The sequence below is a fragment of the Serratia sp. OLAL2 genome (assembly GCF_002752475.1).
GTDB lineage: Bacteria > Pseudomonadota > Gammaproteobacteria > Enterobacterales > Enterobacteriaceae > Serratia > Serratia bockelmannii.
This window is the reverse complement of sequence record NZ_MSTL01000019.1, coordinates 56828-113480: the sequence shown is the minus strand read 5'-3', so window position 1 is coordinate 113480 and position 56653 is coordinate 56828. Positions and strand designations below refer to the sequence as shown.

Here is a 56653-nt window from a genome sequence, read left to right as displayed (position 1 = left end):
GCAGCGTGTAGTAGGCCGCGCCGATGGCGGTGAACGGGATCTGCAGATTGCGTCCACCGAAGAACGGCAGGTGCGGCAGCTTGGCGAAGGCGTCGAAGCGTTCGGCGTCGCCGCGCATCAGCTCGGCGATCAGCTTGCCCGCCAGATGGGTGCAGGTCACGCCGTGGCCGCTGTAGCCCTGCATGTAGTACACGTTATTCTCCAGCCGGCCAAACTGCGGCATGCGCGACAGCGTCAGCAGGAAGTTGCCGGTCCAACGATAGTCGATGCGCACCCCTTTCAGCTGTGGGAAGGTCTTCAGCAGCTTCGGCCGGATCAGGTTATCGATATCGTCCGGATCGCGCGCGCCGTATACCACGCCGCCGCCGTACAGCAGACGATGATCGGCGGTGATGCGGTAGTAATCCAGCAGGTAGTTGCAGTCCTCCACGCAGTAATTCTGCGGGATCAGCGCCTGCGCGATCTCCGGCGCTAGCGGTTCGGTGGTCACCACCTGAGTGCCGCACGGCATGCTGCGCTTGGCCAGCCGCGGCTCCAGCTTATCGCCCAGGTAGGCGTTGCCGGCGACGATGACGAAGCGCGCCTTCACCTGGCCGTTGGCGGTGCTGATGAGCGCCGGTTCACCGTGGCGAATGTTCGTCACCGCCGATTGCTCGAAGATGCGCCCACCCTGCAGGCGGATCGCCTCGGCCTCGCCCAGCGCCAGATTGAGCGGATGGATGTGGCCGCCGCTGTGATCGAGCAGCGCGCCGACGTAGCGATCGCTGGCGACCTCCTGACGCACCCGATCCGCATCGAGCAGCTCGAGCTGGGTATTGCCGTAGCGCTCCCAGTTGCGCTTTTGCTCGATCAGCGCATGGAACTGCTTGTTGTTCAGGGCGGCGAAGATGCCGCCGGGGCGGTAGTCGCAGTCGATGGCGTAGCGGCTTATGCGGCTGCGAATGATCTCCGCGCCTTCGAACATCATGCTGCCGAGCAGGCGGGCGCTTTCCGCGCCGTAACGCTCTTCAATCACATCGATGTCGCGGCTGTAAGAGTTGACCAACTGGCCGCCGTTGCGGCCGCTGGCGCCGAAACCGATGCGAGCCGCTTCCAGCACCACCACGTTATAGCCGGCTTCCACCAGGAACAGCGCGGAGGAGAGGCCGGTATAGCCGCCGCCGATCACGCAGACGTCGCATTCGATCGATTCATTCAGTTGCGGATAGGGCTGATGTGCGTTGGCCGTGGCCGCATAGTAGCTTTTTACGTGTTCAGTCATGAGATAAGCCCTTATTCCAGCGAGATCCAGGTGGTTTTCAATTCGGTGAATTTGTCCAGCGCGTGCAGCGATTTGTCGCGGCCGTTGCCGCTCTGCTTGTAGCCGCCGAACGGCACGGTCATGTCGCCGTCGTTGTAGTTGTTGACGAACACCGTGCCGGCCTTCAGTTGGCGCGCCATGCGGTGCGCGCGCGCCAGATCGCGGGTCCAGACCGCGGCGCCGAGGCCGTAGTCGCTGTCGTTGGCCAGCTGCAGCGCCTGTTGCTCGTCGTCGAAGGTGGTCACCGCCAGCACCGGGCCGAAGATTTCATCGCGCGCCACGCTCATGGCATTGTCCACCCGGGTGAGGATGGTCGGCCCCAGATAGCCGGCGTGGTCGCCCTGCGGATGGTCGCGCCCGTCGAGGAACAGCGCGGCGCCCTGGCTCAGCCCCCGATCGATATAGCCGGCCACTTTCTCGCAGTGGCCGCCGTCGATCAGCGTGCCCATCACCGTGTCGGGATCGAGCGGATCGCCGGGCACGAAGGCCGCCGCGTGTTTGCGCAGCGCCTGCAGGAACGCTTGCTCAATGCTCGCTTCGACCAGCAGGCGAGTGCCGGCGATGCACACCTGTCCCTGATTGTAGAAGATGCCGGCGGCGGCGCTGCGGGCAGCCTGATCCAGATCCGGGCAGTCGGCAAAGACGATGTTGGCGCTTTTGCCACCGGCCTCGAGCCAGACACGCTTCATATTCGATTCGCCGGCGTAAATCATCAGCTGTTTCGCCACCAGGGTGGAGCCGGTGAAGGTGAGGGCATCGACGTCGCGGTGCAGCGCTAGCGCCTTGCCGGCGTCGTGGCCATAGCCGGGCACCACGTTCAGCACGCCGTCCGGCAACCCGGCCTGCTGCGCCAATTTGCCGAGCAGGATGGCGCTCAGCGGCGATTTTTCGGAGGGTTTGAGTACCACGCTGTTGCCGGCGGCCAGCGCCGGACCGAGTTTCCAGCAGGCCAGCAGCAGCGGGAAGTTCCAGGGCACGATGGCGCCGACCACGCCGATCGGCTCGCGCTCGATCAGCGCCAGCGCCTCGCGGCCGGTGGGGGCGATTTCGCCGTAGACCTTATCGATCGCTTCGGCGTACCAGCGGATGCAGCGGATGGCGCCCGGCACGTCGTCGCGCAGGCTGTGGCGGATGGGTTTGCCGGTGTCCAGCGTTTCCAGCAGCGCCAGCTCTTCGTGATGCTGCTCCATCAGATCGGCGAAACGCAGCAGCGTGGCTTTGCGCTGCGCCGGGGCGGCCTGCGCCCAGTCGCCACGCTCAAAGGCGGCGCGCGCCGCGCTGACTGCCCGATCGATGTCGGCGGCTTCACCACGTGCGACCTGTGCCAGCTCACGGCGACCGGCGGGATCTTCCACGGCGAAACATTTCCCCGCGGCGGCCGGCTGGTAGCGGCCGTCGATAAACAGCTGGTGCTCAATCTTCAGGGCCTGGGCCCGTTGTTGCCAATACTGCAAGTGGTGAAAGTTCATGCCTGGCTCCGTTGATCAGAATGTCGTCGGCGTATGGGCGCTGATAATCCGGCAAATGCGCGCCGACGTGTTGCTGAAACTGTGGGGGATGCCGGTATTGATGGCGTAGCTCTGCCCGGCCAGCAGGTGATAGCTCTGGCCGTTGACCTGCAGCACCACTTCGCCTTCCAGCAGCGTGCCGATCTCTTCCCCTTGGTGTTTGATGCGCTCGCCGGTGGTGGTGCCCGGTTCGTAGGTCTCGATCATCATTGCCAGCGTACGATTCGGGTCGCCGTTGTGGATCAGCTTCATCGAAACGCCCTGGCTGCCGATTTCGATCAGGTCGTCGCTGTCTATCACGATCTGCGGCTCAGCCGGTTTTTCCGGCTCGGCGAAAAACGCCGACAGCGACAGACCGTACACCGTCAGCAACTTTTGCAGCGTGCTGATGGCCGGGCTGACCTTATCTTGCTCGATAGTACTGATGGCGCTGTGGGTTAACCCAGACAGTTCGGCGACCCGGCGCTGCGACAACCCCAATTGTTGACGGATCTGCGACAGACGTTTTCCCGGTGCCAAGCTGACGTCGCTCATGGGCGTTTTTCCTTTTGATAGTTCCGACAGGCGGTGATGAAACCATCAAACAACAGGCGCGACAGGGCATACTCGTCGCTGTTCCACTCGGGGTGCCACTGCACGCCGAGCGCGAAAGGCTGATCGCGCACGCTGATCGCCTCCACCAGCCCGTCAGCGGCGTGCGCCTCGATGCGAACGCTCGCGCCCAGGGTTTTGGCACCCTGGCCGTGCAGCGAGTTCACCCAGAATCTGTTGCAATCCGGTATCAGTTGCGAAAGCAGCCCCCCTTCCTGAACGATGACTTCGTGGGCGGGGGCGTATTGCTGTTCCAGCGGCAGGTCGTGATCTTCACGATGCTCCAGCAGCTCGGGCAGTTCGTACAGGCGGCGATGCAGGGTGCCTTGAGTGGCGACCACCATTTCCTGCATGCCGCGGCAAATGGCGAAAAGGGGAATGCGCCTGTCGAATGCCTGGCGGATCAGCGCCAGGCTCAACGCGTCTCGGCCAGGATCGGCGTCAGGCTCATCGCCGTTTTCACCATAAAGGTGCGGCTGCACATTACTGGGGCTGCCCGGCAGCAAAATGCCGTCGAGGCGCGGCAGCAGCTCCGCCAGCATTTCCGGCTCCGCCAGCGCGTGCGGCAGGGCGATCGGCAAGCCGCCGGCGGTGATAACGGCATTCAGGTACTTTTCTTGCAAGGTCTGTGTGAGGTGCCCGTTTAACCTATACCTGCACATGACGACGCCAATGACTGGTCTGTTAAATATATTGTCCATGCTATCCCCTTGGTACGTTCGAAATTATGAACGATAAGCTTCTCCACCGCCGATTTCGTTCAATATTCTATAAATCTAGCAGTCGATTGGGCAATATTCAAACCAAAAGTAACACTTGCAAAACAAATTTGTTTCATCTACGTTTCATTTGTGGGCATTATATTGAACAAGACGGTCAATAAACATCGACGACAGCAAAACACAAACGGCGGGTGAACCATGCAGACCAACATCGTAGAAGTGGAAAACTTTGTTCAGCACAGTGAAGAGAGACGAAGTAGCGCGTTCCAGCGCGAAGTGAAGAAGTATCTGGAACGTTATCCGTTAACCCAACATGTCGACGTACTGTTGACCGACCTGAACGGCAGCTTCCGCGGCAAACGCATCCCGGTCGGCGGCCTGAACAAACTGGAGAAGGGCTGTTACTTCCCGGCGTCGGTATTTGCGATGGATATTCTCGGCAACGTGGTGGAAGAGGCCGGGTTGGGGCAGGAGTTGGGCGAGCCGGATCACGTGTGCGTGCCGGTACCGGGCACGCTGACGCCGTCGGCGGCGGACCCGCAATATATCGCGCAGGTGCTGCTCACCATGTTGGATGAAGATGGCACTCCCTTTGACGTTGAACCGCGCAATGTGCTGAACCGAGTGTGGCAGCGTTTGCGTCAGCGCGGGCTTTCCCCCGTGGTAGCGGTAGAGTTGGAGTTCTATCTCATCGATCGTCAACGTGACGCGGAAGGCTATCTGCAGCCGCCGTGCGCGCCGGGCACGCAAGAGCGCAACACCCAAAGCCAGGTGTACTCCGTCGATAACCTCAACCATTTCGCCGACGTGCTGAGCGAGATCGACGAACTGGCGCGTTTGCAGGGCATTCCGGCGGACGGCGCGGTGGCGGAGGCGTCGCCGGGGCAGTTCGAGGTCAACCTGCATCATACTGATGATGTGCTGCAGGCCTGCGATCACGCGCTGGCGCTGAAGCGGCTGGTGCGCATGGTGGCCGAGAACCACAACATGCAGGCGACCTTTATGGCCAAACCGTATGAGGAGCACGCCGGCAGCGGCATGCACGTGCACATCAGCATGCTGAACGCGCAGGGCAACAACGTGTTCGCCGACGATGACGGCGAAGATTCGGCGCTGCTGAAACAGGCGCTGGCGGGCATGATCGCCCTGATGCCGTCTTCGATGGCGCTGCTGGCGCCGAACGTCAACGCCTACCGCCGCTTCCAGCCTGGCATGTATGTGCCGACCCAGGCTTCCTGGGGGCATAACAACCGCACCGTGGCGCTGCGCATTCCCTGCGGCGATCGCGACAACCACCGCGTGGAGTATCGCGTGGCGGGCGCCGACGCCAATCCTTATCTGGTGATGGCGACCATTCTGGCCGGCATCGTTTATGGCCTGGAAACCGCATTGCCGCTGCCTGAGCCGGTGACCGGCAACGGTCTGGAGCAGGACGGGCTGCCGTTCCCGATCCGCCAGAGCGACGCGCTGTACGAGTTCGAACATCAGCCGGTGCTCAATGCATTGTTGGGCGAACGCTTCAGCCACGTCTATCTGGCCTGCAAAACTGATGAGCTGGTGCAGTTCGAGCGCCTGATCACCGAAACCGAAATCGAGTGGATGTTGAAAAACGCCTGATCCCGCTCACCCTGCGACTACCGCGCGCGTCCGGCGCATTTCATCGGCTCTCCTGTGGCCGGCGAGGCTGCGCGCTGCGGTACAGAATTTCTTCTATCACGGCGTACAGGACGCCGACGAGGAAATAACCATGACTCAGTCAGCCCCCTGCGCAGACGTTTGTCTGTGCCGCAGTGCCTACGGGCCGGTCGCCGGCCGCCCGACAGCGATACCAACCCGTTTTTACCGCCGCCTGAGCAGCAGTTTCCCTGCGGCCTCTCTGAATGACGTTGCACGGTTGACAGCAGAGGACCAAGAGGGGAAATGCCATGACGATTAAAGCCATCGACGGCGGCCCGGCGGGCAAACCGCAGCTGCGCAAATCCCTCAAGCTGTGGCAGGTGGTGATGATGGGCCTGGCCTATCTGACGCCGATGACGGTGTTTGACACCTTCGGGATCGTCTCCGGCCTCACCGACGGCCATGTGCCGACCTCCTATCTGCTGGCGCTGGCCGGCGTGCTGTTCACCGCCATCAGCTATGGCAAACTGGTGCGCCAGTTTCCCACCGCCGGCTCTGCTTATACCTATGCGCAGAAGGCGATCAACCCGCACGTCGGTTTTCTGGTGGGGTGGTCATCGCTGCTTGATTATCTGTTCCTGCCGATGATCAATACGCTGCTGGCGAAGATTTACCTGACCGCGCTGTTCCCGGAAGTGCCGCCCTGGGTGTGGGTCGTGGGCTTCGTTATCCTTATCACCGCCATCAACCTGAAAAGCGTCAATCTGGTGGCCAACTTCAATACCCTGTTCGTATTGGCGCAGGTGGCGATCATTCTGGTGTTCATCTATCTGGTGGTGCGCGGCCTGCACAACGGCGAGGGGATGGGCACGGTGTGGAGCCTGCGGCCGTTCCTCAGCGAGAATGCGCATCTGCTGCCGATCATTACCGGCGCGACTATCCTGTGCTTCTCGTTCCTCGGTTTTGACGCGGTCACCACGCTGTGTGAAGAGACGCCCGACGCCGCCAAGGTGATCCCGCGCGCCATCTTCCTGACCGCGCTGTACGGCGGGGTGATCTTTATCAGCGTGTCGTTCTTCATTCAGCTGTTTTTCCCGTCCATTCAACGCTTTCACCAGCCCGACGCCGCGCTACCGGAGATCGCGCTGTACGTCGGCGGCAAGCTGTTCCAGTCGATCTTCCTGTGCGTGACCTTCATCAACACGCTGGCCTCCGGCCTGGCGTCGCACGCCAGCGTATCGCGCCTGCTGTACGTGATGGGGCGTGACAACGTGTTCCCGGAGAAATTCTTCGGCTATATCCACCCCAAATGGCGCACCCCGGCGCTGAACGTGCTGATGGTCGGGCTGGTGGCGCTGTCAGCGCTGTCGTTCGATCTGGTGACCGCCACGGCGCTGATCAACTTTGGTGCGCTGGTAGCCTTTACCTTCGTTAACCTGTCGGTGATCAGCCACTTCTTCATTCGCGAAGGGCGCAACAAAAGCTGGAAGGATCGGTTCAACTTCCTGTTCCTGCCGTTGGTGGGGGCGCTGACGGTGGGGGTGCTGTGGCTGAACCTGGAGAAAAGCTCGCTGACCATGGGGCTGATCTGGGCGACACTGGGCTTCGGCTATTTGGCCTGGCTGACCCGACGCTTTCGCCAGCCGCCGCCGCAGTTGGAGCGGCAACCGCAGCAATAAATTCACAGGCGGGAGTATCCCGCCTTTCTTTTTGGCACGTGCGGCAGTAGAGTGAAAAACCTGATAAAAAATAACCCATTGGACCTGTCTTATGCCCGCTTTTCCCTCGCGTACCCGCGCCACGCTGTTCGGTTTGTTGGCCATTGTGCTGTGGAGCAGCGTGGTTGGCCTTATTCGCAGCGTCAGCGAAGGGCTGGGGCCGATAGGCGGTGCGGCGATGATCTACAGCGTCAGCGCGGTGTTTTTGCTGGTGGCGCTCGGCGTGCCGAAATGGCGCAGCTTTCCGCGGCCTTATCTGATCGTCGGCAGCCTGCTGTTCGTCAGCTACGAGATCTGCCTGTCGCTGTCGCTCGGCTACGCCAATACCCGCCTGCAGGCGATAGAAGTGGGCATGATCAACTACCTGTGGCCCTGTTTCACCGTGCTGATGGCGCTGGCGCTCAACGGCCAAAAGGCGAAATGGTGGCTGCTGCCGGGACTGCTGCTGTCGCTGTTCGGCATCGGCTGGATCATGAGCGGCGAGGGCGGCTGGTCACCGGCGCAGATGCTGGCCAACGTGCGCAGCAATCCGCTCAGCTATACGCTGGCGTTCAGTGGCGCAGTGATCTGGGCGCTGTATTGCAACCTGACCAAGAAGATCGCCCAGGGCAGCAACGGTGTGGTGCTGTTCATCGTGCTGACCGCGCTGGCGCTGTGGTTGAAGTATGCCTTCAGCGCGGAAAGCGGCATGCAGTTCAGCGCTGGCGTGACCGTAACGCTGCTGTGCGCCGGAGTGGCGATGGGGGCGGGGTATGCCGCCTGGAACGTTGGCATTTTGCACGGCAACATGACGCTGCTGGCCACCGTCTCTTATTTCACCCCGGTGCTGTCGGCGGTGTTCGCCGCGCTGGTGTTGCATACCTCGCTGACCGCCAATTTCTGGCAGGGCGTAGCGATGGTCACGCTTGGCTCGCTGATCTGTTGGCGGGCAACTCGCGGAAATTAACGGAAATTATCCGCCGTCGGCGCAATGTTGAACTAGAATTTAACTAGCCATGTTGCCTGAAGGAACGACGACGATGAGAAGCGACATTCAATTTATTCAACAGCCTGAAATCGACGTGCATCACTATGAGCGCGGCGATACCGTGCGCCTGACCACGGCGAATCTGCGGCACGAATATCAGCTCGACGTTTATATTTTGCGCCGCGACGACAAGCTGATTTACGGTTCGGTCGTCGCGGCGGCGCCCAAGACCGACATTCCGGTTGCCAACTGGGAGGTGAAAAACGGCGAAGAGGTGGCGTTCCGCCAGGAAAACATCGCCAAGGCGGTGCCGGCGGTAAACTGATCTCAGCTTTCGCGCCGCAGTTGTTTACCGAGAAACATTTTTCGATAGTCCGCCGGCGTTACCCCCAGCCGGCGGATAAATGCCCGCCGCATCAGCTCTGCACTGGAAAAACCGCAATGCGCCGCCACCTGTTTTGGCGCCAATACGCCGAGTTCCAATAACCTGCGCGCTTCGGCGATGCGGGCTTCCTCGAGCCATTTAGCGGGAGAGGTGCCGACCTCGTTGCCGAACAGCCTGCTGAAATGCCGCGGGGTGACGCCGGCGCGTTCCGCCAGGCTGGCTACGTTGTGCGGTAACCCGATATTGTCTATCGCCCAGCGTTGCACTTCCTGCAGCATTGAGCGCCCGGCCAGGGTCGCCTGTTCCCGATAGCTGAATTGCATCTGCCCGCCGGGACGGCGGAAAAACATCACCAGCTGGGCCGCGACCCGCTGCGCGATCTCACGCCCTAAATCGTCTTCCACCATTATCAGCGCCAGATCCAGCCCTGAGGTCACGCCAGCGGCAGTCTGCAGGCGCCCGTCACGCACATAAATGGCGTCTTTATCCACCGTGACCTGAGGATAGCGGCGACACAATTGATCGGCTACCGCCCAGTGGGTGGTGATTTGCCGCCCATCCAACAGGCCGGCCTCCGCCAGCAGAAAAGCGCCGCTGCACACCGAGCCGTAGCGGCGAGTGCGGGGTACCACTCTGCGTAGCCAGTCCAGCGTGCGTGTTTCGCTTTCGCCGTCGGCGATACCCGGTGCACCGGCGATGAGCAACGTGTCGATCGCCTGTTCACGCCATTGGGTGATGGCGAGATCCGGCACGAGTTTGACGCCGGATGAGGACACGATCGGCGCCAGCGTCTTTCCGACTACCTGCAGATGATAGGCGGCATAGCCGGCTTGCAGATTGGCCTCGGCGAAAACATCCAGCGGACCGGAAACGTCCAGCAGCTGCACCTGTGGCACGGCGAGAATAGCGATGGTTTTACTCATGGCATGCGATATCCCGATGGATGGGGGATGTCCCTAATCGTTGATTAATGGCAATTGAGGACATTCAGTGTAACGCCTAATCTAACCGGGTTCCAGACAACGGGAGAATCAAGTTATGAGTTTAACCATCAACGGCATCAGCGTGCCGGATAGCGCGATGGCGCGTCAGGCGACCGAGTTAGTGCGCGACACCGAATCAGATCTGCTGTTTCACCACTCCAGCCGGGTGTATTACTGGGCGGCGCTGGCGGGGCAGCAGCGCAAGCTGGCTTACGATCCTGAACTGCTGTACGTCGGCTGCCTGTTTCACGATATGGGACTGACGCACGATCACTGCAGCTGCGACAAACGTTTCGAAGTGGATGGCGCCGATGCGGCGGCCGAGTTTTTACGCGGGCACGGGGTCAGCCGTCAGGATATCGATCGGGTATGGACGGCGATCGCGTTACACACCACGCCGGGGATCCCGGAATACATGCACCCGCTGATTGCGCTGGTGACCGCGGGGGTAGAGATGGATGTGTTAGGGATCAATTACCAGGGCTATGACGCGACGCTGCGAGAGCGGGTAGTGGAGTTGCATCCCCGCGGGGCAAACTTCAAGGAAGCGATTATTCAGGCGTTTTACGACGGGATTCGACATAAGCCGGACAGCACCTTCGGCAACGTCAAAGCGGACGTGCTGGCGGATAAGGAACCGAGCTTTGTTCGCGGTAATTTTTGCAGCCTCATTCGTCGTTCGATGTGGCCAGCGTGATCGGCTGCCGCTTCTCTCTCGCCGGCGAGTTTTCGCCGGCATTTCCCGCTTGAATGCCGTACTCCTCTTCATTGCCGGTTGATGACAGTTGGCTCAAAAACTGCGCTAAAAATCGATGTGCATGACAAAAATCACAGCGAATGTGAATTTGAATGAAACATAATTTGACAAATGTGAACGCAATCGATTACCTATTCGCGAAATGCGTAACTGGATCACAGATTCTTACAGTCAGTGGTTTCTATAATGCGCGCGTCATCCGAGTTTCTGTGTGAAGACAACGCCAGGTGTCGGCAGACTCATTGTCATCTTTTCTAAACGGGCAGGAAATGGCCCTTTAAGCATGTGGTAATAAAATGAAAAAAATAGCTCTCGCAGCAGGTGTACTGCTCGCAGCGTCTTACAGTGCATCATCAATGGCTGATAGCAAAGACAGTCAATATGTCTCCGACTGGTGGCACCAGAGCGTTAACGTGGTGGGCAGCTACCACACCCGTTTCGGACCGCAGCTGAATAACGACGTGTATCTCGAATACGAAGCCTTCGCCAAGAAAGACTGGTTCGACTTCTACGGTTACGTTGACGTGCCGAAGTTCTTCGGCGTGGGCAATACCCCGGATCGCGGCATCTGGGACAAAGGCTCCCCGCTGTTTATGGAGATTGAACCGCGCTTCTCCATCGACAAGCTGACCGGCACCGATCTGAGCTTCGGTCCGTTCAAAGAGTGGTACTTTGCCAACAACTACATCTATGACCTGGGCCACAACGCCGACGGTCGTCAAAACACCTGGTACATGGGTCTGGGCACCGATATCGACACCGGCCTGCCGATGAGCCTGTCGATGAACATCTATGCCAAATACCAGTGGGAAAACTACCAGGCTGCCAACGAGAACAGCTGGGACGGTTACCGCTTCAAGGTGAAATACTTCGTGCCGCTGACCCAGGTGTGGGGCGGCAACCTGAGCTACATCGGCTTCACCAACTTCGACTTTGGTTCCGATCTGGGCAAGGACAGCCATTGGGTTGACGGCACCGGCAAACAGGTGCGCACCAGCAACTCTATCGCCTCCAGCCACATTTTGGCGCTGAACTACGATCACTGGCACTATTCTTTCGTGGCGCGTTATTTCCATAACGGCGGCCAGTGGCAGGATGGCGCGGATATCGGTACCCCGCAGGGCCCGATCAAGTCTACCGGTTGGGGTTATTACCTCGTGGTCGGCTATAACTTCTGATTTTCCGTGCTATCAGAAACAGAAAACCCCGCCTGGCGGGGTTTTTTTGTCATCACTGTGCTTGTTCAGCCGGGAGATGCTTCACCGGCATAAACAGCCTGCCTTTGATCACGTGACATTCATTATTTATCCAACTAATGATTTGTTCACGGCTGACGCCTTCCGACTGCGCGTAACGATGAAGATCGCCGTTAAAGTGTCGAGTGATGTATTCCATGAGGGTCATTTGCACGTCTTTTGCTCCTGAACGCCCACCCGTTGCCAGCCTGGCCACCGCGGGAGGTTGAGGTTTCTCAGACAGCGAATGTAAATTATCGGCAACCAAATCTCAACATAAAGCACCAGATTGGGGCGACGGCGGCGGGAAAAAGAATCCCGCACGGAGAGGCGGGAAGTGTTCGCTATTATCATTATGGATGATAAGAATAAGATTTGAGGTGCGACGAAAAAGAGCACGCTAACTCTTTTTTGTTACCTTCCCACGCTAGCGTAAGGCTTATTTTTCTTCAAGAAAAATCTGAGACAAGCATCGGCATTTTCGAGGCGTTTTGCGTTGAGACAAGGTTTGAAAGCGAATGCCGTAAAAGCGCGCCGTTATCTCGGAGTTTTCCTTATACTTTGTCTGGAAAAGGCTAGCTATAGTCAACAGAGTCACCCACGCAGGAATACACAACATGAACAAACGTCGTACGACTCTCACGGTGTTAGCGCTGATTGCATCGCTGGGGTTGTCATCCGCCCCGGCCTTGGCCGACAAAGGCGGCAATGGTAACGGCAACGGGAACGGCCATGGCAACAGCGGCAATCACGGCAATAACGGCAATAACGGTAACCATGGCAACAACGGTAATCACGGCAACAAAGGCAATAAAGATAAAGGCGGCTATAGGAACGACGATAATCTGGTCTCCGTCAGCCTTTCGCGCGACCGCGCCCGTTCGCTGGCGCACAACTACGGCCTGACAGGCTATAGCTCGCTGCCACCGGGCATCGCCAAGAATCTGGCGCGTGGTAAACCGCTGCCGCCGGGCATCGCCAAAAAAGTGGTGCCTTACTCGATGCTGCGTGAGTTGCCGCAGTACCCGGGTTATGAGTGGCGTATCGCCGGCGACGATCTGGTGCTGGTCGCACTCAGCACCGCGATTGTGGCCTCCGTCATCAACGGCGTGTTCGACTAACGCCGGTTGGATCTCATCGGGCCTCGCTGCGGCGGGGCCTTTTTTATTTGCCGGCGCAGGGCTGACGTGGTGAACTTGGCGCCTGACCTTTTCACTGCATCATAAGGGAGGCGCCATGTTCAGGGCGTTATTGATAGCCTGCTGTTTGACCAGTTTTCCAGCGTTGGCAGACGGCGCTGCCGCCATCGGCGAACTGGTGAACCAACGGCTGTCGTTGATGAAAGACGTTGCCGGTTACAAGGCGCAGCAGCATTTGCCGATCGAAGACCTGGCGCAGGAGGCGAAGGTGTTGGCCAGCGCGCAGGCGGAGGCGGGGCGTTTGGGGCTGGAGCCGGCGTCGGTGCGGCCTTTTATCGCCGCGCAGATGGACGCCGCCAAGGCGATTCAGTACCGCTATCGCGCCGACTGGCTGGCGAGCCCGGAGCCCGGCTGGCAGCCGCGCCCGTTGGCGCAGGTGCGCCCACAGATCGCGCAGCTGAGCAGCCAGATATTGCAACGGCTGGCGGAGCGACTGCGTACCGGCCCGCTCGGCGAGGCGGATCGGGCGGCGTTTATGGCGTCTGTGGATCAGGTGAATCTCAGCGCCGCCGACAAGCGGCGGCTGGCGGATGCGCTGCTGGCGGTCAGAACCGGCAGCGCACGCTGAGCGTCAGTCGCGGCCGACGGTGCTGCGGCGGAAGGTCAGCATCCGGCTGCGGTTGGCGATGAGATCCACGTTGTAACCGCGGAAATAGAGGCAAAAGCGTTTCAACCATGGGCCGTCCTGGCACTCCACCAGCATGCGGCCCTGGCCGAGCGGGCTGAGCGTGCCGGTCTGCGCCGCCGGGCCGACGCCAATATGCACCCGATTGCCGCGAATTTCAAAGGCGGTGCGATAGTGCGGGTGATACCACAACCCCTGCACATGCTTCAGGCAGTCGCCGTTGGCCGTGACCGGCAGGAAACGGCGCGCCACATGCCCGACTTCGCCCTCGACCGCTTCGCCGGTCCACTTCAATTTGATTGGCATATGGGCGGACAGCGACACCGCGTAGCCGTCTTCGCCCTGATACAGCGGTTCATCGCTGCCCAGATAGGCCAGGTTGCCGTCTTTGACCTCCAGCCAGTGCGGCTCCGCCAGCGTGGCGTAGAGACCGTCGGGGATCGCCGTGCTGCGCTGCGGCAAAGGTTCGCCCAGCAGCGCTGCCATCACCTGCAAAGCCATCCCGAAACTGTCGCAGTCTTCGCGGTTGGCCACCAGCGCAACGCCGACCTGGCGATCGGGCGCCAGCAGGAAATAGGTTTTGTAACCGGCGTGGGAACCACCGTGGCCGAGCAAGCGGCGGCGGCCTAGCGGCGTCTGCGCCAGCCCCAGTCCATAGGCGCTGAGCTGACCCTGATTGAGGCGGCGCGGTGCGCCGAGTTGCGCCAGCACGCCCTGGCCGGGGCCCTGGTCGGCCAGCAGCGTTTGCAGCCAGCGGGTGAGGGCGTTGAGGCTGCCGGTCAGGCTGCCGGAGGCGGAAAGGTGCAGACCGGCGCTGGCGTGTTGCCAGCCCCGCGCCGCACGCCAGTAACCCGGCACCAACCCTGGCACCACGTCGAACCAGCTTTCCGGCGCTTGCATCTGCACCTGCAGCGGCCGGGCGATGTGCTGTTGCACCAGTTGGTCGAAATCATACCCTTTGCTGCGCAGCGCGGCCTCCAGCAGCCGATAGCCGGTATTGCTGTAGGCGATCTCGCTACCGGCTTCATAGTTCAATCTTTCCAGCCCCTCGACAAACTGCATCACCGGTTGCGCCTCGCTGACGGCATGCAGCGATATGCCCAGCAGACCGAGCGTCTCGCGCACGTCAGGCAGACCGCCGGTCATGTCCAGCGCCTGGCCGACGGTAACGTCCGCCAACGCGGGCTGCAGGGTGGGCAGCAGTTCGCCCAGGCGTTGTTCGAGTCGAATGGCGCGATCGGTGGCGTTCAGCGCCAACGCGGCGAAGATGTGCTTGGTCACTGAGGCGTAGCGCACCACGCTGTCGGCGGTGAAGGGGGTATTCTGCGCCAGATCGGCCAAGCCGGCACTGGCGGTGGCGCGGAGTTGTTCGGCGTCAAACAGGGTGATGGCGCCGCCGGGTTCGCCACGCCGTTGCCAGCCGGCCAGCAATTGTTCGGCGAGAGCGCCGGCAGCGCGCCAGTTTAACGGTGTTACAGACATAGGGCCTCCAGAGTGATGGTTCGAAACGGGCCAGCTCGGCCACACGCCGCCCGGCGCTGACGATGAGCGCGGGCTTTTCGGCTGATTGTGGCGCAGCGCGTTTTTCGTCGGCCGCTGTTTTGTGCGCTGTTTAGACCAGTCAGTAGGGAATCACGCGAAACTTTGATATAGCGCGCAGATTGCGGCTGACGTTACGGTTAAGGACAGGGAGAGAAACAGGCGCCCGGCGGCGCCTGTAAAGGGGATCAGTTCAGTCTGGCGGCGCTGTCCAACAGGCCTTCAATCATCTGCTTGAGCAGGCGCTGCAGCGAGGCGGCGCGCTGCGGTTCGAACGCGAAAGGATACTGTTCGGACATGTAGTTGACCTGCGCCAGCTCGAGCTGGATCGCATGCTGCTGCTGCTGCGGTTGGCCGTAGGCGCGGGTGATGTAACCGCCCTTGAAGCGGCCGTTCAGCACGTGGGTGTACTGCTGTTGCTGCTCGCAGCAGGCGACCAGCCGATCGCTCAGCGCCTGGGCGCAGCTTTCACCGCCGTTGGTGCCGAGGTTGAGATCCGGCAGTTTGCCGTCGAACAGCCGCGGGATCACCGAGGCGATGGAGTGCGCGTCGAACAGCAGCGCATAGCCGTGCTGCGCTTTGAGGCGTACCAACTCGTCCTGCAGCTGCTGATGATAAGGTTGCCAAATTTGCTGCAGATAGCCGGCGCGTTCTTCGTCCGTCGGCGCTTTGCCCGGCAGGAAGCTTGGGCGGCCGTCGAACAGCACATCGGGATACAGACCGGTGGTGGCGGTGGTGTACAGCGGCTTGTCGTCCGCCGGGCGATTCAGGTCGATGACGAAGCGCGAATAGTTGCCGACCAGTACGCTGGCGCCCATCGCCCGGGCGAAGTCGTACAGCTGCGGGATATGCCAGTCGGTATCGGGCAGCGGGCGGGCATCGTCGGTCAACCCGGCCTCGACCGCCGGCGTCAGTTGTGTGCCGGCGTGTGGGATGCTGATCAGCAGCGGCAGGCTGCCGATCTGGAAGCTAAAAGGATCGCGAATGGTCATTGACGTACTTCTCCTCGGAAAATCACCGTACAGGGCAGCTGGCCGCCCAACCAATAAGCCAGTTCCGCCGGCCGCGACAGCGGCCAGTGAACAAAGTCCGCCACCTTGCCGGTTTCCAGCGTGCCGTGGCTGTGTTGCAGCCCCAGCGCTTTGGCAGCGTGGGTGGTAACGCCCGCCAGCGCTTCTTCCGGCGTCAGGCGGAACAGCGTGCAGGCCATGTTGATCATCAGACGCAGCGACAGCGCCGGCGACGTGCCAGGGTTGGCGTCGCTGGCGATCGCCATCGCCACGTGGTGCTTGCGGAACAGCTCTACCGGCGGGCACTGGGTTTCGCGCAGCAGGTAGTAGGCGCCCGGCAGCAGCACCGCCACGGTGCCGGCGTCGCCCATGGCGCGGGCATCTTGCTCGGTGGCGTATTCGAGATGGTCGGCGGAGAGCGCGTGATGGCGCGCCGCCAGCGTGCTGCCGCCGAGGGCGGAGAGTTGCTCGGCGTGCAGTTTGACCGGCAAACCGGCGGCTTCGGCGGCGGCGAAGACTCGCTCCACCTGCGCCGGTGAGAACGCCAGGTGTTCGCAGAAGGCGTCAACCGCATCCGCCAGGCCGGCGGCGGCGGCCTGAGGGATGATGGTATCGCAGACCAGATTGATGTAGTCGTCGGCGCGGTTTGCGTATTCCGGCGGCAGCGCATGGGCCGCCAGACAGGTGGTTTTCACCTCGACCGGCAGCCGCTCGCCCAACTTGCGCGCCACCCGCAGCATTTTCAGCTCGCTTTCCGGGCTGAGGCCATAGCCGGATTTGATCTCCACGCAGGTGACGCCTTCCGCCAGCAGCGGACGCAGGCGGAACAGCGCCTGCTCCAGCAGCAGCGCTTCGTCGGCCTCGCGGGTGGCTTTCACGGTGGAGATAATGCCGCCGCCCTGCGCGGCGATGTCGGCATAGCTCACGCCGTTCAGCCGCTGTTCGAACTCGCCGCTGCGGTTGCCGCCGAACACCAGGTGCGTGTGGCAATCAACAAAGCCGGGTGTGATGATGCCGCCGTTGAATTTCACCGTTTCGTCCGCGATCAGGCCGGGCGGCAGCGCCGCATGTTCGCCAATCCAGACGATCTTGCCGTCGCGTACGGCGATCGCGCCGTCGGTCAGGGTGTGATAGTTGCCGTCGCGCATGGTGACGATATCGGCGCCGTGCCACAGGCTGTCACAGTGAATCTCAGACGTCATTGCTTTCCTCCGCCGGAGCCGCAGCTCCCACATGGTTGTATATACAATTAAAAACAACCTAACGCATTCACCGGGATGTCACAAGAGGCGGGAGAGATTTTGTTATCAGGATGTGATCGACAGCGGAGATGCGGGCGCAGGGCGCGCCCGCCGGGGATCAGACTTCGCTGGTGAAGCGGCCGAACAGTTGATAACGGCTGCCGGGGTACAGCAGCCTGGCCGAGGTCACCACGGTTTTGCCGGACCAGGTGCGGCGGTGGATCAGCAGGCCGGGTTCGTGGTCTTCCAGCTGCAGCAGCTCGCTTTCGCGCCGGGTGGGGATCACCGCTTCGACGATGTGTTCGCCGGCGGTCAGCGGCGCGGCCTGCGTCAGATAGGTGTAAGGCGTGACGCGGTCGAAATCCTGCTTCAGGTAATCCGGCGCCACCAGCGGGTTGACGCAGCGGTCTTCCACCTGCACCGGCACGTCATTTTCGTAATGCACGATCTGCGAGTAGAACAGCCGTTGGCCGGGTTGAATGCCCAGCGCCGTCGCCTCTTCCTCGCTGGCCGGGCGGGCCTTCAGCTCGAGGATCTTGCTGCTGTGGCGATGACCGCGCGCGGCGATCTCATCGGCGATGTTGTGCACTTCCAGCAGCGCGGTATGCGCCTTGGCTTCGGCGACGAAGGTGCCGACGCCCTGCATGCGGATCAAAAAACCTTCGCTGGTCAGCTCGCGCAACGCGCGGTTGATGGTCATGCGGCTGACGCCCAGTTCCGCCACCAGTTCACTTTCGGAGGGCACGCGCTGGTGCGGTTGCCAATGCCCCGCACGAATTTGATTCACGATCGCCTGTTTGACCCGTTGGTAGATCGGGGCGGGGGCATCGCTCATTGCAGCCGCCAGTTGTAACACGGTCTGTTGTTCAGCCACGACGTTAACCTCGTCAAATAAAAAAATAATAACACCAGTTTACTGTTGATGTCGGCGTATGTATATGTATATACAACTAGTGGCCGTCGCGCCAGAAACTTGCCGGCGACCGCCAAAAATTCCTGAATGCGCGCCATCGCCGCGCCTCATTCGCCGTTACATCAACCGTGGAATACTGCCATGCCTGCTTATTTTGCCCCACGCGCTTTGCTCCCTGAGGGCTGGGCGCATAACGTCCGGCTGGACGTCGATGCGCAAGGTTATCTGACTCAAGTTACCGCCAACGCTGAGCCGCAAGGCTGCATCCGGCTGCACGGCGACGCGGTGCCGGGCATGCCGAACCTGCACTCCCACGCTTTCCAGCGCGCGATGGCCGGGCTGGCGGAAGTGGCGGGCAACCCGCAGGACAGCTTCTGGACCTGGCGCGATCTGATGTACCGCCTGGTGCAGCGCCTGACGCCGGAGCAGGTGGAGGTAGTCGCCCGTCAACTGTATATCGAAATGCTCAAGGGCGGATACACCCAGGTGGCCGAATTCCACTACCTGCATCACGACGCCGACGGCAAGCCTTACGCCGATCGCGGCGAGATGACCGGCCGCCTCAGCGCGGCCGCGCATCAGGCCGGCATCGGCATGACGATGCTGCCGGTGCTTTACAGCTACGCCGGTTTCGGCGCCCAGGCGGCCCAGCCGGGGCAGAAACGTTTTATCCAGGACACCGAAAGCTATCTGCATCAGCAGCAGGTGATTGCCCGTCAGCTGGCGGATCGCCCGTTGCAGAACCAGGGGCTGTGCTTCCACTCGCTGCGTGCGGTGGAGCTGGGGCAGATGCAGCAGATTTTGGCCGCGTCGGATCGCACCTTGCCGGTGCATATTCATATCGCCGAGCAGCAAAAAGAGGTGAACGACTGTCTGGCGTGGAGCGGACAGCGCCCGGTGGCCTGGCTGTATGACCACCTGCCGGTCGATCAGCGCTGGTGTCTGGTGCACGCCACCCATCTGGATCGCGACGAGCTGGAAGCGCTGGCGCGCAGCCGCGCGGTGGCCGGCCTGTGCCTGACCACCGAAGCCAACCTCGGCGACGGCATTTTCCCTGGCGACGCTTACCTGCAGCAGCAGGGGCGCTGGGGCATCGGTTCCGACAGCCACGTTTCGCTCAACGTGGTGGAAGAGCTGCGCTGGTTTGAATACGGCCAGCGGCTGCGCGATCAGCGTCGCAATCGCCTGACGACACCGGAACAGTCGGCGGTGGGCGATGTGCTGTACCTGCAGGCGCTACAGGGTGGCGCGCAGGCGTGCGGCGCGCCGATCGGCCGGTTGCAGAGCGGCTATCGCGCCGACTGGCTGGTGCTGGACGGCGACGATCCGTATTTGGCGGCGGCGCCGGATGCCTCGATCCTCAATCGCTGGCTGTTCGCCGGCGGCAAGGAGCAAATTCGCGACGTGTTCGTCGGTGGCCGGCAGGTGATCGATCAGGGGCGGCACGCGCTGCAACAGCAGAGCAGCGCAGAGTTCCTGCAGGTGCTGAAAACCTTTCAGCAGGAGGCGTAATGAGCCTGACCCGTTTTAACTTCGCCGCGCTGCCGGTCAGCCCGTGGCGCAACGGCGGTGGGGAAACCCGTGAAATCGTCAGCTGGCCGCCGGGCGAGCCGGATTTCGACTGGCGCGCCAGTATCGCCACCATCGCGCAGGACGGGCCGTTTTCCGCCTTTGCGGGCATCGATCGCTCGATAACGTTGCTGGAAGGCGACGGCGTGCGGCTGTTCAGCGCCGGGCATATCGACCATCAGTTGGCGCGTATCGGGGAGCCGTTCGCCTTTTCCGGCGATGTGGCGCTGGAAGCGACGCTGCTGGGCGGCGCCAGTCAGGATTTCAACATCATGACACGCCGCGGCCGGCAGGCGGCCGAGGTGCTGCGCAGCACGGTGCCCGTCACCCTGTCACCCAACCGGGCGGGCGTGCTGTATGTGCTGAGCGGTGTTTGGTCGCTGCCGGAGGGCGGAGAACTGCGGGCGTGCGAGGGTGTCTGGTGGACGGCGGCGGGCGGCGAAGTGGCGCCGCTGACGGCCGACGGCGCGATCCTGTGGGCGAACATCACAGCCTGCTAACGCAGAGTAGAGTCCTGCGCCCGGTTATGGGATTATTCACTTTTCCCCATTAATCATAAAGAAGGGCGCATGGCTTCGCTGAAAGACGTCGCAAAACTTGCCGGAGTCTCGTTGATGACGGTGTCCCGCGCCATCAATGAACCCGGCAAGCTGCGGCCGGAAACCTATCACCGCGTCAAACAGGCGATCGACCAGTTAGACTACGTGCCGGATCTGTCGGCGCGGCGTATTCGCGGTGACGGAAATCGCGTGCAGACGCTCGGCGTGCTGGCGCTGGACACCGCCACGACGCCGTTCTCGGTGGAAATGATCCTGTCGATTGAGAAAACCGCGCGCGAGCGCGGCTGGAACAGCTTCGTCGTCAACCTGTTTGCCGACGACAACGCCGAACAGACCGTCGATCTGCTGTTGGCGCATCGACCGGATGGGGTGATATTCACCACGATGGGGCTGCGTGAGGTGACGCTACCGGCCAAACTGCTGGACAAAAAGCTGGTGTTGGCCAACTGCGTCAGCCCGGCGCATTCGATCGCCAGCTACATTCCTGATGATGAGCAAGGGCAGTATGACGCCACGCGCACGCTGATCGCCAAAGGCTATCGCGCGCCATTGTGCATTCATTTACCGGCGGATACGCTGGCGGCGGGCCTGCGCCGCCGCGGTCTGGAACGCGCCTGGCGCGAAGCGGGGCGCGATGTTGAACAGCTGCAGCAGTATCATCTCGATCTGAGCGGCGGCGATCAAAGCTATCGCGACTGCGTCGCGTTGCTGGAGCGGCATTTCTCTGCAGGACGGCGCGATTGCGATGTCGTGGTGTGCGGAAACGATCGGATAGCGTTTCTGGTGTATCAGGTATTGCTGGCGCAAGGATGGCGGATACCGCAACAGGTGGCGGTGCTGGGCTACGACAATATGGTCGGCACCGGTGAGCTGTTCCTGCCGGCATTGACGACGGTGCAGCTGCCGCATTACGAGTTGGGCCGTCTTGCGGCGCTGCATGTGATTGAGCGGCGGGAACAGCGTGATACGGTGAAAGTGCCTTGCCCGCTGTTGGAGCGTGGTTCGCTGTAGCCACACCGGGCGCGCCGCTGCGCGCCCGGCGCTCATTCCCATTACCCCCAGATGCTCGCCAACTGCCATCCCGTGATGGGCTCGAACTGCGCCCGGCCGCCTTCGGCGAACAGGCGGAGACGGCGATCGCCCGCCGTCGGATAGATGCGGCTGGTCAGGCAGGCCTCTCCCTGATTCACGAAGATTTCCAGCGATGAGCGATCGATAAAGATCCGCAGCGACAGGATGTCACCCTCCGGCAGCGGCACACTGCGGCAGGTGCACAGGGCGGGGTGTTCATGAAAACGCTCCAGCACCAGTCGGTGCGCCTGATTGTCGACAAACAGGCGCGCCGCACTCCCGATAGCCAGCCCGTAACGCTCGGCGTCGTTGTCGGCCGGCCTCAACGTCAGGGTGAGTTCCTGCACGTCGTTCGTCAGCGGCAGATGCTGATTGGTCAGCGTCTGCGCCAAAAACGTGTGTGGCTCTCGGCGCAGCGCCGCCAGTTCACGCGCCGGGTTCATGCGGACGCTGCCGTCGGCGGCCAGCGTCAGTTCGCGCGGCAGGGTGAGGGCGCCGGCCCAGCGATGCGCTTTGCTGGGCATTGGGGATTCCCACATATCCATCCAGGCAAACAGCAGCCGACGGCCGTCGGCGGCGGTGAAGGTCTGCGGCGCATAGAAATCGTGGCCGGCATCCAGCTCACAGAAGGGCTGGGTCACCGTAAAGTCGCCGTCCGGCCGCCAGTGGCCGAGCAGATAGCCGCTCTGGAAGCGATTGCGATAGCGGTAGCCCTGCGCCGCCAACCCCTGCGGCGAAAACAGCAGCAGATGTTGCTCCCCCAGCGGGAAGAAATCCGGGCATTCCCACATATAGCCCTGATGCGCCGTTTGCGCGCCGGCCAGCACCCGATCGAAGCGCCAGGCGCGCAGGTCGGCAGAGCGGTACAGGCGCACCTGGCCCAGGCCGTTTTCTTTGGCGCCGACCACCAGCCACCATTCGCCGTTTTCGCACCAGACTTTCGGATCGCGAAAATGCTGAATGCCGTCCGGCGGGGCCAGTACCGGCCCGTGTTTGATGAAGCGTATGCCGTCTTCGCTGGTGGCCAGACATTGCACTTCCCGCACCTGGCTGTCGTCACCGGGTTCGCCCAGCCACACGTGGCCGGTGTAAATCAGCGTCAGCACACCGTTGTCATCTACGGCGCAGCCGGAAAAGCAACCGTCTTTGTCATAGGGCGCATCGGGTGCCAGGGCGATGGGCTGATGCTGCCAGCGTATCAGGTCGCGGCTGGTCGCGTGCCCCCAGTGCATGGGGCCCCAGTGTTCGCTATAGGGGTGATGCTGGAAGAAGGCATGATAGACGCCGTCAATACAGATCAGGCCGTTGGGATCGTTGATCCAGCCGGCGGGCGGCGCGAGATGGAACTGCGGGTAGTAATCGTCTCGGCGCTCTGCACGCAGGGCTTCGACCGCATGGTCGGCTTGAGCTAAGGCAGTGTTCATTGGACAGACTCACTTGATTTAATGGCGGATTGAAAGGGGGCTACGCTGGCGGAACGTTCGCCGCGCAGCAGGAAACAGGAGACAAGCGTCGTGGCGGCGACCGCGCAGCCCATCAGCAGATAGGTGTCGGCAAAGCCGATGCGGTCATAACCGTAGCCCGCCAGCGGCGACAGGAAGCTGGCCATCACCTGGGTGATGAACTGGAAGCCTACCAGGTACAGTGTGGAGGAGAGTCGGCTGTCAAAGCGGCTCGCGATGTATTTGAAGATAGCGATCAGCAGGATTGGCAATTCTACGGCGTGCAGCAGTTTCATGGCGGAGATCATCAGGGCGCCGCTGACTAAGCCGGAACCGAACATGCGCAGCGCCATCACGCCACCGGCCAGCAACAGCCCCTGTTTGGCGCCGATGCGGTTCACCAGCAGCGGCGCCAGGAACATGCCGCCGGCCTCGAGGAAGACCTGCAGCGAGTTGAGAAAACCGTACATCTCGTTGCCCTGTGCGCGAGAAGCGAACTGTGAAGCGAAGTAGACCGAAAATTGCTGATCGAAAACGTTGTATACGCTGATCCCCAGCACAAACACCACCAGTGCCCAGAAGCCGGGCATGCGCAGCAGCGCCAGCGCGTCCTGCAGCCGCAGGTTTTCCGGTTTGCCGAACGCCAGGCCGGCCATGGCGTTCGGCTTCAGCTCGCGTACCTGGCTGAGCAGCACCAGGAACACCACGGCGGCGGCGGAGGCCAGCCAGAAATTGATGTTCGGATTGATATTGAAGATAAAACCGGCCACAAAGGTGGCGCTGGCCCAGCCGAGCGAGCCCCACATGCGGGCGCGGCCGAATTCGAAACCGCTGATGCGGCTGACTCGCTCGGTATAAGATTCCAGCGCGCCGATACCGGCGAAGAAGGTCGCGCCGATGAACACCCCGCCGACCAAAGCGCCGAGCGGCAGGCTGCTCGCCAGCAGCGGGGCGTAAACGTAGATAAAGAACGGGCCGGTCAGCAGCAGCATCACGCCGAGAAACTGCAGCAGGTGTTTGCGCAGCCCAAGTTTATCCTGAATAAACCCGTACAGCGGCTGGGCGCACAGCGCCACCAACGAGATAGCGGAGAAGATCAGGCCGGTCTCGGCGCCTTTCAGGCCGATCTTCTGATTCAGCCACAGCGAGATCAGCGAAAAGCTGGAAGACCAGGTGAAGAAAAAGAAGAACAGCAGGCCGCTGAGCAGCACGTAATATTTTTTAGTTTCGCGGTTCATGGGTAGGGCCCCGGTGAGTGAAGTTAGCTCTATTGTTAACGTTAACTCGCGAAGGGATGAAGCGGCCAGATATCACGCATGAGATGTTAATCACAAAAGTTAACGTTAACATTTTTGCCTTGTGATCGAGGTCACGAGTTGGCAAGGGGGCGATGTGCCCCCGGAGGATTAACGTTCGTTAAGCGAGCGCAGATGATCGTCGCGGCGCAGCGTCATCAGCGCAAACAGGCTGACCACCGAGGTGGCGACCACGTAGTAGGCGGGAATGTCGATATTGCCGGTCTGTTTGATGAGGCCGGTGATAATCAGCCCGGCCGAGCCGGAAAACACCGCATTGGACAGCGAGTAAGCCAGCCCCAAGCCGGTATAACGCACCCGGGTCGGGAACATTTCCGCCAGCATCGCCGGGCCGGGGCCGGCCAGCAGGCCGACTACGGCGCCGGCGACCATCACTGCCAGCCCTTTGGCCCACAGTGAACTCTGCGCATCCTGCAACAGGTGCAGCAGCGGGAAGGTGAACAGGATCACCGCCGCCACCGCCGTCAGCATCACCGTTTTACGCCCCAGTTTGTCGCTGATGATGCCCGCCGGCAGAATGGTCAGGGCGAAGCCGACGTTGGCCAGCACCGTCGCCACCAGCGCCTGCTGGAAGGTGGCGTGCAACGAGGTTTGCAAATAGGAAGGCATCACCACCAGGAAGGTATAGCCGGCGGCCGACCAGCCCATCATGCGGCCGATGCCGATCAATATGGTTTTCGCCACGCCGCCCAAGCTCGCCTCCTGCGGTGCGGCGCTGTGTTCCGCGGCCTGTTGCGCCTGGGTAAACGTGGGCGTCTCTTCGAGCTTGAGCCGCAGCCACAGCGCCACAGCGCCCATCGGCAGCGCCAGCAGGAAGGGAATGCGCCAGCCCCAGTCATGCAGCTGCTGCACGCTGAGCAGCGCGGCCAGCAGCGCCACCAGCCCGGCCCCGGCCAGCAGGCCGAGCGCGACGGTCAACGATTGCCAGGCGCCGAACAGCCCGCGTTTGCCCTTCGGGGCGAATTCGGTCATCAGTGATACGGCGCCGCCGAATTCGCCGCCGGCGAACAGCCCCTGAAACATGCGCAGCAGCGTCAGCAGCAGCGGGGCGGCGACGCCGATCGAGGCATAGGTCGGCATGACGCCGATCAGTGCGGTGGCCAGCGTCATCAACAACAGAACCGCAATCAGCGTCGGGCGACGGCCGATGCGATCGCCGATGCGGCCGAAGATCACCGCGCCGATCGGCCGGCAGAAAAACGCCAGCGCGAAGGCGGCGTAGGTGAGGATCAGGCTGGTGACTTCATTTTCACCCTGCAGCGTGAAAAAATTGGCGGCGATGACGGTAGCCAGGAACCCGTACACCCCGAACTCATACCATTCGATAAAGTTGCCAACCGAGCCGGCCAGCAACGCCTGACGCGACCGGCGCGCGTCGAGAGTCTGTTGATTCATCCCCGTTCCCATACATTTGAATTATTGTTCGTCAGTTCTAAATTTATACGACAAAACAATCAATTGATTTCAGCGGGAACTGTGAGGCGCTCAGCGCATGCCGTCGATATGCCACCATTCGGGGCAAACATCGGCGAACGCGTGCGAGACCGGGCGCAGCTCCGGCAGATCGGCCCGATCGAAGCTGCCGGTGCTCAACGCCACCGTCGGCTCGTCGTCGATCGCCCCCAGCGTGCTGCCGCAGCGCGGGCAAAAGGCGCGGCTGGAATAGGGGGAAGAGCGGTAGAGCGTGGGCATGCCGCCCGGGCCATTCCACTCGACGGCCTGACGCGGAAATTCGACCCAGCAGAGCGTCGGTGCACCGGAGTGGCGCCGGCAAAATTCGCAGGAACAGCTGTGTGGGTTACCGGGCAGGCCGTGCACCTGAAAGCGAATATGTCCGCACAGGCAGCCGCCGCTATAGCCTGGATTTTCCATGAGTTCTCCGTCATAAACGCGGGAATGGCGATGAAAATCACTATAGCGGCATCGCGAAAAAATAACAGGCCCCGCCGGTGGCTTACCAGAGTAACGGCGCCGGCTCGCGGCCGTTTTCGGCGTAGTACAGCGACGGCAGGAACTGTGCCAGATAGCTGAACTCGTTGTAGCAGTGGCGCATCAGGTTAAACCCGATGTCGTCCGAGAGTTCGTCGTGGGCGTTGGCGCAGGCTTTACCCAGCAGGAAACGGCTGCGCAGCACGCACCCGTACGGCGTATCGCGCGCCAGATGCAGCATCTCGCCGTCGCAGGGATCGCCGTTGTCATCCAACGCCACCTGATCGCCGAAGCCGATGCGCGCACACACGGCGGCGGAGAGCGCCTGCGCATCACGCGCCTGGCGCAGCGGCTGCGGCGCGAAGAAGTCCTCGGCGGCGTGAAACTTGAGGCGTGCCGCGACCGGCGGCAGTTCCGCCAGCCATTCGACCGCTTCGATGCTGGCGCCGACGTAGCTTTCCCCTTTTTTCCAATGGCGATCCCAGCCGCGATGTTCGACGTGATCGTGCGGGTGCCACCAGTTGATGTGCTGCGTGTTCTCAAAGAAGGTGAACCACCAATCCAGCATGCGCCCCTTGCAGCCGTGCAGATCGGTACGGACCGCGACGGTAAGCAGGCCGTCGGCGCTGCGGCTCAGCCCCATCTCCAGCCGCAGTGGTTCAGGCTTGAGCAACTCGTTGATATCGTTAACGCCCCACGGCGCCAGCAGGGAGGGATGTGTCATAATGGGGTCCTGTTTTATTTTGGAAACGAATAATGTTTCTAAAATAAAACTATGCCGGTATGCTGAGTCTGTCAATGCTTGTGAGGAATAAATATGGCGAATCCGAATGAAGAACCGCTACGTGCCCGCGGCCGGCCGGCCACGCCGGAAACGGCGCTGCGCGCCGCGCTGGCGCAGGCGACGCTGGCGTTGCTGCTCGACGGCGGCTATGCCGCAGCAACGGTGGACGCGGTAGCGAAACGCGCCGGGGTGGCTAAAAAAACCCTGTATCGCTTTGCGGCCAATCGCGACGAACTGGTGGCGCAGGCGGTGAGCGGCTGGACCGAGGCGTTTCAGCCAGTCTTCGCCCAGGATGCCGGGCGGTGGGAGGCGGTGGCGCCGCTGTTGGAAAAAGGGCTGCAGGCGGTGGCGCAGCAGGTATTGAGCGCCGAAGCGGTGGGGATGTTTCGGCTGCTGCAAAGCGAGTTTCCGGGGCGCGAGGGGATGCTGGAGAGCTACCAGCGCAACGGCATTCAGCGCGGCCGGGCGACGGTGGCGGACTGGCTGCAGCGCCAGCAGCAGTGCGGGTGGCTGCGTGAGCGCGACTGGGCGCAAACCAGCGACCTGCTGTTGGCGATGACCATCGCCGAACCGCTACGGCAGATGACGCTGGGACTGTTGCCGCCGGGCAGCGCGATCGACGAGCGCATCGAGGCGGCGGTAGCCCTGGTGATGCCGGGTTTGCTGGTGGAAGGATGAAAACAAGAAAGGGCCGAAAGTTCGGCCCTTAAACAGCAGAATGCAAAACGTCTGCGTTACAGCTTCGGCCCGGCGTTCACCAGTTTTTCGCCCGTCGGGGTGACGGTATATTTGGCGAAGTTATCGATAAAGCGCTGCGCCAGATCCTGCGCCTTCTCCTGCCACAGCGATTCGTCGGCATAGGTTTTGCGCGGATCGAGAATCGACGGATCGACGCCCGGCAGCGCGGTCGGCACTGCCAGCCCGAAGATCGGCAGCGTGAAGGTCTCGGCCTGCTCAATGTCGCCATTCAGAATAGCGTCGATAATGCCGCGCGTATCTTTGATAGAAATACGTTTGCCGCTGCCGTTCCAGCCGGTGTTGACCAGGTAAGCCTGGGCGCCGGCGGCCTCCATGCGTTTCACCAGCACTTCGGCGTACTGCGTCGGGTGCAGCGTCAGGAAAGCGGCGCCGAAGCAGGCGGAGAAGGTCGGCGTCGGGGCGGTGATGCCGCGCTCGGTGCCGGCCAGCTTGGCGGTGAAGCCGGACAGGAAGTGGTACTGGGTTTGCTCAGGCGTCAGGAGCGATACCGGCGGCAGTACGCCAAAGGCGTCGGCGGTCAGGAAGATGATCTTGCGCGCATGGCCGGCTTTGGACACCGGTTTGACGATGTTCTCGATGTGATAAATCGGATAGGAGACGCGGGTGTTCTCGGTTTTGCTGGCATCGTCGAAGTCGATGCTGCCGTCGGCCAGCACGGTGACGTTTTCCAGCAGCGCATCGCGGCGGATCGCCTGATAGATTTCCGGCTCCGCCTGCGGCGACAGCTTGATGGTCTTGGCGTAGCAGCCGCCTTCGAAGTTGAACACGCCGTCGTCGTCCCAGCCGTGCTCGTCATCGCCGATAAGCTGGCGTTTCGGATCGGTGGAGAGGGTGGTTTTGCCGGTGCCGGACAGGCCGAAGAACACCGCCACGTCGCCTTTCTCGCCCACGTTGGCCGAGCAGTGCATCGAGGCGATGCCCTTCAGCGGCAGCAGGTAGTTCATGATCGAGAACAGGCCTTTTTTCATTTCGCCGCCGTACCAGGTGCCGCCGATCAGCTGCATGCGTTCCGTCAGGTTGAAGGCGACGAAGTTCTCCGAATGCAGCCCTTGCTGCTGCCAGTCCGGGTTGGTGCATTTGGCGCCGTTCATTACCACGAAGTCCGGCTCGAAGTCCGCCAGTTCGGCGTCGCTCGGGCGAATAAACATGTTTTTCACGAAGTGCGCCTGCCAGGCCACCTCGGTAATGAAGCGCACTTTCAGGCGCGTGTCGGCGTTGGCGCCGCAGAACGCGTCCACCACGAACAAACGCTTGCCGGAGAGCTGGTTGCCCACCAGCGTCTTCAGATGCTGCCAGACTTCCGGCGACAGCGGCTGGTTGTCGTTCTTGCCGGTGCCGTTGTCGGACCACCAGACGGTGTCGCGCGTGGTGGTGTCGCGCACGATGTATTTGTCCTTCGGCGAACGGCCGGTGAACTCACCGGTCGCGACGTTGACCGCACCCAGTTGGGTGAGGGTGCCGCGTTCCAGCGGCGGCAGGTCGGCGCGGGTCTCTTCGGCGAACAGCAATTCATAGCTGGGGTTATAGACGATATCGGCGGCCTGATGGATGCCGTAGCGAGCGAGAGTTTGTGGGGTAACAGCGCGTGAAGACATATTCTACTTCCTTATGAGTCATATTATGCCTCTTTCCCGAGCGGTGCCGCGCGCAGGATTAAGGTTCGGATCAAGCTGACCGGATTCAGCTACTGCGTTTCCGGTTCTTTATTAATAAAACAGGGGGCTTTTTCGCCCTCCTATAGCATAGCAGCGAATTTAAACCTGCTTACTTTAATTACAAAATGCTGACGATAATTAATTAAAACCAACCTTGGCGGAGGGTCACAATATTGAATTCCGTCGGTGTAATTTAGTTTTGCATTTTTATTTTTTATCATATCTTCAGGGCTGTCTACTGTTTTATTTCTTATTAGAAAAAGCGAAATCCACAATAGGATTTTTCGTAATCATTTGTTTTTGCTTGGCAATGGCGGGATGTTGCGCCAGGTGAATCTAACCGTACTGTACGCTTGTCAGCAGGGTGAATAATGAAACAGATAAATGCAGAACTGGCCTGTGATAAAAATACGGCATCGTCCGAATCCTCAGGATTAATTAATCAACTTCGTCAAATGGATATCGGCGCGGTACCGATCGCGTTGTTTATCACGATTTGCGCCATCGTGGCGATTTCCGCCTATGCCAACTTCCTGCCGAAAAATATGATCGGCGGCCTGGCAGTGATAATGACGCTGGGCTTTGCGCTGGCTCAGTTGGGAAAAAGCATTCCCGTGCTGCGCGATATCGGCGGGCCGGCCATTCTGTGTTTGATGGTGCCCTCGGTGCTGGTCTATTTCAATGTCTTCCAGCCCAACGTTATGGGCACCGTCCATCTGCTGATGAAAGACGCCAACCTGCTTTATTTCGTCATCGCCAGTCTGGTGGTCGGCAGCATTCTCGGCATGAACCGGGTGATCCTGATCCAGGGGATGATTCGCATGTTCGTGCCGCTGGTGGTGGGTACGATCACGGCGGTGATCACCGGGCTGCTGGTGGGCAAGCTGTTCGGCTTTACCTTCTATCACACCTTCTTCTTCATCATCGTGCCAATCATCGGTGGCGGCATCGGCGAGGGGATTTTACCGCTGTCGCTGGCCTATTCGGCGATCCTGGGCTCGACGCCGGACGTCTACGTCGCGCAGCTGGCGCCGGCGGCGGTGCTGGGTAACATCTTCGCCATCGTGACCGCCGGGGTGTTGGCGCGTATCGGCATGCAGCGCAAGGCGCTGAGCGGCGACGGCATGCTGATCCGTTCGGCGCAGGAGAACGCGATGTTCGCCATCAAGGAGCAAAGCGGCAACGTCGATTTCCAACTGATGGGCGGCGGGCTGCTGGTGATCTGCGCCTTCTTTATCGTCGGCGGCCTGTTCGAACACATCGTGCATATTCCCGGCCCGGTGCTGATGATCCTGTTCGCGGTGCTGTGCAAGTACTGCCGGGTGATCCCGGCCTCGATGGAAACCGGCGCGCACAGTTTCTACAAGTTCGTCTCCACGGCGCTGGTGTGGCCGCTGATGATCGGTCTGGGTATGCTGTACGTGCCGCTGGAAAGCGTGGTGGCAGTGTTCTCGGTCGGTTATGTGGTGGTCTGCGGCTCGGTGGTGCTGTCGATGGGGCTGGTCAGTTTCCTGATTGCGCCTTACCTGAAGATGTTCCCGGTGGAGGCGGCAATCGTCACCTGTTGTCACAGTGGCCTGGGCGGCACCGGCGATGTGGCGATCCTGTCGGCGTCGAACCGTATGGGGCTGATGCCATTCGCCCAAATCGCCACGCGCATTGGCGGCGCTTCCACGGTCATTGGCGCGACGCTGCTGCTCGGTTGGTTAGTCTGAGTCCAGAGTTTCTTATGGATAACCGGGGTTGGATTGCCCCGGTTTTTTTATGCGTTTTTTCCGCTCATCGTGATAATGCTGATGATTATCTTGAAAATCATTCGTATGGCGCAAATGCATAGTCGGACTTTATCTGAGAAAATTCTGTACTCGATGAAAATGTGTCTATTCTTTTCTCTTAAGGGATTATCGTTCTCATTCAGAGTGCCGAGGGAAGGCGCCACCGCATTACCGATATCCCCGTATTGATTCAACACCGGGCCGCTGCCGTTCAGGCAATCCGCCAGTTGGGGCATCCCCCCGATTGAATTGACGAATATGGAGATAAGGTTATGTCATCAAGCAATGCTTCCGTTAAGGCCGAAGGCGTATTAGCCCTGTTGGGCGCTTATAAACCCGATGAAGACGACACCATTACCGTGCTTCATCCGTCGAAAACGTTCGAAAACGCCGGCCTGGAGCTGGTGCGCGGCGATCGCAGTTGGCACGACAAGGGCGTGACCGACACGCCGGTCTCTCTGACCTACAGCTTCTGGGAAAAGGCGCCGGGCAACATGTCGAGCATGGGCATCAGCGGCTTCAGCAGCTTTAATGCCGAACAGCGCGAGCAGGCTAAACTGTCGCTGCAGTCATGGTCAGACGTGGCTAACATCACCTTCACCGAAACCAGCAACACCGCCGCTGCCAACATCAAATTCGGCCTGTTCGACTACAGCTCGCGCGGCTCCTATGCCTTTGCGTATAACCCGGACACCTCGCCTTCGGTCGCCGGGCAAACCTGGTATAACGCCAAGAACCATACCTTCGTCAACAACCAGATCCATGAGAACGAGTACGGTCGCCAGACCTTCACCCATGAAATCGGCCATGCGCTGGGGTTGCAGCATCCGGGCGACTATAACGCCGCGCCGGGCGTCAGCATCACCTACGCTAAAGACGCGACCTACTTTGAGGACAGCCGCGCGCACAGCCTGATGAGCTATTTCAGCGAAAGTAACACCGGGCAGGACTTTAAAGGCGCGTACTCTTCCGGGCCGTTGCTCAACGACATCACGGCGATCCAGCATTTCTACGGTGCCAACATGAACACCCGCACCGGCGATACGGTTTACGGATTCAATTCCAACACCGATCGCGACTTCCTCACCGCCACCGGCGCGCAGGACAAGATAATTTTCACCGCCTGGGATGCCGGCGGCAACGACACCTTCGACTTCTCCGGCTTCGGTCAAAATCAGCGCATCAACCTGAATGAAAAGGCGTTCTCGGACGTCGGCGGCCTGAAAGGCAACGTGTCGATCGCCGCAGGCGTAACGATTGAAAACGCCATCGGCGGGTCGGGTAACGATGTGCTGGTCGGGAACGCCGCCGATAACGTGCTCAAGGGCGGCGCGGGTGATGACGTGCTGTACGGCGGCAAAGGGGCGGATCAGCTGTGGGGCGGCGCCGGCAAGGACACCTTCGTCTACTTTGCGGCGAATGAGTCGACGGCGGCGGCGCCGGATTGGATCCGCGACTTCGTGCGCGGCGAGGACAAGATCGATCTGACGCTGTTCAACACCGGCAGCGCCGACGGCATCCGCTTCGTCGATCAGTTCAGCGGCAAGGCGGGCGAGGCGAAGCTGAGCTACGATGAGCAAAATCACGTCAGCGATGTGGCAATCAACCTGGGCGGCGCCTTTGACGGCAACGACTTCCTGGTGAAAGTGGTGGGGCAGCCGCTGGATGCCGGCGATTTCGTGTTGGCGTAATGCAGGCAACAAAAATAGGGCGTTTTGGGCAAAAACCCGACAATTCCTATTAATTACGTCATATTAGCGTGACATAGTAGCGCGCAGAAGGCCGGGCTTGCATACCTCGGGCTTCTGTCGAATCGCCAACCTTTTCGGTTGGCGATTCATTTTCCGCCTTTCAGCATGTTGATGGCGGCGCCGAGTAGGATGCGCCGTTCGATATCGTTGCTGTCCGCCAACTGCCGCGCCAGATGTTTTTCCAGCGTTTCCACCGACAGCGCTTCACCGCGATGGCGCAGCTGCATCACGCCGTCGCCGATCAGGCGTGCGACCTCATCCCATACGGGTTTAATCTCCTGTTCCGAGAACGTCATGGTCTACACCTCGGTGGGTTGATTTTTGCCCAATGTAACAGCTGAACTGCGGCTTCGCTACCCGCCGCCTAAAACAGGAAGCATAAAAAACAAGCCATCAGTATTTCTTCTGGTTTTTACGCTCAATACTGACGGTGTCGAAAAGCAGGAGAAAACATCATGAACTGGGTCGAAACCTTGGCGGAGTACTACCGCCTGAGCCGCACGGGTGAAACGCAGCATTGGCTGTGTCGCCGCTGGTTGCTTCAGGGGGAGGCGCGTTTGGCCTATTTGCAGGAGTTGCTGGAGCCGACCGCGCCACGGCGGCGATGAACAGGGCGCCGGCGTTCGGCCGGCGTCGTCTCGCGGCATTAACCGAAGGCGATCGCCGCCCAACGCAACAGCAGCAATGCCAGGCAGATCAGCAGCAGCACCACGACCATTTTACTGAGCTTGTTGCCCATGCGTTTTGTTGCCACGTTGCGCCCCTTTTAGCTGAAATACCACCCGCCGGCGAGGGTGATGAGGACAAGCGTCACTAACGCGACGCCGTTGAGTAAATCGCTGAAGGTATCGTCAGCATCGATGTCATTTTGCTGCATGTTACCGCCTGGCAGTCGCCATTGGGTGAATAATGTTCGCAGTATGCGCCCGGCAGCGCGGCAGGCACAGCGAAGAAAGGTAAAAACGCGTAAAAGTGGCGCTGGCAAAACGCGCAGTCGCGCTTGGGACGGATGCAGACGGCCGGCAATACGTTGTACTATCCTGTCTGCATTGATGCATTTTTCCTAAAGGTATAATCATGGCGACGGCAATTCCACAGAAATACGAGCACCTTGAGCGCTGGGCGTTCGGCGATACCGAGCAGCAGGCCGATGAAGTCGTGCAATTGATCCTCAATGGCACCAAAACGGCCACCTGTTCTAACCTGGACGGCGAAGGGATCCCACAGGCCGGCGATCTGTTCCTGGTGGTGGACGGCAAGGGTGAGCCGGTTTGCGCAGTCGAGTTGACCGCGGTGGAAATGAAAACTTACGATCAGGTTGATGAAGCGCACGCCTTTGCCGAAGGCGAGGGCGATCGCTCGCTGGCGCACTGGCGCAAAGAGCTGCAGCGCTTCTTCGAAGAGTATGACCTGTTCTCGCCGGACATGACGCTGGTGCTGATGAATTTCAAAGTCGTCGACAAATTTTAATCTTATGCGCGCCGTTCCCTACGAGTGCCAGTGGGCGAGCCCGGAGCTGGCCGCCGATCTGATCGCCGGCCGCGCGACGCTGGCGCAAGACGAAAATTGGGCACGCAGCGGCGCCCGCGATCGGGCAGAGTACGTCGAGTGGGCCAACCACGTGTGCGGCATGGCCTGCCTGAAAATGGTGCTGGGCCACCGCGACGGTGAAGCGCCGCCGCTGCTGGAGCTGGCGCGCCGCAGCCTGCCCTACGGCGCCTATGTACGCGAAGGTGAGCGGATAAAGGGGCTGATTTATGCGCCGTTCGTCGAGTATGTGCGCGAGCAGTTCGCGCTGCAAGCGGAGGTGAAGGTGGGGCTAGAGGCCGCCGAGGTGCCGGCGCTGCTTCATGAATGCCGCTACTTTATCGCCTCGGTGCATCCCTCCATTCGCCGGCCGGAGAGTACGCCGCCGCAGCGGGGCGGGCATCTGGTGCTGATCACCGCCGCCGATGCGCAAAGCGTGATCTTCCACAATCCTTCGGGCGACAGCCCGGCGACGCGCGAGCGGGTGCACCTGCCGCTCAGCCGCTTCGCCCCTTTCTTTGCCGGCCGCGGCATCGCCATCGCATAAAAAAACGCGCTGTTTCCGATGAAAACAGCGCGTCGTCAGCAGTTCTGATGCATTTTCATGCCAGCCGCATCACCCAGGCGTCCGCTTGCCGATCGTAGTGTTGCTTGTACAGCAGCGACTGTTTGCCGTCGAGGATGGCCGGGATGCTGGTATGTTCATCCCAGCCGTCCAGCTGCATGCACAGATCCGGATCGGACTTGCAGGGAATGCTCAGGGTGCCGGTGCGGTCGGCGCCGGCGTGAAGATGCGCGTCATCGACCTCGAAGCTGCCAATTTTTACGACGGTTTTGCTCATGGGAACTCCTTGCTCAATGGTGTGGTAGGAGGTTAGACCAGTTTGGCCATTGGTAAGAGCATAGCCAAATGAGCAAAAAATGCCACATAAAAATTACATTTTGGAAACAATTTCCACGCCGGCAAAACACAACGCCTAGTACTCCACCACAAAACTGAGCGTGTCCTGATAGCTGCCGACCGCCACTTCCGTCTGCGCCGCATTGACCGCCGCCTTATACGGGATGCTTTGCGCCAGGCCGGTGCCGGCGCCGCTCTGTTTGTTGGTGCTATCCCAAACGGTCGTCGTATTAGGCAAGTAAATCTGGTACTGCATGAAATTGCTGGTACCGCTTTTCATGCGTCGCCAACCGGAAACCGGGTTATTGCCGTTGGTGAAATAGGTGTTGTATCCCTCGGTTTTGGTGCAGGTCAGGGTGATGCTCTGATTGACAGGATTGAACTGCCCGACCAACGCCATGCTGCCGAAGTTGACGTTGGGCGCGGTGCCGATCAGGCAGTCTTTGGTGATGGTGACGCTGACGCTGACCGTGCTGGGTTTGTCGACGCCGTCCCACCAAACGCACAGGCCGAGCACGCCCAGGCCGCAAATATGGTAATTCCAGATCAGGTTGATGCTGTCGGTATAGGTGCCTGCGCGCACGTTGGCGCCGGCGGTGGTTTTGATATACAGCGGAAAGTTGACGTTGGAGGAAATCAGGATCAGCGACAGCAGGTTCAGCGAGCTGTAGTCGATGGTTTGGCCGATGCTGTAAGGATATTGGTAGTTGGCGTCGGGGTAGATCAGGTAAGCGATTTTATCGCCGGAACCGTCGGTGTTGGCAACCGCCATATTGTTGGTGGTGGAGGCGATCTTGACCGTGACGGTGTTTTGCGTGAGCAAATTGAGGCCGAGGCCGGTGCAGTTGAGGCCGGCGGTGCCCTGGGCGTTGATCTGCCCATTGTAGACCACGAAAGAGCTGCTCCCCGGTAAGGTGACGGTGCCGTTGGTGGTGGCGCAGTCGGCGAATGCGCGCTGACAGAGCAGCAGCGAAAGGGTTAACAATAAGGCTTTCAATCCCCGAAACATAGTGACTCTCCGTCGTTGAATTAGCGGCAGACAACCGGGCCGACGCGCTGGATGCCCTGAGGCTTCGCCAGACTGAATTCCGCCTGGCACGGCGGGCCGCCGTCGGCCGGGATCACGCTCAGGCGATTGTGTTGTTGCACCGGGTCGATATAGGTCATGCCATCCCAACCGACATAGCTTTGCTGATGACCGCCAACCACCGCCACCTGGCTGCCGTTGGCCAGCGGTTTGCCTTGCTCGTCAACCAGTTCGACGTCGGCGGCGGAGATGGGTTGGATGGGGAACTCGACCAGAAAACCGCTGTGATCGCGAATGGCGACGGTTTTTTCCACTGTCGGCAGCGCGACGTCGGCGGGCAGGCTGAGCGGATCAATCTGGAATTTCGCATGGTAGTAAGAGGTGACGGTCGGCACCAGTAAATAGCCCTGGGCATCGGTCTTGCCGATCGGCTGGTTCTCATAGCTCACCGGAATGTCGGCGTATCCTTGCGTGGACACCAGCGCAAAGGCATCGTTGATGGTGTTGGTGGCATACACGCCGCCGTTCATCGCCACCAGCGAACCGCTGATTTCTCCCCAGTGGTTGGTTTCATCACGGGTACCGTATACGCCCGCTCGGGCTTCGAGCCTGCGGGTGCGCCAGGTCAGATCCGCCTGGCGGTAATCGCCGCCGCTCGGGTTATTGGCGTAGGCCAGATTCCAACCGAAACCGCCATCAGTCGGCGCGGCGCGGCTGTAGCTGACGCGTTCGCTCCAGCGGTTGTTGTTGTCGCGCGCGGCGCTGAAGCTGGCGGTACCCCAACTGTCGAACGGAATGGAGAGCTGCAGTTGGGCACTGTAACCGCTGCTGCCGATTTCCCGGTTCAGCGAGGCGTACAGGCTGCTGTTGCGCCAAAGCGACACACTGTAGGACAGGTTCATCAGGCGAGTTCGTTGGGCGATGGCGTCGCGTACGTCAAAATAACCGGCGCCGAGGCTGCCGACTCGGCCCAGGCTGACGCTGCCGGTCAATTGATCGGTGCGGCGGCTCAGACGGTAGTCGCTTTTATACACGGAAATGTCGCCAAAATCGGCGCTGCGCAGGATACGTTGCGCGTTGAGGCTGAAGCGTGAGTTGCTGTAGGTGTAGCCAAAACTGCTCTGATCGCCGTGGTTGCCGGTGTAGCGATAGACGGGCTGGGGATCCGGCTGTTGCAACGTCCTGCCGGTCAGCGGGTCATAATACGTGGGGGATTGTATCGGCCGGCCGCCGTTAAACGCTTCGTCACCGGCCTGGCTGACGCTGTAGGACGCGTTGAAAACCCCCCATTGCCCGACGCGAATGTCGGCGCCGCCGCCGCCGACCGCCAATTCGGCTGCGCCTTCGGCGCGTCCTTCCAGGGTTAACCAATCAGTGACGCCGTAACGTAAACTGGCGCTACCAACCCATTGCCCGTAATCGGCAGAATTCAACCCGTAGTTGCGCCGCAGCAAACCGGTGGAAACGCTGAAATCGCTCATGCCGGTCTGCAGCAGGTTGCTGGCCACGTAGAACGGTACCGTGGTGCTGACCTGACGGCCGAGGGCGTCGGTGGTGATGACCGTGGCCTGACCCGCACCGTTAATGTAGGGCACGCTGTTAAGGGTGAACGGCCCGGGATTGATGTTGATGGTGCTGTTTTTATAGCTGTTGATGTATAAATCGACGCTGCTGGGCAATGCTGCCTGGCCGGAAAATTGCGGTAGCGGATAGGTGATAAGATCCGGGCGTACCGCGAAATTGCGCGCCAATTGCAAGCCGCCGATGCGCACGGCGCTGCTCCAGGGGAGCGAGCCGGTGGTTAGGTCACCGGCGATCACACTCAGCATCCGCTGGTCATCGTTGAAGCGCCAGTAGCTGTCGTATCGAATATAGCGGCCGCCATCGTCGTTTGGCCCGCCGTTAAACCCGCTGCGGTAGATGCCGGTGTTGGCGATGACGCCGAAACCGTCGAACAGCCGCTGTTCGCTCCACGCCGACAGGTAGCCTGGTCGGCCATTGCCGTTGCTTTGGCTGGCATAGATGTCGTAGTTAAACAGCAAACCCAGGCTGCTTTGCGCCGGCAAGCGTTGCAGCGGTGAATGGGCGCCGATGGTTTGCTGCGGCAACCAGTCGTTGGGCACGTTGATCAGCAACTGCTGGCTCTCGCCGCTGTAGCTGACATCCACCTTCTCCAGCCGATCGACGGCGATGTCTTTCGCCTGTTTATCCGCTACCGGCAGCCCGGCGTCGAGCAGTTGCTGGGGCGTCATGTAGTAATGGCCGCCGCGGTAGTTGACTGGCACGACGTTGCCGGTTTGGCGCCCGTTGACGACCGGCTCCAGATACAGCGTGGTGTCCGGCATGCTGATGGCGCTGGGCGGCGGGGGCAGATCGTCGCCGAACGCGAACGGCAGCCAGCCGCCGGCCGCCATGCTCAGCATGGCAAACGCCAGCGGCTTGAGGTTGAAACGCCGCGTCGATAGCCTCCCTGTCGGCTGCACCTGGGCCTCAATAAGACGGAATGGCTACGGGCTGTTTGTTGTCATTGACCGTGGCCATCAGCTTGCCGCTGCTGAAACCGCCGGCGGGTGGCAAAGCGAAGCGCATCTGTGAACCGGGCAGCACGTATCCCATCAGGCCGGGATTTAGGCTGCGCCCTTGCAGCGTCACTTTCGAGATTCGGGCATGCACTGCGCCTTGATTTCGCACCTCCAGCCAGCGTTCGCTGCTTTGCTGCTGTAAACGATAGCTGAGCTTGGGTTGGCTGGCGGTCGCGTAATCGCGCGGTTTTTCGCTGTCCTGTTTGGTCCAAATCCCCTTGCCGCTGACGAACAGCGGCACCGAGTAGCGCATCTGGAATTTCAGCCCCATCTCTGCACCGCCGGGGGCGGCATCCGATGATTGTTCTTTCACCGGCACTTCATCGACCAAAATGCGATAGGCGCGCTCCTGTCCCGCCGCCGGCGCCGACTGTTTGATCAGGCGTATCAGCTGGCGTTTGCCTGGCGCGATCGACGCCACCGGCGGACTGGCGATCACGTCGCTTTGGTTGCTGTAATCGTCTTTGCCGGCGGTTTGCTTCCAACCCAACACGCGAATTTGCATATAGACCGGTTTGCTGTCGCGATTTTCAAGCCACAGCGCGGTGGCCTGTTGTTGATCTTCAATCACTGGATCGATCGGCCAAATGAGAATGGAAGCCGCGGCCAGGGCGTGCTGTTGGCTTGCCAGGAGCAAGGCTGCCGTTAACGGCAGACGGAAGGGTATGCGCATAACTCAATCCTTATTGCAAAAAAACTTAATAAGTGACCGTCAACAAGACCGTATCGCTGTAAACGCCACTGGTGGGCAGGGTACTGGTCGAAAACAGACGGGCGTAAACCTTGATTTCTTGCGTGCTACCGGTGGCGGCGACGGTCTGCGCCGCGCCGCCGTTAGCGCCATCGCCCCAAAGGGTGGCGTAGTTGCTGTCTTGATAAAGTTGATACAGCAGCGTTTCCGACGTGATAGCGTTTTGTAATTTTCTGCCGCCGGCGATGGATCCGGTCACGTGATTGCCGACGCCGAGGGCCAGCGTGACGCTCAGCCCCGGGTTGCAGCGAAACAGCACCGAACCGGCGCCGCTGCTGGATACGACGCTGACTGCGTTGCTCAGTGAGGACAACTGGCCGAAGTTCAGGGTGCCGAAGGTGGTCACGTCACTGACGCCGCTGCCCAATACGCAGCCTTTAACCACGGTTGCATTGACGGTGAACGGCTGGCTTTTGGTCAAGTCGTTGACGCCGGTATCGCTTTGGGCCGGGGAAAGCGGCAGGCAGAACAGCAAACCGCAAATTGAAGCGCGCATCGTCATTACCAATTGATCGTGACCTGTACCGTATCGGTGTAGCTGCCTGTCGGGGGTGTGGATTGCGCCGGAATCATGCCATAGACCGGCAGCCAGTTGTCCGAACCGTTGGCGGTTTGTGACACGCCCGTCAGATTATCCCAAATGGTGCTGTGGGCGGCGTTGGTATACAGGTTGTAATTCACCCGTTGGCCGGCCGCGCTTTGCAGGTAGCGGGCAGCGGTATTGCCGCTTTGCCCGCCGCCAAGCAGAACGCTGTAGCTGGTGCCGTTGGTGCATTTCACCCGAATGGCGCCGGCGTTTTGTTGCCCGGCGACGCTGGTTGCGGTGCTGAGAAAATACAGCGTGCCGAAATTCAGCGTGCCGAAGCTGACATTGCCGCCTGAGCTGTTGCCGGCCTCACAGGCGCTGAGCAAGGTCGCGCTAACGCCGAGGGTCGCGGTTTTACTGTCGGCCTGCGCCAACAGGCTGCACGCCCATAATCCGCAGCAGCAAAGCGCGCGCCGCACCGTTACCAGGTGACCGTCATCGTGACGGTATCGTTATAGGTGTCTGCCGCCGGGGTAGAACCAGCCGCAGGGACGCGGCCATACACGATCAGCGGAACGGCGGCGCCGGTGCCGGTGCCGGTCCGCGCGTTGGCGCCGCTGCCCCAGGCGGTGGTGCGTGCGGCATCCTGGTACAGGTTATAGCTGATGAAGGCGCCTGCCGTGCTGGCCATGCGGCGTTGGGTGCCTGAAGTGACATGGAGCCCGTTGTCCAGCGCCACCGTGTAGTCTGTGCCGGTAGTGCAGGTCAATGACAGCGTACCGGCCCCCCCTGCGCCGGTGGCGCTGGCGTCGATGATGTTGGCCAGTGAAGAGTAAGTACCGAAGCTGATGGAGCCGAAGTCGTTGACGGAACCGCTGCTGCTGCCGCCCCCCACGACGCAACCGGCGCCGATGGTCAGCGTCACGCCTAACGTGCCTTGAATGGTGCCTGCTGCGTTAGCCGCGCCGTTGGCGCACAGCAGGGTTGCTACCGAGGTCAATGCCATCAGAGTTTTTTTCATCTTATATTCCTTGCCGTATGAGAGAAAGCCCGCAAAGACGCCACCCAGAGGTGAGTTGAACGTATTCATTTAGCTGCACTTTAATTAATAGAATAAGAATCGGGAATTGTCTTGATGAAAACGAGAAACTTTTTATTCTCATTCCCCCGGTTGACGGGGCTTGTAGGCGAGCTATACCGATAAAGTGAAATGATTAGAATAATAACGAACGGCGATGGGAATATTATTAGCGTTATTTTATTGCCGGGGAATTTCATTCCCCGGCGCGGTATCGTTTACAGGTGGAAATCCAGCACGCCGTCGCGCACCAGTTCGCGCGGCAGGTTATTCTTTATGCGGCTGCCGATGCGTTTGGCGATGCCCAGCGGTTGCCCCTGATAGGTGACGATGCACTCGTCGCCCGCCGGCGGCTGCTCAGGGTAGAGATCGCGGCCGTGATACCACTCCTGGGCCAGCACGGCGTCCAGCTCGAAATGCTGTTTGCCGCCGGCACCCGCGAGGGCGATCGCCGCTTCGTGCTGCCAACGGAAACCTTTCGGGAAGCGCTCCGCCAGCTTGAGGCCGATACGCGAGAAGCGCACTTTGCCAAACAGCGGCTCCAGCTCGGCCGGGAAGAGCCAGATTTCCTTGTCGCGCTCCCACAGCCGGCTGTCATCGCCCCAGGTTAAGCCGGATGCGGCGGCGGCTTGGGCGACCAGCGCTGCCTCTTTGCAGGACAGCGGGCTGAACGGGAATTTACCGACTTTATAGGTCGGCTTCTCCAACGGCGCCACGGCGTGTTTTTTACGCAGGCGGGCGACGAAAAACCCTTCGCTGTCGTAAATCTGCGGGAAGACGTGCAGGAAGCCCTCGGCGGTCAACGCCTTGTCGGCGCCGGGGAACAGCTCACCCAGCGGCTCGACGCTGACTGCGTCGCCATAGGTATCCAGCAGCCAGCGCACCACCTGCTGATTTTCCTGCGCATTAAGCGTGCAGGTGGAATAAACCATCACGCCGCTCGGTGCCAGCGCATGAAACGCGCTGTCGATCAGCTCGCGCTGGGTGGCGGCGATCTCGGCGACGCTGTCCGGCGACCAGTTGCTCATGGCGTCCGGATCCTTGCGCACCACACCTTCGCCGGAACAGGGGGCGTCGAGCAGAATGGCGTCGAAACTCTCCGGCAATGCAGCGCCGAACACCCGGCCATCGAAGTGGGTCAGCGCGGTGTTCTTCACGCCGCAGCGGCTGATATTGGCGTGCAGCACTTTCACCCGGCTGGCGGAGTATTCGTTGGCGACGATGCCGCCCTGGTTGCCCATCAACGCGGCGATCTGGGTGGTTTTGGAGCCCGGCGCCGCCGCCACGTCCAGCACTCGAGTAGGCGCCGCGTCGCCCGAGAACAGCGCGCTGACCGGCAACATCGAGCTGGCCTCCTGAATATAGAACAGACCGCTCAGGTGTTCGGCGGCGCTGCCTAATCGCAGCTCTTCATCGTCGCGCTCGATCCAGAACCCTTCCGCGCACCAGGGAATGGGCTCCAATCGCCAGTCGTAATCCTGCACCAGCGCCAGGAAGTCGGCGACGCTGATTTTCAGCGTGTTGACGCGCAGACTGCGGCGCAGGGGGCGCTGGCAAGCGGCGATAAAATCGTCCATCGCCAGCTCGGCGGGCATGATGGCGCGGGTGGCGTCGAGGAAAGCGGGGGGCAGAAAAACGGCGGTGGATTTGGCCACGGGGCGAACTCTCAGGGTGCAATAAAGACAAGGGCGAGAGTTTATCACAAAGCGGAAAAAAACAGGGCCCGGCATTGCCGGGCCCTGAGGAAAACGCGAAAGTTAATCGCGCGGAATGGCGGTGCCCCAGGTTTTCCAGTCCTTCGGCTCTTCCGGATTCAGCAGGAAGTGCTTGTTCGGCGTCGCTTTCGGCGCCAGCGGAATAGTCGGCGGGGTGGCGAAGGCGATACCGCCGCGAATGAACTGCTGGAAGGTGCCGCTCTTGATCACGCCGCCGGTCAGGCCGAACTGCAGGTTGTAACCCGACGCCAGCCAGAACACGCTGTTGTTGCGCACCAGATGTTGATACTTCTTGCTGATGCGCAGCGCAACGTGCACCCGGTCTGACATGGCGCCAAGGTAGAAACCGGTGATGGTGCCGACCTCTACGCCGCGGAACAGCACCGGCGTGCCGATCTGCAGCGAGCCGGTTTCGGCGGCGTCGAGCACGACGCTCAGGCCGTCGAGATAGCGCGAGTCGGTGATGCTGGCCTGCTGCAGTTCGAAAGTGCGCAGCTCGCGGCCGCGCCCCGGCTCCACGTTGATATAAGGCTGGAGCAGGGTATCGAGGTTGCTGACGCCGGCGGCGGAGATCTCCGGCGACACGATCGAGAAGCGGCTGCCGAGGCGCGCGAAGGTCTGCACGTATTCCGGATACAGCACCGCTTTAGCCAACACTTCGTTGCGCTCCGGCGCCAGCTGCAGCGACTCCACCTGGCCGACGTCGATGCCGAGGTAACGCAGCGGCATGCCCGCCGACAGCTTGCTGGCGTCGTAGGTTTTCAGCGTGATTTGGCTGCCCACCGCGCGAGCGGCGGTTTCGCTGGCGTAGAGCACGCGGTTGGCGCCTTTGTTCAGCGTCACGCCCTGCAGGTTGTCGAAGCTGATGGCGCCTTTCAGCGCGCGGTTGAGCGGGGAGGCCTGCACCGTCAGGCCGCTGCCGTTGAGCTGCACTTTGGCGCCGCCTTCGGCCCAGAAGATGCTTTCGCGAGTCAGCAACTTGCGGTATTCCGGGCTGATGTAGACGTCCACCTCAAACTCGTTGGCCTTCGGCCGGACGTTGACGATCTCGCCCACCTGGAATTTGCGGTACAGCACCACCGAGCCGGCCTGCACGTCCGGCAGGCTGGTGGCGCTGAGGGTCAGGGTGGTAGAAGGGGCGTTGCCGACGATGCCTTCCTCGGCTTTTTCGCTGTTGGCGTATAGCGGGTACTGGCCGCCTGGTTCCCCTTTGCTGCCGGGGATAATGCGCACGCCGCCGTCCACCCATTCCTGGGCGCTGGCGCCGAGCACTTCCATACCGTCAATGCCCAGCTTGACGTCGAGACGGCTGTTGACCACGAATTTGCTGTCTTTATGCAGCAGGCCGCGGTACTGCGCGTCGATGGCGGCGGTGAACACCACGCCGCCGGCGGTCAAGGTGCGGCTCAGGATTTGGCCGACTTTCACGCCGTGCACCACCAGCGGCTGCCCGACGTCGATGCCGTAGCTTTGCGGCGCATTCAGCGTGACGGTCAGCACACCCGGCTGTTGCAACAGCGTTTCGCTGCTGTCCAGCACGTTGAAGCGCTGCTGCGGTTCGCCTTCACCCGGCACCAGTTCCAGCGTGGTGCCGGTCAGCAGTTGGCTGAGCTTGGTGTCGTTGAGGCTGATGCGCGGGCTGCGCATCACGATGCGGGTGCCGCTGCGCATCAGATCGACCACCGAAGGATCGATGGTCAGTTCACCGATGACTTTGCTGTCCTGTTGCAACGTCAGCTTGGTCAGGGTGCCGACCTGCAGTCCCTGGTACATCAGCGGCGTGCGGTTTTCACTCAGGCTGTTGCCGCTCGGCAGATCCAGCAAAATATTGACGCCGCGCTGGCTGTGGGCCAGATCCGGATACAGGGTATAGCTCTGATCGCCCTTGGCCTGCTGGCCATCGGCCGGCGAATCGAAGGCGATGGCGCCGTTGACCAGCGCCGCCAGGCTCTCCATTTGCACCGTGGCGCCGGACAGGCTGAAATCGCCCTTGAAGCCGGAGACATTCCAGAAGCGGCTGTTGCTCTTCACCAGGTTGGCGAAGCGGCGGTCGATCAGCACGTCGATGGTCACGCCCTTGTTGCCTTCGCTGATGGTGTAGTCATACACCTTACCGACCGGGATTTTACGGTAATAGACCAGCGAGCCGCTGTTGAGCGAACCCAGGTCGTCGGCATGCAGGTGAATCATCAGTTCGCCGGTGTTTAGGCGGTACTTCGGCTGGGTATCGAGCGCGGTGAAGTGGGTTTGCTCCTTGCCGCTGCCGGGCATCATGCCGATATAGTTACCGCCGACCAGCGCATCGAGCCCGGATACCCCGGCCAGCGAGGCCTTGGGCGTCACTAGCCAGAACTGGGTGCCTTCGCGCAGCGAGTCTTCCAGATCGCTTTTGATGCTGGCTTCCACCACGATGCTGCGTAAATCTTTGCTCAGGCTGATTTTTTGCACCGTGCCGACCTCAACGCCCTGGTAGCGCACCGGCGTGCGGCCGGCGACGATGCCTGCCGCTGATTGGAAATCGATGGTGACGGTGGTGCCGCGCTCCTGGAAATTGTTATAGACCAGCCACCCGGCGATCAGCAGGGCGATGAACGGCAGTAACCAGAACGGTGAAATGCGGCGTTTGTTCTTGACCCGCGCTTCAGTCGGTGTAGTCGGCGTTTCCTGTTGCATGTGCATCCCAAATCAATCGGCTATCGAGCCATTCAACGGCAAGAATAGTCAAAATGACCGCCGAGCCAAAGTAAAACGCGGCCGGTCCCATAGTAAAAGATAACAGTTGATCGCGATTTACCAGCGACATCATCAAGGCGATAACGAACAGATCGAGCATCGACCAACGGCCGATCCAGGTGACCAGGCGCAGCAGACGAATGCGCGTTTTCAGGCTGTGCGAGGTTTTGAAGTGGATGCTCAGCAACAGCATGATCAGCACGATCACCTTGGTGAAGGGCACCAGCACGCTGGCGATGAACACGATAGCGGCGATCGGCACGTTGCCGGAGGTGGCCAATGAGACCACGCCGGAGAAAATGGTGTCTTCCAGCCGTGTGCCGTTGGCGTAAATGATGGAAATCGGCAGCAGGTTGGCCGGTATCAGCAGGATCATCGCGGCGATCAGCGCCGCCCAGGTTTTCTGCAGGCTGTAGGGCTGGCGATGGCACATCGGCACATGGCAACGCGGGCAGCGGCCGCGCGCGTCGGGATAGCCGGTATAGTGGCAGGACAGACAAATGTGCAGCGCCGTCGGCGGGCCTTCCGGCTGTTCCTGCGGATAGTAGCGCTCCCACAGCTGCTCCAGGTTGACGTGGATCAGCGTCAGGATGCTCAGCACCGTGAGCGACAGGTAAGCGATCAGCGCGCTGCCGGGCTGGATGTCGGCGTAATCCTGCACTTTGATCGCCGCCACCGCCATGCCGATCAGATAAATGTCCAGCATTACCCACTCTTTGAGCCGCTCCAGCATCAGCAGCACCGGGCGCAGGTTCATGCCGAGCGCATGGCCGACGCGCAGGTACAGCAGCGACAGCACCAGCGTCAGCGGGGCGCCGAGGGTGCAAAACGCCACCATGCTGGCGGTGAGCGGATCGCCCTGGCGGCTCATCTGCCAGATGCCCTCCAGCAAACTGGCGTCGATGCGCGTGCCGAGCAGACGAATGCTGATCAGCGGTTCGGTGAAGGCGAACGGCATCAGCAGCAGCATGGCGATCGCCATGGCGGTCAGACGCGTCATCGACCAGTCGCGGCCGTTCACCACCTTGGCGTTGCAACGCGGGCAATAGGCGGCCTGATTGCCGCTGAGCGGCGGCAGCACGAACAGCAGGTCGCACTCGCAGCAGCGCTGGTGACGCGCTTTGGAAAGGGGAGCGGTGATCGCGTGTATTTTCATTTTTGACAAGTAGCTGCCCTTGAGCCCGCCGGAAGTGTCAGCGTAGCTGAAAAATAAACCGGCCGCGTCACCGGCGATCGGGCGCCGGACGGTAAAACGAGGTAAACCGGGATTCTGAGCGGCAAACATACCCCGAGCGACGGGGTTTTGTGAAGCAACAGATGATTAACCTTGTGGCTATACGCATTTAATGCTTATTTTATAGGGCCTAAGCTTTGGGCTTCTGGCCATCTTCACTGTTTCAATGGTTAACACATGACAAAAGAACAATTCTACGCGGAATTAAAACGTGACCTGAGCGCGTTGCTCGGCGGGGAAACCAACTTTATCGCGGCGCTGTCCAACGCCAGCGCGTTGCTCAACGAGCGTCTGGATGACGTGAACTGGGTCGGTTTCTATCTGATGGAGGGCGACCAGCTGGTGCTGGGGCCGTTCCAGGGCAAGATCGCCTGCGTGCGCATTCCGGTGGGCAAGGGCGTATGCGGCACGGCGGTGGCGGAAAATCGCGTGCAGCGCGTCGGTGACGTGCATGCGTTTCCGGGCCATATCGCCTGCGATGCGGCCAGCAACGCGGAAATCGTGCTGCCGCTGGCGGTTGGCGGCCGAGCGATCGGCGTTTTGGATATCGACAGCACGGTTTATCAACGCTTCGACGAACAGGATGAAGTGGGCCTGAAAGCAGTGGTGGCGGGGCTTTGTGAGCAACTGGAACAGTGTGACAGTGCGAAATATGTGACTGTAGCGGCAAGTTGATCGACGGTTAACGTGGCAATTACCGATGGCGTCATTATAATGACGCCTGTTCATGCCTGTGGCTTGTTGGCAATACCGTTGTAATCAGGAAATTTCATGGAAAATCAACCTAAGTTGAACTCTAGTAAAGAAGTCATTGCTTTTCTTGCCGAGCGTTTTCCGCTCTGCTTTAGCGCCGAAGGCGAAGCTCGTCCGCTGAAAATCGGTATTTTTCAGGATTTGGTAGAGCGCGTGCAGGGGGAAGAAAATCTCAGCAAAACGCAATTGCGTTCTGCCCTGCGCCTATATACCTCAAGCTGGCGTTATCTGTACGGTGTCAAGGTTGGCGCACAGCGCGTCGATCTGGACGGCAATCCGTGCGGTGAACTTGAGCAGCAGCATGTCGATCATGCTCGCCAGCAGCTTGAAGAAGCCAAAGCGCGCGTTCAGGCACAGCGTGCCGAACAAAACGCCAAAAAACGTGAAGCCGCCGGCGAATCTGCCGATGCCGCTCCGCGCCGTCCGCGTCCAGCCGGTAAAAAACCCGCTGCACGTCGCGAAGGCGGAGCCGCGCCGGAAAACCGCAAGCCGCGCCCACAAACTCGCCCACAGCCCGCTCGCCAACCTCGTGCAGCCAAAGAGGAAAGCCAGCCGCGTTATGCGCCAGTCACGGATATCTCTAAACTGCAAATTGGCCAGGAAATCAAAGTCAGAGCAGGCAAGAGCGCGATGGATGCTACCGTACTCGAAATCGCTAAAGATGGCGTACGTGTGCAGCTCTCTTCCGGTCTGGCGATGATTGTGCGCGCAGAACACTTGCAGTTCTGATACGGAGGCCAACCCAGGCATGAACAAATTCGTCAGATTAACAGCGATTGCAGGGCTGCTGTGGGCGGGTGTCAGTTACGGCGCGGAAACAGCCAACATCCGCATCGGCCAACTGCCCCAACTGCAACAGGAACCCCAGCACGCTACGGTGAGTGAGCGCGTCACCTCGCGCTTCACTCGCTCTCATTACCGCCAGTTCGCCCTCGATGCGGAGTTTTCAGGCAAGATCTTCGATCGCTACCTGAACATGCTGGACTACAACCATAACGTGCTGCTGGCCTCCGACGTGGCGCAGTTCGCCGGCAAACGCAATCAGGTTGGCGAAGAGCTGAAAACCGGCAAGCTGGACACCTTCTACGCGCTGTTCAATCTGGCGCAGAAACGCCGCTTTGAGCGTTACACCTATGCGTTGTCGTTGCTGGACAAGCCGATGAACTTCACCGGCAACGGCACTATCGATCTCGACCGCAGCAAAGCGCCGTGGCCGAAAGACAAGGCCGAGCTGGATAGCCTGTGGGATGCGAAAGTCACGTATGACGAGCTGAACCTCAAGCTGACCGGCAAGACCGACAAAGAAATCCGCGACACGCTGACCAAGCGTTATCAGTTCGCCATCAAGCGCCTGACGCAAAGCAACAGCGAAGACGTCTTCCAGCTGGCGATGAATGCCTTTGCGCATGAAATCGACCCACACACCAACTATCTGTCGCCGCGCAACACCGAGCAGTTCAACACCGAGATGAGCCTGTCGCTGGAAGGCATCGGCGCGGTGCTGCAGATGGATGACGACTACACCCTGATCAACTCGATGGTGCCGGGCGGACCGGCGGCGAAGAGCAAGGCGATCACCGTAGGCGATCGCATCGTCGGCGTCGGCCAGGCCGGCAAACCGATGGTGGACGTGATCGGTTGGCGTCTGGACGACGTGGTGTCGTTGATCAAAGGGCCGAAGGGCAGCAAGGTGCGCCTTGAGATCCTGCCGGCCGGCAAGGGCACCAAAACCCGCGTGGTCACCTTGACCCGCGAGCGCATCCGTCTGGAAGACCGCGCGGTGAAAATGACCATCAAGACCGTCGGTAAAGAGAAGGTGGCGGTGTTCGACATCCCCGGCTTCTATGTCGGTCTGACCGATGACGTGAAAGTGCAGCTGCAGAAGATGGCCAAGCAGAACGTCAAGAGCGTGATCATCGATCTGCGCACCAACGGCGGCGGCGCGCTGACTGAAGCGGTGTCGCTGTCCGGCCTGTTCATTCCGAGCGGCCCGGTGGTGCAGGTGCGCGACAACAACGGCAAAGTGCGTGAAGACGCCGACACCGACGGCGTGACCTACTACAAAGGCCCGCTGGTGGTACTGGTCGATCGCTTCAGCGCCTCCGCCTCCGAGATCTTCGCGGCGGCAATGCAGGATTACGGCCGTGCGCTGATTGTCGGCGAACCGACCTTCGGTAAAGGCACCGTGCAGCAGTACCGTTCTCTGAACCGCATCTACGACCAGATGCTGCGCCCTGAGTGGCCAGCGCTTGGCTCGGTGCAGTACACCATTCAGAAGTTCTACCGCGTCAATGGCGGCAGTACCCAGCGCAAGGGCGTGACGCCGGACATTCTGATGCCGACCGGCGTCGATCCGGCGGAAACCGGCGAAGCGTTTGAAGACAACGCTATGCCGTGGGACAGCATCAATGCGGCGACCTACAGCAAGACAGGCGATATGACGCCGTTCGAGCCGGAGCTGCTGAAAGATCACCAGCAGCGCATTGCGCAAAATCCAGAGTTCCAGTACATCGCGCAGGATATCGCGCATTACAAGGCGCTGAAGGATAAACGCAACATCGTGTCCCTCAATCTGGCGGTGCGCGAGAAAGAGAACCACGATGACGACGCGACCCGTCTGAAACGCATCAACGAGCGTCTGGAACGCGCGGGCAAGAAGCCGCTGAAATCGCTCGACGATCTGCCTAAGGATTACCAGGAGCCGGATCCGTACCTGGATGAATCCGTGCATATCGCGCTGGACCTGGCTCATCTGGAAAAAGATCAGCCCGCTCAGCAGCCAACGCCGGCCAAATAAGGCCGCGTACGGCAGGATGAAAAACGCACCCTCGGGTGCGTTTTTTTATGGCGACGCGAAAGCCGGCTTCCCAGCAGGGTGAAGGGAGGTGGGCTGATGCATCGCCTGACAAATTTAGGGTAAAAAAACCTCCGCCTTACGCAACAATCGTTTACAATTTGCCAAATCCCGGTCGCGCGCCGTTTTTGTAAAGTTTCGTATTTTTAGTAGGTTAATGACGCGCGACTCTTGAAACTGTGACGAATGCCCATACGATCTAGGGTATCTTAGACAGCGTTTTGTTAACATTTATGAGGAAGTAAACAATTTATGATGCGTATAGCTCTGTTCCTGCTCACCAACCTGGCGGTGATGTTGGTTTTCGGGCTGGTGCTCAGCCTGACAGGAATCCAATCCAGTAGCGTTCAGGGCCTGATGATCATGGCCGGTCTGTTCGGCTTCGGCGGCGCTTTCGTGTCGTTGCTGATGTCCAAGTGGATGGCGCTGCGCTCCGTCGGCGGGGAAGTGATTGAACAACCGCGTAACGAAACAGAAAACTGGCTGCTGGAAACGGTACGCCGTCAGTCGCAGCAGGCGGGCATCGCCATGCCGCAGGTCGCTATCTACCACGCGCCGGACATCAACGCCTTCGCTACCGGCGCACGCCGCGACGCCTCGCTGGTCGCCGTCAGCACCGGCCTGCTGCAGAGCATGAGCCGCGACGAAGCGGAAGCGGTCATCGCGCACGAAATCAGCCACGTCGCCAACGGCGATATGGTGACCATGACCCTGATTCAGGGCATCGTGAACACCTTTGTCATCTTCATTTCACGCCTGATCGCGCAGGTCGCCGCCGGTTTCCTCGGCAACCGCGACGGTGATGGCGAAGGGGAAGGCAACGGCAACCCGATGATTTACTTCGCCGTGTCGATGGTGCTGGAACTGGTGTTCGGCATCCTGGCGAGCATCATCACCATGTGGTTCTCGCGTCACCGCGAGTTCTATGCCGACGCAGGCTCTGCCAAACTGGTAGGCCGCGAGAAGATGATCGCCGCCTTGCAGCGCCTGAAAACCAGCTACGAACCGCAGGAAGCGGGCAGCATGATGGCGTTCTGCATCAACGGCAAATCCAAGTCGTTCAGCGAGCTGTTCATGTCGCACCCGCCGCTCGACAAGCGTATCGAAGCGCTGCGTTCCGGCCAGTACCTGAAGTAATCGGCTGAATGAAATGAAAAACCCCGGCTTGCCGGGGTTTTTTTATGGCATGCCTGAACCGCTTTTTCAGCGGCGGCGGATTCAGCAATGAAATTCGGCGATGAATGGGGTAAAGCGCTTTACCAGAATTTACGGGCGTTAACGCGGTGCAGCAGCGTCCGAAGTCCCTGAAGCCCACCTGCAAACAGCGTCTTTCGGCCTCTCGGTCTGGGCCGGCACGGTGCCAGTCCATCCGGTGAGAGGGCAAGCCGCATCGGGCTCGGTCACGACCGCCTGTTTGGCTTTGGATGCGCATGTTATAAGCTTTGGCGCAATGACATTTGTCCCTGAGGCCCTATGAAAATCAACCACCTTCCCTTACTCAACGGTGATGAGGTGTCGGCGCGTCTGACCGAGTTGGCTGGCGGTGTCGCCGATGCGGTTGCGGAATTGTTGAACCGGCATGATGACGATGATGAACCGCCGGCTATTCGCTGGCATTCAGGCGATCTGCGCCTGCCGGCGTTTTTCCCCGACGAGCACGACGGCCACGATTACGATTACCTGATCGTGGACGGCGATGTGATCGTGGAGGGATGCCTGGCGGTGTCACCGCAGCGAGAGGACGGCGGCATTGTCGTGCTGGGGCGGCTGCAGGCGGATACGCTGATTTGCTGGGGCGGACTGGTCGTGCGTGACGATGTCCGCATACGCCATGCCTATTGCAGCTCAGGAAACGACGGCGCGTTCGTGGTGGGGGGAGACCTGACCGCGCTCACCCTGGTAGAAACGGGGGAGTTTATCCATGTCCATGGCGACCTCGACGCGCGATGTCTCGCTTCGTTGCAGAACTTCGTTCAGGTTGACGGAGAGACGCGCTGTGACTGTCGAATCGACAGCGCGCAGACCGAAGATCTGATAAAGCGCATGTTCACCCCCGGCCTACTGAAAGCCTTCGAGGGGATGGATCACGACGGCCAACGCATTGTTGGCTGGTATCCGGATGACGACGCCTATTTAGCCTGTTTACGACAAGGCCGAAGCCCCTTGAGGCACGGAGACTAACGCCTGGCCTACAATGCTCACGGCATTGCATCCGACGCGGTCCGGCTCAGGCCGGCCGTCAGTGCTGGCCCCGTCGGTTTTACAATCGATGGGAGCCCGGCTCGTTTATGCCCGCTATTTCACCTCGCGGCTCGGCTGCGCCGCTTGCGCCGTCGATTGGGTGATGCGCAGGCTGCTGACGGCCGCCGCCAGGGTGGCGAACACCCCAGCCAGGATCAGTGAAGCGTGGGTGCCGGATGTGGGGAACAGGTTGAACATCAGCGCCACCAGCGCAGCCCCCGAGGTTTGCCCCAGCAGGCGCGCGGTGCCCAGCATGCCGCTGGCGCCGCCGCTGCGGTTGCGCGGCGCGGCGGAGATGATGGTGTGGTTGTTGGGCGACTGGAACAGGCCGAAACCGGCGCCGCACAGTATCATGCGCCAGATGATGTCCATATTCGACGGCGTCGCCGGCAGCAACGCCAGAGAGAACAGTCCGAGCGCGAACACCGCCAGCCCAATGCAGCCCAGTAGGCCGGCGTGCACGCGCTCCACCAGCCGGCCGGCGATCGGCGCCATCACCACGATCGCCAGCGGCCACGGCGTCAGCAGCAGCCCGGTCGCCACCTCGTCGCGGCCCAATGCACTTTGCAGGAAGAACGGCAACGACACCATCGCCAGCATTTGCGCGGCGAACGAACAGATTGAGGTGCCCATCGACAGGGCGAAGATCGGGATGCGCAGCAGGTCGACGGGCAGCAGAGGGAATTCCTGGCGTAACTGACGGCGCACGAACACCGCGCCAATCGCCAGCAGCGCGGCGATCTCGCTGAAGATCAGCGTCAGGCTCTGGCCCTGGGCGAAGCCGCTGATGGCGGTGATCAGCAGGCCGAAGGTCAGCGCGTTCAGCACGGCGCTGGTGGGATCGAAACGGCGGTTATCGCTTTTTTGGCCGTTGGCCGGCAGGAATTTCATCCCCAGCAGCAGCGCGACGATGCCGATCGGCAGGTTGATGGCGAATAGCCATTGCCAGGATGCGACCGACAGGATCGCCGCCGCCACCGTCGGCCCGGCCGCCGAGGAGCAGGCGACGATCAGCGAGTTGATGCCCATGCCGCGGCCGAGAAAACGCTGCGGGTAGATGATGCGGATCAGCGCGGTGTTGACGCTCATGATAGCGGCGGCGCCAAAGCCTTGCAGCACGCGGGCGATGGTCAGCGTGAGCAGCGAGTCGGACAGGGCGCAGAACAGTGAGGTGATGCTGAACACCAGCAACCCGGCCTGGTAGATACGGCGGTAGCCGACCAGATCGCCGAGCGACGCCAGCGACAGCAGAGAGACGGTGATCGCCAACTGATAGGCGTTGACCACCCAAATGGAACTGGCCGGGCTGGCGTTGAGATCGCGAGCGATGGTGGGCAGCGCCACGTTGGCTATCGCGCCGTCGAGCACGGATACGGTAATGCCGAGGGCGATGGCGAGGATCGCCCCATAGCGTTGCGGGACGGGGAGGCCGTCGGAACAAGGACGCATGTTGGTCTCAGCGGTATTTATTCAGGGGAGTATTATCATGCTAATCATATTCGCCCGTGATTGCATGCCCCTTGTCCGCTTAATTGTAAACGGCGGTGAGCGGGCCAACGGTTATCCATTTGGCTTCAATTGCTTAGCGCTCAGCTGCGTTGCGCGCTGCGATCTGTTCCGATTATACTGAAACCCTTGTTTAAATTTCCTGAAACAAAACCGTTAAGTAGGGTATGCACCATGGCTAACGCAGATTCAGACAAGCAACCGGATGCCGTCTCATCCGTGATGAAAGTGTTCGGCATTTTGCAGGCGCTCGGCGATGAGCGCGAGATTGGCATTACCGAACTGTCCCAGCGGGTGATGATGTCTAAAAGCACTGTCTACCGTTTTCTGCAGACCATGAAAGCGCTGGGCTACGTTTCACAGGAGGGCGAGACGGAAAAGTATGCGCTGACGCTCAAGCTGTTCGAGCTGGGCGCCAAATCGTTGCAGAACGTCGATCTGATCCGCAGCGCCGACGTGCAGATGCGCGAATTGTCGAATCTTACCCGCGAGACCATCCACCTCGGCGCTCTGGACGAAGATGGCATCGTCTACATCCACAAGATCGACGCGATGTATAACCTGCGTATGTATTCGCGCATCGGTCGCCGCAACCCGCTGCACAGCACCGCCATCGGTAAAGTGCTGCTGGCCTGGCGCGAGCGGGATGAGGTGGCGCAGATCCTGTCGCAGATTGAGTTTACCCGCAGCACCGAACATACGTTGGCCAGCGCCGCCGAACTGTTGCCGGTGCTGGATCGGGTTCGAGCGCAGGGATACGGCGAAGATGCCGAAGAGCAAGAAGCGGGGATCCGCTGCATCGCGGTACCGGTCTTTGACAGGTTCGGGGTAGCGATCGCCGGGCTGAGCATCTCTTTCCCGACGCTGCGCTTTTCCGAAGCGGCGCGGGAGGAGTATGTGGCGTTGCTGCACGTCGCCGCCCGACGCATTTCCGAACAGCAGGGCTATCACGACTACCCGTTCTGACCCTTCGCTTCGAAGAACAAGGTGCCGCCATGGCAGCGCCTTGTTGCTATTTTGCGCCCGGCGTCAGCCGCTGAGCAATCCGCTCCAGTACTAACATCAGCAACAGCGTGGCCGCCACCAGGATCATGGTCAGCGTCGCGCCGTTGGCGATGCTGCCGCGATCGGTCAGGCTAAAAATGGTGACCGGCAGCGTCGCCCAACTCGGCGGGTAGATCATCATGGTCGCGCCCAGCTCCCCCATCGACAGCGACAGGCTGAGCGCGAAGGCGGAGATCATATAGGGGGCGATCATCGGCAGGGTGACGTGGCGCAGGCGAAACAGCGGCGACGCGCCCAGGCTGGCGGCGACGTTCTCGTAGTCGCCAGGTAGCCGGGTCAGCCCGGCCATCACGTTGCCGAAGGTAAAGGCGGAAATCAGCACGAAGTGAGCGGTGGGCACGATCAGGAAGGTGCCGTTCATCTGCAGCGGCCCCTGGCTGAACGCCACCAGCATCCCCAAACCGATAGAGACCGAAGGCACCGCGCTGGGAATGAAAAACAGCGTGCCCAGCAGCTGTCGGCCGCGTTCAGGCACGTGGCGCAGCGCCAGCGCCGCCCAGGTACCGCACAGCAGCGCGAACAGGCTGGCGCTGAAACCGATAGCCAGACTGGCGACCAGCGCGTCCCAGGAGGCGCCGCTGAACGCTTGGCGGAAGTGGTTGAGGGTGAAACCGTTCGGCAGCACGCCGTTCCACTGCTCACTGAGGCTGGACATCAGGATCACCGCCAGCGGCAGGCAGAAGAACAGGGCGAACAGCGTGATCGTCAACGTGCAGGTCAGGGTGCGTCCGGTGCGGGACCAAATCAACATTGTCAGTTCCTCAGCCCGGCGCGCGCCGCGGCGTAGCGGTAAAGGGAGAACAGCCCGAGCGACAGCGCGATATTCACGACGGCGATCGTGCAGGCGACGGCGTAATCCGACTCCAGAATCGCTTTGGAGTAGACCATCATCGGCAGCGTGGTGACGCCCTTGGCGCCGATAAACAGCACGATGCCGAACTCATTGGTGGTCAACAACAGGCACAGGCTGCCGCCGGCCAGCAAGGCCGGCAGCGCGGCCGGCAAAATCACCTGGCGCACCACGCGCCCCGGCCGGGCGCCGAGGATGCTGGCGGCCTCGAGCTGGCTGCGATCGATCTGCGACAATGCCGCCATCAGCGGGCGCATCACCAGCGGCGTAAACACGGTGATTTCCGCCAGGATCACCCCCCAGATGGAGTAAAGAAAGTCTACCGGCGGCAGGGTGAAACCGAAGGTCGCCATCAGCGTGCCGTTCAGCAGGCCGGCGGAGCCGTAGAT

54 protein-coding genes (2 of these 54 cut by a window edge) are annotated in these 56653 nt (G+C 60.7%); 23 read left to right on the top strand and 31 right to left on the bottom strand.

Annotation, left to right across the window (positions count from 1 at the left end):
- The 4 genes in view from BVU99_RS17870 to puuD are tightly spaced (at most 15 nt apart) and all read right to left on the bottom strand, a layout consistent with a single transcriptional unit that may run on beyond the window.
- On the bottom strand, positions 1–1261 hold the 5' portion of the coding sequence (locus tag BVU99_RS17870) for an FAD-binding oxidoreductase (RefSeq protein WP_025302550.1). It extends 20 nt beyond the left edge of the window; only the first 1261 of its 1281 coding nucleotides appear in the window; it begins with the start codon at positions 1259–1261; its stop codon lies beyond the left edge, outside the window.
- Positions 1262–1272: 11 nt separating this feature from the next.
- Positions 1273–2769: an aldehyde dehydrogenase PuuC gene (gene puuC / locus BVU99_RS17865; RefSeq protein ID WP_099817342.1), complete on the bottom strand. Its 1497-nt coding sequence runs from the start codon at positions 2767–2769 to the stop codon at positions 1273–1275.
- 15 nt (positions 2770–2784) lie between these two features.
- Positions 2785–3342, bottom strand: a complete 558-nt coding sequence (gene puuR / locus BVU99_RS17860; protein ID WP_016928041.1) for an HTH-type transcriptional regulator PuuR — start codon at positions 3340–3342, stop codon at positions 2785–2787.
- A complete protein-coding gene (puuD, locus tag BVU99_RS17855; RefSeq protein WP_025302552.1) occupies positions 3339–4100 on the bottom strand; it encodes a gamma-glutamyl-gamma-aminobutyrate hydrolase in 762 nt (253 codons plus the stop codon). Before puuD ends, puuR begins: the two co-directional genes overlap by 4 nt.
- Positions 4101–4319: 219 nt before the next feature.
- On the opposite strand from puuD, the gene BVU99_RS17850 reads away from it, so the two are divergent.
- The 4 genes from BVU99_RS17850 (at position 4320) to BVU99_RS17830 (ending at position 8748) form a co-directional block, all read left to right on the top strand.
- Positions 4320–5738 (top strand): glutamine synthetase family protein, encoded by a 1419-nt coding sequence (locus tag BVU99_RS17850; protein WP_025302553.1) that lies wholly within the window; start codon positions 4320–4322, stop codon positions 5736–5738.
- Positions 5739–6046: 308 nt separating this feature from the next.
- Complete coding sequence (locus BVU99_RS17840; protein ID WP_025302554.1) at positions 6047–7417, top strand: APC family permease; 1371 nt, start codon at positions 6047–6049, stop codon at positions 7415–7417.
- 91 nt (positions 7418–7508) lie between these two features.
- On the top strand, positions 7509–8402 hold the full coding sequence (yddG, locus tag BVU99_RS17835; RefSeq protein WP_089195809.1) for an aromatic amino acid DMT transporter YddG: 894 nt from the start codon (positions 7509–7511) through the stop codon (positions 8400–8402).
- A gap of 73 nt (positions 8403–8475) precedes the next feature.
- Positions 8476–8748: a hypothetical protein gene (locus BVU99_RS17830; protein WP_025302556.1), complete on the top strand. Its 273-nt coding sequence runs from the start codon at positions 8476–8478 to the stop codon at positions 8746–8748.
- Positions 8749–8750: 2 nt separating this feature from the next.
- On the opposite strand, the gene BVU99_RS17825 is transcribed toward BVU99_RS17830, so the two are convergent.
- Positions 8751–9731: a GlxA family transcriptional regulator gene (locus BVU99_RS17825; protein ID WP_025302557.1), complete on the bottom strand. Its 981-nt coding sequence runs from the start codon at positions 9729–9731 to the stop codon at positions 8751–8753.
- 115 nt (positions 9732–9846) lie between these two features.
- On the opposite strand from BVU99_RS17825, the gene BVU99_RS17820 reads away from it, so the two are divergent.
- Together BVU99_RS17820 and BVU99_RS17815 are read left to right on the top strand one after the other, a co-directional pair.
- Positions 9847–10488: an HD domain-containing protein gene (locus BVU99_RS17820; RefSeq protein ID WP_089180818.1), complete on the top strand. Its 642-nt coding sequence runs from the start codon at positions 9847–9849 to the stop codon at positions 10486–10488.
- A 356-nt stretch (positions 10489–10844) separates the two neighbouring features.
- Entirely contained in the window at positions 10845–11726 is an 882-nt protein-coding gene (locus tag BVU99_RS17815; protein ID WP_004941293.1) for a nucleoside-specific channel-forming protein Tsx, read from the top strand.
- A 52-nt stretch (positions 11727–11778) separates the two neighbouring features.
- On the opposite strand, the gene BVU99_RS17810 is transcribed toward BVU99_RS17815, so the two are convergent.
- The gene (locus BVU99_RS17810; RefSeq protein ID WP_025302559.1) at positions 11779–11958 is read right to left on the bottom strand and encodes a hypothetical protein; all 180 of its coding nucleotides are present in this window, start codon (positions 11956–11958) and stop codon (positions 11779–11781) included.
- 442 nt (positions 11959–12400) lie between these two features.
- Here BVU99_RS17810 and BVU99_RS17805 point away from each other — a divergent pair, with 442 nt between their 5' ends.
- Both BVU99_RS17805 and BVU99_RS17800 read left to right on the top strand, forming a co-directional pair.
- The gene (locus BVU99_RS17805; RefSeq protein WP_049209162.1) at positions 12401–12904 is read left to right on the top strand and encodes an anti-virulence regulator CigR family protein; all 504 of its coding nucleotides are present in this window, start codon (positions 12401–12403) and stop codon (positions 12902–12904) included.
- A 115-nt stretch (positions 12905–13019) separates the two neighbouring features.
- Complete coding sequence (locus BVU99_RS17800) at positions 13020–13550, top strand: chorismate mutase (protein WP_043141419.1); 531 nt, start codon at positions 13020–13022, stop codon at positions 13548–13550.
- Between the two features lie 3 nt (positions 13551–13553).
- On the opposite strand, the gene BVU99_RS17795 is transcribed toward BVU99_RS17800, so the two are convergent.
- From BVU99_RS17795 to hutC, 4 genes are all read right to left on the bottom strand, one after another.
- Positions 13554–15089, bottom strand: coding sequence for a serine hydrolase domain-containing protein (locus BVU99_RS17795; RefSeq protein ID WP_049204075.1), 1536 nt, complete (start codon positions 15087–15089; stop codon positions 13554–13556).
- 245 nt (positions 15090–15334) lie between these two features.
- The gene (gene hutG / locus BVU99_RS17790; protein ID WP_089180365.1) at positions 15335–16138 is read right to left on the bottom strand and encodes an N-formylglutamate deformylase; all 804 of its coding nucleotides are present in this window, start codon (positions 16136–16138) and stop codon (positions 15335–15337) included.
- Entirely contained in the window at positions 16135–17358 is a 1224-nt protein-coding gene (gene hutI, locus BVU99_RS17785) for an imidazolonepropionase (protein ID WP_025302563.1), read from the bottom strand. The genes hutG and hutI overlap by 4 nt, the downstream gene beginning before the upstream one ends.
- Positions 17359–17515: 157 nt before the next feature.
- Positions 17516–18271, bottom strand: a complete 756-nt coding sequence (gene hutC, locus BVU99_RS17780; RefSeq protein ID WP_025302564.1) for a histidine utilization repressor — start codon at positions 18269–18271, stop codon at positions 17516–17518.
- Positions 18272–18451: 180 nt separating this feature from the next.
- Here hutC and BVU99_RS17775 point away from each other — a divergent pair, with 180 nt between their 5' ends.
- The 3 genes from BVU99_RS17775 (at position 18452) to BVU99_RS17765 (ending at position 21450) form a co-directional block, all read left to right on the top strand.
- On the top strand, positions 18452–19822 hold the full coding sequence (locus BVU99_RS17775) for a formimidoylglutamate deiminase (protein ID WP_049209158.1): 1371 nt from the start codon (positions 18452–18454) through the stop codon (positions 19820–19822).
- Positions 19822–20379: a HutD family protein gene (locus BVU99_RS17770; protein ID WP_060432926.1), complete on the top strand. Its 558-nt coding sequence runs from the start codon at positions 19822–19824 to the stop codon at positions 20377–20379. Before BVU99_RS17775 ends, BVU99_RS17770 begins: the two co-directional genes overlap by 1 nt.
- A 69-nt stretch (positions 20380–20448) precedes the next feature.
- Positions 20449–21450 carry a LacI family DNA-binding transcriptional regulator gene (locus BVU99_RS17765; RefSeq protein ID WP_049204079.1) on the top strand — a complete coding sequence of 334 codons (1002 nt, stop codon included), beginning with the start codon at positions 20449–20451 and terminating at the stop codon, positions 21448–21450.
- A 41-nt stretch (positions 21451–21491) separates the two neighbouring features.
- Here the strand turns inward: BVU99_RS17765 and BVU99_RS17760 are convergent, their stop codons facing one another.
- The 5 genes from BVU99_RS17760 to BVU99_RS17740 all read right to left on the bottom strand — a co-directional run bounded on the left by BVU99_RS17760 (position 21492) and on the right by BVU99_RS17740 (position 26921).
- Positions 21492–22934: a glycoside hydrolase family 32 protein gene (locus BVU99_RS17760; RefSeq protein WP_099817343.1), complete on the bottom strand. Its 1443-nt coding sequence runs from the start codon at positions 22932–22934 to the stop codon at positions 21492–21494.
- Entirely contained in the window at positions 22931–24190 is a 1260-nt protein-coding gene (locus BVU99_RS17755) for an MFS transporter (RefSeq protein ID WP_025302569.1), read from the bottom strand. Before BVU99_RS17755 ends, BVU99_RS17760 begins: the two co-directional genes overlap by 4 nt.
- A gap of 168 nt (positions 24191–24358) precedes the next feature.
- Positions 24359–25663, bottom strand: a complete 1305-nt coding sequence (locus tag BVU99_RS17750; RefSeq protein WP_025302570.1) for an MFS transporter — start codon at positions 25661–25663, stop codon at positions 24359–24361.
- 90 nt (positions 25664–25753) lie between these two features.
- A complete protein-coding gene (locus tag BVU99_RS17745; RefSeq protein ID WP_025302571.1) occupies positions 25754–26140 on the bottom strand; it encodes a GFA family protein in 387 nt (128 codons plus the stop codon).
- Positions 26141–26222: 82 nt separating this feature from the next.
- Complete coding sequence (locus tag BVU99_RS17740) at positions 26223–26921, bottom strand: hypothetical protein (RefSeq protein ID WP_025302572.1); 699 nt, start codon at positions 26919–26921, stop codon at positions 26223–26225.
- 93 nt (positions 26922–27014) lie between these two features.
- Here BVU99_RS17740 and BVU99_RS17735 point away from each other — a divergent pair, with 93 nt between their 5' ends.
- Entirely contained in the window at positions 27015–27659 is a 645-nt protein-coding gene (locus BVU99_RS17735) for a TetR/AcrR family transcriptional regulator (protein WP_060447258.1), read from the top strand.
- Positions 27660–27715: 56 nt separating this feature from the next.
- On the opposite strand, the gene pckA is transcribed toward BVU99_RS17735, so the two are convergent.
- Positions 27716–29335 (bottom strand): phosphoenolpyruvate carboxykinase (ATP), encoded by a 1620-nt coding sequence (pckA, locus tag BVU99_RS17730; protein ID WP_099817344.1) that lies wholly within the window; start codon positions 29333–29335, stop codon positions 27716–27718.
- Positions 29336–29766: 431 nt separating this feature from the next.
- On the opposite strand from pckA, the gene BVU99_RS17725 reads away from it, so the two are divergent.
- Entirely contained in the window at positions 29767–31110 is a 1344-nt protein-coding gene (locus BVU99_RS17725) for a 2-hydroxycarboxylate transporter family protein (RefSeq protein ID WP_049295452.1), read from the top strand.
- Between the two features lie 332 nt (positions 31111–31442).
- Positions 31443–32861: a serralysin family metalloprotease gene (locus BVU99_RS17715; RefSeq protein WP_099817346.1), complete on the top strand. Its 1419-nt coding sequence runs from the start codon at positions 31443–31445 to the stop codon at positions 32859–32861.
- A gap of 146 nt (positions 32862–33007) precedes the next feature.
- Here the strand turns inward: BVU99_RS17715 and BVU99_RS17710 are convergent, their stop codons facing one another.
- Positions 33008–33217 (bottom strand): hypothetical protein, encoded by a 210-nt coding sequence (locus tag BVU99_RS17710; RefSeq protein ID WP_004931526.1) that lies wholly within the window; start codon positions 33215–33217, stop codon positions 33008–33010.
- A 159-nt stretch (positions 33218–33376) separates the two neighbouring features.
- Here BVU99_RS17710 and BVU99_RS25155 point away from each other — a divergent pair, with 159 nt between their 5' ends.
- On the top strand, positions 33377–33529 hold the full coding sequence (locus BVU99_RS25155) for a hypothetical protein (RefSeq protein WP_162837925.1): 153 nt from the start codon (positions 33377–33379) through the stop codon (positions 33527–33529).
- Between the two features lie 38 nt (positions 33530–33567).
- Here the strand turns inward: BVU99_RS25155 and yniD are convergent, their stop codons facing one another.
- Positions 33568–33660: a small membrane protein YniD gene (yniD, locus tag BVU99_RS25330; RefSeq protein ID WP_016928013.1), complete on the bottom strand. Its 93-nt coding sequence runs from the start codon at positions 33658–33660 to the stop codon at positions 33568–33570.
- Positions 33661–33998: 338 nt separating this feature from the next.
- Between yniD and BVU99_RS17705 the strand changes: the two genes are divergently transcribed.
- Together BVU99_RS17705 and BVU99_RS17700 are read left to right on the top strand one after the other, a co-directional pair.
- Complete coding sequence (locus tag BVU99_RS17705; protein ID WP_004931522.1) at positions 33999–34391, top strand: ASCH domain-containing protein; 393 nt, start codon at positions 33999–34001, stop codon at positions 34389–34391.
- 4 nt (positions 34392–34395) lie between these two features.
- Positions 34396–34995, top strand: a complete 600-nt coding sequence (locus BVU99_RS17700) for a C39 family peptidase (RefSeq protein WP_025302577.1) — start codon at positions 34396–34398, stop codon at positions 34993–34995.
- A gap of 55 nt (positions 34996–35050) precedes the next feature.
- Here BVU99_RS17700 and BVU99_RS17695 read toward each other — a convergent pair whose 3' ends face one another.
- From BVU99_RS17695 to yebS, 10 genes are all read right to left on the bottom strand, one after another.
- The gene (locus tag BVU99_RS17695) at positions 35051–35290 is read right to left on the bottom strand and encodes a DUF1480 family protein (RefSeq protein ID WP_025302578.1); all 240 of its coding nucleotides are present in this window, start codon (positions 35288–35290) and stop codon (positions 35051–35053) included.
- Between the two features lie 135 nt (positions 35291–35425).
- Complete coding sequence (locus BVU99_RS17690) at positions 35426–36358, bottom strand: spore coat protein U domain-containing protein (protein WP_025302579.1); 933 nt, start codon at positions 36356–36358, stop codon at positions 35426–35428.
- A 20-nt stretch (positions 36359–36378) separates the two neighbouring features.
- Positions 36379–38799, bottom strand: a complete 2421-nt coding sequence (locus tag BVU99_RS17685; RefSeq protein ID WP_244590514.1) for a fimbria/pilus outer membrane usher protein — start codon at positions 38797–38799, stop codon at positions 36379–36381.
- Between the two features lie 67 nt (positions 38800–38866).
- Positions 38867–39631, bottom strand: a complete 765-nt coding sequence (locus BVU99_RS17675; protein WP_025302581.1) for a molecular chaperone — start codon at positions 39629–39631, stop codon at positions 38867–38869.
- A gap of 25 nt (positions 39632–39656) precedes the next feature.
- Positions 39657–40205, bottom strand: a complete 549-nt coding sequence (locus BVU99_RS17670) for a spore coat U domain-containing protein (protein ID WP_168186800.1) — start codon at positions 40203–40205, stop codon at positions 39657–39659.
- 5 nt (positions 40206–40210) lie between these two features.
- Complete coding sequence (locus BVU99_RS17665; protein ID WP_099817349.1) at positions 40211–40714, bottom strand: spore coat U domain-containing protein; 504 nt, start codon at positions 40712–40714, stop codon at positions 40211–40213.
- A gap of 2 nt (positions 40715–40716) precedes the next feature.
- Entirely contained in the window at positions 40717–41256 is a 540-nt protein-coding gene (locus BVU99_RS17660; RefSeq protein WP_016928005.1) for a spore coat U domain-containing protein, read from the bottom strand.
- A 275-nt stretch (positions 41257–41531) separates the two neighbouring features.
- A complete protein-coding gene (rsmF, locus tag BVU99_RS17655; protein ID WP_099817350.1) occupies positions 41532–42968 on the bottom strand; it encodes a 16S rRNA (cytosine(1407)-C(5))-methyltransferase RsmF in 1437 nt (478 codons plus the stop codon).
- A 102-nt stretch (positions 42969–43070) separates the two neighbouring features.
- Entirely contained in the window at positions 43071–45701 is a 2631-nt protein-coding gene (locus tag BVU99_RS17650) for a PqiB family protein (RefSeq protein WP_099817364.1), read from the bottom strand.
- Positions 45670–46917: a membrane integrity lipid transport subunit YebS gene (yebS, locus tag BVU99_RS17645; RefSeq protein ID WP_025302586.1), complete on the bottom strand. Its 1248-nt coding sequence runs from the start codon at positions 46915–46917 to the stop codon at positions 45670–45672. The genes BVU99_RS17650 and yebS overlap by 32 nt, the downstream gene beginning before the upstream one ends.
- Before the next feature lie 255 nt (positions 46918–47172).
- On the opposite strand from yebS, the gene BVU99_RS17640 reads away from it, so the two are divergent.
- From BVU99_RS17640 to BVU99_RS17620, 5 genes are all read left to right on the top strand, one after another.
- Complete coding sequence (locus tag BVU99_RS17640) at positions 47173–47670, top strand: GAF domain-containing protein (protein ID WP_025302587.1); 498 nt, start codon at positions 47173–47175, stop codon at positions 47668–47670.
- 96 nt (positions 47671–47766) lie between these two features.
- A complete protein-coding gene (gene proQ, locus BVU99_RS17635; protein ID WP_004931497.1) occupies positions 47767–48477 on the top strand; it encodes an RNA chaperone ProQ in 711 nt (236 codons plus the stop codon).
- A gap of 19 nt (positions 48478–48496) precedes the next feature.
- Positions 48497–50545, top strand: coding sequence for a carboxy terminal-processing peptidase (gene prc, locus BVU99_RS17630; protein WP_060432937.1), 2049 nt, complete (start codon positions 48497–48499; stop codon positions 50543–50545).
- A 309-nt stretch (positions 50546–50854) separates the two neighbouring features.
- A complete protein-coding gene (gene htpX, locus BVU99_RS17625) occupies positions 50855–51739 on the top strand; it encodes a protease HtpX (RefSeq protein ID WP_016927998.1) in 885 nt (294 codons plus the stop codon).
- A gap of 336 nt (positions 51740–52075) precedes the next feature.
- Positions 52076–52783 (top strand): hypothetical protein, encoded by a 708-nt coding sequence (locus BVU99_RS17620; protein ID WP_099817351.1) that lies wholly within the window; start codon positions 52076–52078, stop codon positions 52781–52783.
- 114 nt (positions 52784–52897) lie between these two features.
- On the opposite strand, the gene BVU99_RS17615 is transcribed toward BVU99_RS17620, so the two are convergent.
- The gene (locus BVU99_RS17615; protein ID WP_043143351.1) at positions 52898–54292 is read right to left on the bottom strand and encodes an MFS transporter; all 1395 of its coding nucleotides are present in this window, start codon (positions 54290–54292) and stop codon (positions 52898–52900) included.
- A 231-nt stretch (positions 54293–54523) separates the two neighbouring features.
- Between BVU99_RS17615 and kdgR the strand changes: the two genes are divergently transcribed.
- Positions 54524–55315, top strand: a complete 792-nt coding sequence (gene kdgR / locus BVU99_RS17610) for a DNA-binding transcriptional regulator KdgR (protein ID WP_025302591.1) — start codon at positions 54524–54526, stop codon at positions 55313–55315.
- Between the two features lie 46 nt (positions 55316–55361).
- On the opposite strand, the gene BVU99_RS17605 is transcribed toward kdgR, so the two are convergent.
- Both BVU99_RS17605 and phnU read right to left on the bottom strand, forming a co-directional pair.
- Positions 55362–56165, bottom strand: a complete 804-nt coding sequence (locus tag BVU99_RS17605) for an ABC transporter permease (protein ID WP_099817352.1) — start codon at positions 56163–56165, stop codon at positions 55362–55364.
- A 2-nt stretch (positions 56166–56167) separates the two neighbouring features.
- Positions 56168–56653 carry the 3' portion of a 2-aminoethylphosphonate ABC transporter permease subunit gene (gene phnU, locus BVU99_RS17600; protein ID WP_025302593.1) on the bottom strand. It continues 378 nt past the right edge of the window, so the window shows 486 of its 864 coding nt (coding positions 379–864); the start codon falls outside the window, past its right edge; the stop codon is at positions 56168–56170.

Coding starts and splice junctions, on each gene's coding strand:
- puuC (WP_099817342.1), bottom strand. CDS start 2,769: ATGAACTTTCACCACTTGCAGTATTGGCAACAACGGGCCCAGGCCCTG.
- puuR (WP_016928041.1), bottom strand. CDS start 3,342: ATGAGCGACGTCAGCTTGGCACCGGGAAAACGTCTGTCGCAGATCCGT.
- puuD (WP_025302552.1), bottom strand. CDS start 4,100: ATGGACAATATATTTAACAGACCAGTCATTGGCGTCGTCATGTGCAGG.
- BVU99_RS17850 (WP_025302553.1), top strand. CDS start 4,320: ATGCAGACCAACATCGTAGAAGTGGAAAACTTTGTTCAGCACAGTGAA.
- BVU99_RS17840 (WP_025302554.1), top strand. CDS start 6,047: ATGACGATTAAAGCCATCGACGGCGGCCCGGCGGGCAAACCGCAGCTG.
- yddG (WP_089195809.1), top strand. CDS start 7,509: ATGCCCGCTTTTCCCTCGCGTACCCGCGCCACGCTGTTCGGTTTGTTG.
- BVU99_RS17830 (WP_025302556.1), top strand. CDS start 8,476: ATGAGAAGCGACATTCAATTTATTCAACAGCCTGAAATCGACGTGCAT.
- BVU99_RS17825 (WP_025302557.1), bottom strand. CDS start 9,731: ATGAGTAAAACCATCGCTATTCTCGCCGTGCCACAGGTGCAGCTGCTG.
- BVU99_RS17820 (WP_089180818.1), top strand. CDS start 9,847: ATGAGTTTAACCATCAACGGCATCAGCGTGCCGGATAGCGCGATGGCG.
- BVU99_RS17815 (WP_004941293.1), top strand. CDS start 10,845: ATGAAAAAAATAGCTCTCGCAGCAGGTGTACTGCTCGCAGCGTCTTAC.
- BVU99_RS17805 (WP_049209162.1), top strand. CDS start 12,401: ATGAACAAACGTCGTACGACTCTCACGGTGTTAGCGCTGATTGCATCG.
- BVU99_RS17800 (WP_043141419.1), top strand. CDS start 13,020: ATGTTCAGGGCGTTATTGATAGCCTGCTGTTTGACCAGTTTTCCAGCG.
- BVU99_RS17795 (WP_049204075.1), bottom strand. CDS start 15,089: ATGTCTGTAACACCGTTAAACTGGCGCGCTGCCGGCGCTCTCGCCGAA.
- hutG (WP_089180365.1), bottom strand. CDS start 16,138: ATGACCATTCGCGATCCTTTTAGCTTCCAGATCGGCAGCCTGCCGCTG.
- hutI (WP_025302563.1), bottom strand. CDS start 17,358: ATGACGTCTGAGATTCACTGTGACAGCCTGTGGCACGGCGCCGATATC.
- BVU99_RS17775 (WP_049209158.1), top strand. CDS start 18,452: ATGCCTGCTTATTTTGCCCCACGCGCTTTGCTCCCTGAGGGCTGGGCG.
- BVU99_RS17770 (WP_060432926.1), top strand. CDS start 19,822: ATGAGCCTGACCCGTTTTAACTTCGCCGCGCTGCCGGTCAGCCCGTGG.
- BVU99_RS17765 (WP_049204079.1), top strand. CDS start 20,449: ATGGCTTCGCTGAAAGACGTCGCAAAACTTGCCGGAGTCTCGTTGATG.
- BVU99_RS17760 (WP_099817343.1), bottom strand. CDS start 22,934: ATGAACACTGCCTTAGCTCAAGCCGACCATGCGGTCGAAGCCCTGCGT.
- BVU99_RS17755 (WP_025302569.1), bottom strand. CDS start 24,190: ATGAACCGCGAAACTAAAAAATATTACGTGCTGCTCAGCGGCCTGCTG.
- BVU99_RS17750 (WP_025302570.1), bottom strand. CDS start 25,663: ATGAATCAACAGACTCTCGACGCGCGCCGGTCGCGTCAGGCGTTGCTG.
- BVU99_RS17745 (WP_025302571.1), bottom strand. CDS start 26,140: ATGGAAAATCCAGGCTATAGCGGCGGCTGCCTGTGCGGACATATTCGC.
- BVU99_RS17740 (WP_025302572.1), bottom strand. CDS start 26,921: ATGACACATCCCTCCCTGCTGGCGCCGTGGGGCGTTAACGATATCAAC.
- BVU99_RS17735 (WP_060447258.1), top strand. CDS start 27,015: ATGGCGAATCCGAATGAAGAACCGCTACGTGCCCGCGGCCGGCCGGCC.
- pckA (WP_099817344.1), bottom strand. CDS start 29,335: ATGTCTTCACGCGCTGTTACCCCACAAACTCTCGCTCGCTACGGCATC.
- BVU99_RS17725 (WP_049295452.1), top strand. CDS start 29,767: ATGAAACAGATAAATGCAGAACTGGCCTGTGATAAAAATACGGCATCG.
- BVU99_RS17715 (WP_099817346.1), top strand. CDS start 31,443: ATGTCATCAAGCAATGCTTCCGTTAAGGCCGAAGGCGTATTAGCCCTG.
- BVU99_RS17710 (WP_004931526.1), bottom strand. CDS start 33,217: ATGACGTTCTCGGAACAGGAGATTAAACCCGTATGGGATGAGGTCGCA.
- BVU99_RS25155 (WP_162837925.1), top strand. CDS start 33,377: ATGAACTGGGTCGAAACCTTGGCGGAGTACTACCGCCTGAGCCGCACG.
- yniD (WP_016928013.1), bottom strand. CDS start 33,660: ATGGGCAACAAGCTCAGTAAAATGGTCGTGGTGCTGCTGCTGATCTGC.
- BVU99_RS17705 (WP_004931522.1), top strand. CDS start 33,999: ATGGCGACGGCAATTCCACAGAAATACGAGCACCTTGAGCGCTGGGCG.
- BVU99_RS17700 (WP_025302577.1), top strand. CDS start 34,396: ATGCGCGCCGTTCCCTACGAGTGCCAGTGGGCGAGCCCGGAGCTGGCC.
- BVU99_RS17695 (WP_025302578.1), bottom strand. CDS start 35,290: ATGAGCAAAACCGTCGTAAAAATTGGCAGCTTCGAGGTCGATGACGCG.
- BVU99_RS17690 (WP_025302579.1), bottom strand. CDS start 36,358: ATGTTTCGGGGATTGAAAGCCTTATTGTTAACCCTTTCGCTGCTGCTC.
- BVU99_RS17685 (WP_244590514.1), bottom strand. CDS start 38,799: ATGCTGAGCATGGCGGCCGGCGGCTGGCTGCCGTTCGCGTTCGGCGAC.
- BVU99_RS17675 (WP_025302581.1), bottom strand. CDS start 39,631: ATGCGCATACCCTTCCGTCTGCCGTTAACGGCAGCCTTGCTCCTGGCA.
- BVU99_RS17670 (WP_168186800.1), bottom strand. CDS start 40,205: ATGCGCGCTTCAATTTGCGGTTTGCTGTTCTGCCTGCCGCTTTCCCCG.
- BVU99_RS17660 (WP_016928005.1), bottom strand. CDS start 41,256: ATGAAAAAAACTCTGATGGCATTGACCTCGGTAGCAACCCTGCTGTGC.
- BVU99_RS17650 (WP_099817364.1), bottom strand. CDS start 45,701: ATGCAACAGGAAACGCCGACTACACCGACTGAAGCGCGGGTCAAGAAC.
- yebS (WP_025302586.1), bottom strand. CDS start 46,917: ATGAAAATACACGCGATCACCGCTCCCCTTTCCAAAGCGCGTCACCAG.
- BVU99_RS17640 (WP_025302587.1), top strand. CDS start 47,173: ATGACAAAAGAACAATTCTACGCGGAATTAAAACGTGACCTGAGCGCG.
- proQ (WP_004931497.1), top strand. CDS start 47,767: ATGGAAAATCAACCTAAGTTGAACTCTAGTAAAGAAGTCATTGCTTTT.
- prc (WP_060432937.1), top strand. CDS start 48,497: ATGAACAAATTCGTCAGATTAACAGCGATTGCAGGGCTGCTGTGGGCG.
- htpX (WP_016927998.1), top strand. CDS start 50,855: ATGATGCGTATAGCTCTGTTCCTGCTCACCAACCTGGCGGTGATGTTG.
- BVU99_RS17620 (WP_099817351.1), top strand. CDS start 52,076: ATGAAAATCAACCACCTTCCCTTACTCAACGGTGATGAGGTGTCGGCG.
- BVU99_RS17615 (WP_043143351.1), bottom strand. CDS start 54,292: ATGCGTCCTTGTTCCGACGGCCTCCCCGTCCCGCAACGCTATGGGGCG.
- kdgR (WP_025302591.1), top strand. CDS start 54,524: ATGGCTAACGCAGATTCAGACAAGCAACCGGATGCCGTCTCATCCGTG.
- BVU99_RS17605 (WP_099817352.1), bottom strand. CDS start 56,165: ATGTTGATTTGGTCCCGCACCGGACGCACCCTGACCTGCACGTTGACG.